Consider the following 50603-nt stretch of genomic DNA (forward strand, 5'->3'; position numbering starts at 1 on the left):
CATTTGGCAAGCGAGGCCATTTCTTCAAGGAGTGGACGGAAGGCGGCGGGACTTGGGAGCGTATTCAGATAACGGCCCTTGACTGCCCCAGGATAAGCCCGGTGTTTCTGGAGGAAGAGAGGCAGGCCCTTGGGGATTGGTGGTTTAGGCAGGAATACCTTTGCAAATTTGTGGAGACAGAAGACCAGCTATTTACTTACGACCAGGTAATGACGGCTATAACCGATGAAGTTAAGTCTTTGTTCGGAGGTGTTGGCAATGTATAACTTCTTCCTTGGCCTTGACTTGGGACAGGCCCAGGACTATACGGCCCTAGCGGTGCTGGAGCGAATTGAAAACGGGGAATACCACGTTAGGCACCTGGAACGGTTTAAACTTGGCACTCCCTACCCGGCGGTGGTCGAGAGGGTGCGAATGCTCATGCTTACCAGGCCATTGCTTAATAGGAGCGTCCTGGTGGTGGACAGAACTGGCGTAGGTGCCCCAGTAGTGGATATGTTCAGGCTAGAGAATCTGCGGCCCATAGCTATTACCATTACCGGCGGGAATTCGGTTAGCAGCGGCGAGGGAGGCTACCACGTCCCAAAGCGTGACTTAGTTTCCACCTTGCAGGTGCTATTCCAGACCGGGAGGCTTAAGGTGGCGGCGGGACTGCCGGAGGCCCGAACGTTGGTTGAGGAACTACTTAACTTCAAAGTGAAAATCAACGTCAAGACGGCCCATGATTCTTACGAGGCATGGCGGGAAGGAATACATGATGATTTGGTCCTTGCGGTGGCCCTGGCCTGCTGGTACGCGGAGAGACATAAAAAAAAGACCCCTGTACCTAAACCGGCAGGGTGGTAAATTGGGTTATATTTGGGTCATAAGGCATTAAAACCCCCTTAAATCAGGCCCTACGAGGAACCCATTAGATATACTATCAAGAGGCGGTTTAATTCGGACTCAGAAATGCGCCAGAAGTTGAATACTTTTACATACAAAGCTATACTAAACTATAGATAAATAGACCAAAGGAAACCAAAGGGAAGAAAAAGGGAGATGAAATAAATGCGTCAAAGTTTCCCCCTTCTAACTTCTCTAACAAAGGTGTTCTAAAATTACAAAGACAAAATCAACTTCATCAATTTCTTTTTCTGGCCAGCAATTATTTTGACGCATAAAGGAGGACCATAAATGGCCAAACGGCGTGGCAACGGGGAAGGGAGTATTTACAAGCGTTCTGACGGCTTATGGGTGGGTAAAATAAGCGTTGGCTATGACCCTGTTACCGGCAAGCTGAAGCGGAAGAGTTTTTACGGCAAGACCCGTAAAGAGGTTATGGACAAGATGGCCCAAATCCTCCAGGAAGTGAGGAACGGGACTTATGTTGAACCGGTACAGACCAGCTTTGGTGAGTGGTTGGACAAGTGGCTGACCGGCTATAAGAAAGGCCAGTTAAAACCCAGTACTTTTGAAAACTATGAAGTACTGATTAAAACCCATATCAAGCCAGCTTTAGGGAAAGTCCCATTGGCGAAGCTACAGGCCCATATGCTGCAAGCCTTCTATAACGAGAAACTGGAGAAAGGCAGGGTGGACGGTAAAGGCGGCCTGTCAACCCGGATGGTGCGCTATCTCCATGTAATTATCCGGCAAGCCCTGCAGCAGGCCGTAAAAGAGGGACTATTGCCCCGGAACGTGGCCGATGCTACCAGCCCCCCAACCGTGAAGAATAAGCAAATGCGGCCCTTGACCGAAGAGGAGCTATTGGTCTTCTTCAAGGCGGCCAAAGATGACCGGTTATTTGCGGCTTATGTATTGGCGGTTACTACTGGCCTTAGGCGCGGCGAATTGTTAGGCTTATGCTGGGATTGTGTGGACCTGGAGCAGGGTACGATTACCGTTAAGCGGCAGTTACTAAAATTGAAACAAGGTATTGTCCTGGAGGAAACTACAAAGAGCAAGAGCGGCAGGCGGAACATTATCCTGACCGATGACGCAATTAGAGAACTGAAAGAATATAGGAAGCGGCAATTACAGGAGAAATTGCTTTTAGGCGAAGCCTACCAGGATAACGGCCTGGTATTCTGCAAAGAGGACGGGACCCCGTTGCAACCAGAGGAATTTACAAAACGTTTCCAGCGGTGGCTGGAGAAAGCGGGACTGTCCAGGGTAAGACTGCATGACCTGCGGCATACCCATGCAACCCTACTTCTTAAAGCGGGAGTACCAGCCAAAATTGTCCAGGAACGGTTAGGACATTCTTCAATCACCATGACCCTTGACCTATACAGTCACGTTACCCCGGAAATGCAGAAGCTGGCGGCGGCAACCCTAAACGGCCTATTGAGCAAAGAAAAAGGCCTTGCCGGAATGTAAGGCCAAAGCGAATAAATTAATTACCACTAGCAGGGACCCGACCCCTGCTATTTTTTTTGCCTTAATATTGGTGAGGGATGTAGAATGCCTTAATACTACTGCAATTGCAGCTACTTAACGTTAAAATTATGCTTATTCTCCTCCACTTTGGCGGTTTTTCCCCATAACTGGAAATAAAAATTGGGTTAAAACTGGGACAGTAACACCTTTTTATAATAAATTCCAGGATTTCTCAAAACCCCGGAAGCCTTGATTTTCCTGGTGCAGAAGGGGGGAGTCGAACCCCCACGGGCGCAAAGCCCGCTTGACATTGAGTCTAAAAGACGTATCAAGGCCATTCTCATACGCGTTGGCTGTAACTTCAGGGATATTATTTGTGGTTGCTCTTATTGTACTTCTGATTACATTTCGAACGGTAAGCCCGCGATAAAAAAGCTATATCCGGATAAATAGACGATTTAGCTAGCTCAGTAAATCTTCGTATACCTTAAACGTTTTATCTGCCATTGATTTTATTGTAAACCTATGTTGCACTGCTAGTTGGCAATTCTTTGCTAGTTGACCTCTCAAATCCTCGTCGCCCAGCAACCTCTCAATCGATTCAGCAAGCGACTTATCATCTCCTGGCTCGGCTAATAAACCAGTTACACCATCCTCTATAATATCCAGGACACCGCCAGATCTAGTCGACACAACTGGAATTCCCATCGCCATTGCCTCGAGTAAGACGATCCCAAAGGGTTCGTTAATCGACGACAATACGAACACATCTAGAGCTGACATGTAGCGACCCGGCTCATCGACAAAGCCAAGAAACTTTATATATTGAGCGATGCCAAGTTCCTTAGCTTGCTCTTCTAACGTATCTCGAAGCGGACCGTCTCCTAAGATGATTAGATAAGCATTAGGATAGTTATCTATAATTCTGCGCAAGCTTTTAAGTAAGATATTAAATCCCTTAAACGGAACAAGTCGTCCGACAGCTCCAATTAGAACCGTGCTATCGGCTAACCCTAGCTCCTCCTTGACAAGATGCCTGTCGATGTGGCGGTAGAAGGCCCATTTAATAATGTCGATGCCATTAGGGATTACAGTGACCTTGCGTTCATCGACTCCGATATCTTTTTCAAGGCACCTTCTGATTTCAGATGATACGGCGATAATTCGCTTTGCGCTATTAAAAACTACTCTGTTTGCTTGTTTTACAATAGGGTACATCTTCGAGGTAGAATTTAAATTACTAGGGAAGTTATGTACTGTTATCACCGTGCGTTTCACTGGCCGTAGATGCGTTGCAAGCCAACCTATCATAGCGGCTTTGTTTCCATGGATATGCAGGAGGCTGGGTTTGATTTTTAGTAATTTTTTAGCAACAAACCTAGCGGTAATAAAGTCTGCTTTAGGGGAGAGCGAATCGGACATCTCGACTTCATGGTATTCGATGCCGATATCATCTAAAAAAGCAAAAAGTTTGGGTGCCCTTGGGGATATTACAACGGGCTCGTATCTGGAGCTGTCTAGTTCTGCAAGAAGACCGGTGATATGCGTTTGCATGCCACCGCTTGTTTTCCGAATAAGATACGCGATACGATTCATTTTATACCGCCTGGTTAAGTAGCCGATCCTACGCCTATTTACTGGGTGACTCTTGTAGTTCTTGAAGATCGAATACCGGCAAGACTATTGGAATAATTTCTTCTATACTATCAATTATATAGTCGGGGCTACTATCTGCAATTCTCGTACCATGAAAACCGTAAGTTACGCCTATGGTCAGGGTACCCGCGTTTTTGCCCGCCAACACATCGACATCGGTATCGCCGGTCATAACAGATTCATGCGGTTTGGCGTCTAAATAATGAAGGGCTTTAAGGACAGGCTCCGGATCAGGCTTTAAGTTTACCACATCTTCTAGGGCTACAAGGTAATCTATGTGCACGGATAAACCTGCAGCTTCTAGAGTCCCGACGACTGTCCGTCTGCTTCGTGTTGTTACCGCGGCTACTTTTATTCCCGCGCCTTTTAACTTTGCAAGTGTTTCGTTTGCGCCAGGATAGGGCTTTGCAAGGTGCAGGTGGCCGGCCTGAAACGCGCGATGAGTTGCCGCTAAAAGGTCGACATTAGCGCCTGGAGCCAGCATTTGATAGCAGAACTCCAGCGGCTGGCCGATTAGCCTTGCTATTTCTGCACGGCTTCTGGGTGGCAGAGCATACTTACCTAAAGTATGCTCGTAAGCCTGAAATATAAATTCGGATGTATCGAGGATTGTTCCATCGACATCAAATAAGGCGGCTTTAAATACTTGCATGACAATTATTATACCACGTATACAACGAAAAAGGCGTTTTGACGCCAAGCTAGTTTGCCTACCCCTATTATAGCTTTACTTCATTATGGTTATTTTTATTTACTTTAGGATTGGGAATATAGTAGGCAGATAAATCATAAGGAGGCTAGCGCCAGTGGACAAAAAAATAAAGGTTCTTGGATTTGCCGGAAGCCTTAGGCTGCGGTCGTACAATAAAGCCTTGCTTCGCGCAGCCCAGGGTTTAGTGCCGGACAACGTGGAGCTAGAGATAATTGAGATAGGTAATATACCGCTTTTTAATGAAGATGTAGAAGCACAAGGTTATCCAGAGCCGGTTCGTGAACTCCACAGTAAAATTGATCAGTCAGACGCAATACTGATAGCGACGCCTGAGTATAACTATTCTATCCCGGGGGTTTTAAAGAATACGATTGACTGGGCATCGCGGCCAGAGATGACGTGTTCTATAATGGGCAAGCCAGTTGCTATTATGGGTGCATCAACCGGCAGGTTTGGCACACTCAGGTCCCAGATGCATTTAAGACAGGTCTTTGTTGCACTGAACATGCCTGCCGTGCAAAAACCCGAAGTGTACGTAACCAAAGCTGCCGAAAAGTTTGACGATAAGGGCAACCTCATAGACGATAGGACCAAGTCGCAGGTTAAGAAACTTCTTCAGGCTCTTGCAGACCTAACAATTAAACAATTAAGAAATAATTAAGAAGCAACTAAGGTGATTTCATAGAGGTAGACTCATAGGGTTCGATCAATATTTAGCTCTTTAGCGCTGCGTAGCACCGCGGCGGGGAGCAGCAGCGGCAAGCAATCTTAAAACTTGCTAATCTTGCGCCGGATACCCAAGTTCAGCAAGTTTAGCTTTTATATCCTCTATGCTGACCTTATCAGAGTCATAATTAACCGTTACTTCTTTTGTTTCAGGGTTAGCATCAACGCTATATACACCCGGCATAGAGACTATACCGTTTTTCACTGTCATGACACAGTGCATACACGAAATATCTGGTGAGATAAGGTTTGCCGTTGTGGCTGGCATACAATTCATCCTTTCAAGAACGGGTGACAGGCACCGTTTGATTTTCTGATCTGCATGTTTGCAGGTATATTATATCAAAAGTGTGCAGTTGTGAAAAACCACGATTTCCCCAGCGGGAGCCCCATACCCATTCGCGTAATCGGGTATATTCATAACGCACGAATGCATATGCGCAAATCTAACTAAACATAGCAAAAGGAAAACCATGAAGCTCATATACTCATACGATGAAGTAAAGCCAGATCAGATATTGTTGGTGGGCGGCAAAGCCCGAAATGTTGCCTTAGTACACCAGGCAAATTTTAATGTGCCGCGCGGGTTGATTCTCTCTACAGAGGCGTTTCGCAAAACTATATCTCAACTTGACATCGGCCACGACCTAGCAGCATTTTTTACGCCTGGCACTCCCTTCCCAGCGCTTGAAGAAATAAGCAAGTCCTTAAGAGGGAAAATAGCGACAGCAGCGGTCGATGAGGATACTCAGGACGCCATTCAGCAAATTTACGATAGTCTGATTGGCTCTGCGCCTGCCGGTCTTATAGTTAGAAGCTCAGCAACTGTCGAAGACACACCGAAGGCCAGTTTTGCAGGGCGTCTATCGTCTTATCCCGATATCAGAGATTTCGAAGACCTTGTCGAGGCGGTACGTAGATGCTGGGCGTCGGTATTCACGCCTGAGACCCATATTTACCTGGAAGAACAAGGTCTTCTAGCAAGCGACATAGCGGTTGCAGTGCTCATACAGGTAATGGTCCCGGCAGAGCGGTCAGGCATTGTGTTCTCGATGGATCCGGTTACCGCAGACAAGGATAAGGTTGTTGTTGAGGCAATTTTTGGCTTCGGTGAGGAAATAGTATCGGGTGAGGTGACTCCAGAGCGTGATATCTACTCCCGAAAGCGCAGGATGATTGTAAGTCGCAGGCTGGGCAGGCAGGCAGAATTTATTACCCCGACTGGTGAGAGAAAACCGGTCTTTGAAGAGCTGAGAATGGTACCAAAATTAAGTGAGCGCGAGGTGAGCGAACTTGCTGGCATTGGGATCAAGCTAGAAGAGCTGTTTGGGATGCCTCAGGACATCGAGTGGGTGTTTAGTGATGGCGCATTTTATATCTTACAGTCAAGACCAATTGTTATCGGCGAACGGTATGAGAAGCTATTTCCTCAAATAGGTGAACAAACCGTGTTGTTGCACGGTACTGGCGTTAGTCCGGCTGTTGGTTCGGGGCGGGTTAAGGTCATTGGATTGGATGGCATACCCGAGGTTGACCCAAATACAGTAGTTGTGGCGCAGCGGATAACTAATGAACTCGCCGTTTATTTAAGGCGGGCTGCGGCTGTTGTGACAGATGAGGGTGGTGCGACAAGCCACGGGGCAAATATCCTCCGTGAGTTTGGGGTCCCATGCGTTCTTGGTACCGGCAATGCAACAGAAAGGCTAAAGGAAGACCAGCTTGTAACTGTAGATGGGCTAAGAGGTGTCGTTTATGAGGGAGATATTGCAATAAGGGTCAGTCAGATATCTCATGTTCCTAAGACCAATATGGAGGTGTTTGTCTCCGTACTTATTCCAGAGAAAGCAAGAGGGGTAGCTCCATTTGCCGATGGCGTATCATCGCTTAGGGATGACTATTTCATGTTCGAGTCGGGTGTCCATCCGATGAAAATGATTAGCGAAGGGATGGGTCTTTACCTAGAAGATAATATAACTAGTGGCATAATACAGACAATTGAGTATTTTGGCAATAAACCGGTTTGGTATAAAACCATGGATGCGCCGACGGATGAATTCAGAAGGCTTAGAGGCTCTGAAGATCCGGAAGAGCGAAATCCCCTTTTTGGATGGAGGGGCATCGGGCGTGAGCTTGAAGAGCGTGATATGTTTGAGCTTGAGCTGAGGGCAATAAAGAGAGCGCTTAAGAAGACCGGTGGAAATATCGGAATCAAACTGCCTTTTATAAGGTTTGTTAGTGAGCTACAAGATGCCAAGAATATAATGCGGGAGATGGGTTTGCGGCCGCATGACGATGTTAAAGTCGGCATTTCTGTTGAGAATCCGGCGGTTGTTTTTACTCTAAGCGATTTTATAAAAGAAGGAATCGACTTTATAAGCGTAGGCTTAAGCGATCTCGTTATGTGCGTGCTTGCATTAGACCGTGAGAGCCAGAAAGTTGCCAGATTTTTTAAACCCAACCATCGGGCAGTCCTGCAACTCTTAGACGAGGTAGCCAGAGTTTCCAAAAAGTATGGCGTTTATACCTGTATCACCGGCGAGAGTGCCAGAGACCCCGCAGTACTTCCACATATCGTCTCGATGGGGTTTAATGCAATTGGTGTGACTTTATCTTTCTTTGCCGAGATTAAGCAAAAGATAGCTCAGATTGAAGACGAGATTGCTCACGGGTGGCGTGTAGCAGGGTTCTAAACAGATTAAATAAAGTAACTCTGTTACAACTCGGGAAATCAGGGAATGAGATAATCAAGTCGGTAATTTGATCGAGCAGGTATTTTGTATACTTGGTATCGCAAAACAGCCGGCTGATGAATGAAGCTAGTGGAGGTGAGATTGATGGCAACGGCAAGACCGTCAAGGCTTAGCTGGTTCGATTGGACTGCACTGGTTATAACGGTTATCGGTGCACTTAACTGGGGTTTGGTAGGCTTCTTCAACTTTGACCTTATCCGTGCGATTTTCGGAACCGGTGCAGCCGGAACTGACCCGATCAGCACTGTGTCTCGTGTTATTTTTGCAATCGTTGGTTTAGCTGGTCTTTACTCGATCTACTCACTCTACAAGGTTGGCCAGATACAGGCCAGGATTCCGATGGAAGAGCGCGAACGTATGAGAAGGGCAGCTTAAGGACACTCATTTCATAACGGCTTAAGTAAAAGGACATGACGGGCGGTCCAGAGCCGCCCGTCTTTTACGTGCTTTTATAGCTATTTGTCGGATTAATATTTTCTTCTTGTCGGGATGGTGATTTCGACCACAGGAGAAAACCAATAAGAATGGATAAAAAACGGTAAAAACAAGAACTTGCCAGTCAGCCTTAAAAGTTAGATACTTAAGTAAATAGTTAGTTAAGGGAGAAAATATGTCTGGAAAATGCCCGGGCTCTGATATGAGAAACATCACGGCAGGAGTGTACGCCTGTCCTGAATGCGGTTATGCCGTTGAGATTTTCTCAGATGAGATGCGCAGAAGGTGTCCGAAATGCAAAGCATGGGTTGAGAAAAAAGAAACGCCATCTTGCGTGCAGTGGTGCAGTGCAGCCAAGTCGTGCCTTGGTGAGGAGCGCTGGAAGGCCGTGATGGAAGCTCTAGGTAAAGAATCCGAAGAGTAACCCACGCAGTTATAAGGCAGACCTTTTACTTTACCGAAAATTTTTTCCACAGATCTAACGAATTGCAATTACGGAAGATTAAAATTGTTCCCGCTTTATTAATTATCAATAGATGAATTTATCTATTAAGCCAAAACATGCTTGTCCGGGGCAGGTGTAAATTGAAACTAGCTGGAAGTAAATACCTGCAGCCCTGCAATTATACTTTCATCAATTGAGCAAATCATAAGACGATACTGTAGGATAGCTTTCCTAGTGCCGATAAAACCACTGAAGGCAACCCACATTTATCCAGGAGGACGGTATGGCAACGGAAGATAAATTTGAATTGACGGATGCGGATTTAGCTGAGGCGAAGCGTTACGTCGGATCATCCGGGAATTGCTCGATTACAAGGTCATACTTTAAAGAAACGCACTCATCAGTAGAGAACGCGGAGATGGACAGCGGGGGTCTCTACTGTCTCGAGAAGCTGGTTCGCCTAGCCTTCATCCAGGAGATGAAGAATGACCCGCAATTGGGTGCACAAACAGGTTTTATGCAATACTTAAATGGACTGATCAACGATTTTGAGTCGACCATAATAAGTGATTGGCGACCGGAGAGGTCTGCTAAAAGGATATGTGATTTCATGGTTGGCTTCTATAACCTTTATAATTATCAGTGGAAGAGGCGTGGTCGCTCAGACACCGAATTATGCGAGCAGTTTGTAACTATTATGCAGAAATGCCTCGATTTTGCTTATATGGAGTTAAGCAAGCGTTTTGATTCTCTTCCAAAAGAGATCGAAGATGTCATCAACGAGGCGTTTTTTTATGCTAATAGTAGGATAGAAGAGTGGCATGAGGAAATATCAATGGAGATTCCGGCAGCATAGCTTTATCTGTCGTGTCTGTTTTGCTCGATATGAGAAGTGGGCATATCAAATTAAGAAGAAAAATGACTAGCTATTTGGAGACGGCAGTTGAGCTGGCGGTTAAAGCCGGCAAACAAATAAAAAAGGTATCAAGGCAAACCCATACGATCACCTATAAGGGTGTGGTCGATCTGGTGACCGAGGCTGATTTACAATCAGAGACCCTGATAACTAAAGGCATTAAGGAGCGCTACCCCGATCATGGTATCCTGGCCGAAGAAGAAGGTATCTCAAAAGCAGAATCTGATTACCTCTGGATAATTGATCCTTTAGATGGAACGACTAATTATGCGCATAACTTTCCTATCTACGCTGTTTCAATCGCCCTTGAATACAGGGGCGAAGTAATAGTCGGTGTTATCTACGACCCTAATCTGGATGAGCTTTTTACCGCAGAGAAGGGAAAGGGAGCGTATTTAAACGGCAGCCCTATTGAAGTATCTAAGACAAAAGAGCTGGACAAGTCGCTTCTTGCAACCGGCTTCCCATATTATTTCAGAAATAACCCCAATCAGATACTGGATCTTTTTACTGCTTTTTCGCTTAAAGCACAGGGAATACGGAGAGCAGGTGCGGCAACCATCGACTATGCTGCTCTTGCCTGCGGCCGTTTTGACGGCTATTGGGAGGTTGGGCTCAAGCCTTGGGATATGGCAGCTGGCAGTCTGATAGCAATTGAAGCCGGAGCTAGGATAACCAGGTTTGACGGCTCGGCATTTGACATCCGCATTCCCGAAATGGTCGCAAGCAACGGTTTGATACACGATGAGATGCTGGAGATGATAAGTAAGCAGTTAAAATAGGTTTTCCTTCGTTGCTACCCTTCATTCATTTTCTTCAAAATACGGATAAGCTCAACTTGTTCTTTCCTGGTTAGGCGTTCAACATACGGGGCCATTATCATGCGGTGTGCTTCTCTTGACCTATCGACAATGTCGCGGCCTTTATCTGTTAGATGAAGGCGGGTAACCCTGCGGTCGGCGGTGCATGGCGTACGCGTTACATAGCCGGCTTCTACTAAGCGGTCGATCGTGACAGTTGCTGTAGGCTGACTTACCCCAACAGCGGCGGCAAAGGTGGAAATATCGCAGCCTTCGTTGACTGAAAGTATTCGTAAAGCGTGGTGCTCGGCCCTGCTTATCCCCAGTACACGGGCTACATGCTGAGGTCGGGATTTCCTTAGCACGCTTAGCAGACCGTCTAATATCTCATCAACATGCCGGTCAAGAAACTGCATCTTGCATTTCTCCTAAAACTTAGATAAACTAAGTATAACATGCTTTTGGAAAATGTCTATAGCTTTAAATTACTATCCTGACGTGCTAATATTGGTATCGGTGATGTAATTACAAGGCTTAAAGCATAGATTAGAGGTTCAATAATATAGAAATACTAAGCTTCGGTTCTTTTGGCCATCTGAAAGGAGCTGACAAATGGCATTTAATGATCGATTTTTAAGGGCGTGCAGGCGCGAGCCGGTTGATATGACTCCGGTGTGGCTTATGCGCCAAGCAGGACGGTACATGCAGGAGTACCGCGATATCCGGGCAAAGCATGATTTCTTAACCATGTGCAAGAGACCGGATGTCGCAGCTGAGGTCACGCTTCAGCCGGTTGATAAACTTGGCGTTGATGCTGCAATTCTCTTTGCGGATATTTTGCTACCCCTTGAGGGCATGGGTATAGACCTTGAGTTTGCAAAAGGCGAGGGACCGGTCATCCATAATCCTGTTCGCTCTAAAGCAGATGTTGCCAAGGTACGCGTTGCGGAGGCTGAAGAGGCGACTCCCTATGTCGCCGAGACGATAAAGATACTGCGGCGCGAGCTGGAGGGTCGGGTCCCGCTAATTGGCTTCTCAGGCGCTCCATTTACTCTTGCAAGCTATATAGTTGAAGGCTCCGGTTCTCGCGATTACCGTTACACAAAAGCAATGATGTATGAGGCCCCTGATGCCTGGCATGGTTTGATGGAAAAACTTGCCGAGATTGTAACCCGTTATTTGCGTATGCAGATTAGAGCTGGCGCACAAGCGGTCCAGATGTTTGATTCCTGGGTTGGCGCACTGGGGCCGGTTGACTATGAAAAGTATGTGATGCCATATAGTAAGATGGTCATGGATAACCTCAAGGACGAGGGGGTTCCAAGGATACACTTTGCAAACAACGCTTCGACTTTGCTGGAGCTGGTCTCGGCGGCGGGCGGCGATGTAATCGGTGTCGATTGGAGGATAAACCTTGATGTCGCATGGGAGAGGATTGGATATGACAAGGCGATCCAGGGAAATTTGGATCCGATTACTTTGTTTGGTCCGGTTAAGACAATCGAGGAGCGCGTAAAAGATATTCTCAATAGAGCTGGCGGACGTCCGGGGCATGTTTTTAACCTTGGCCACGGCATCCACAAAGATACTCCGGTAGAACATGCGCAGGCACTTGTTGAGTCCGTTCATAAGTTAAGCCAGCGCATATTGGTTAACTAATCAGTGAGAGATAGGTTAAGAAGGTACTCACGCACCAGAATCAAGTAAGGTAAAGTTGCTTGAGTTGCCAGTTAGTAGTGCTGCGGTTAATATGTTAGATATAAGGAGAGCTTAATTTGACTCCTGACAAAGATAACAGCACAACGATAGGTGTTATGTTGCTCGCTTTTGGTGGGCCGGATTCTCTCGACTCGGTTGAGCCATTTATGGAGAGACTCATGAAGGGTAGAAAACCGACCCCTGAGATAATCGCGAGAGCAAAAGATAAATATAAATTGATCGGTGGCAAATCACCTCTCAACGAGATCACCCAGAGACAAGCAGATGCACTCCAGCTAAAGTTGAACGAAATATGCAATAAATCGCTTAAATTCAAGACCTATGTCGGCATGCGCTATTGGCACCCCTTTATCGAAGAGACCATCGAGCAGATGATTTCAGATGGAATTAAAAGGGCTTTTGCTATAAGTATGTCTCCGCACAGTTCTCAGGTGAGCACAGGCGCCTATACGGACGAAATAAACCGTGTGGTTTCCGAGAAAAACCTCGATATACAGATAGAAATGATTAAGGGCATGCACAAAAACCCGATTTTTATCGATGCAGTGGTTGAGCGGATCAACGACGCAATTGCCAGGTTTCCCAAAGAAAAAAGGGATGACATCCAGGTTATATTTAGCTCGCACAGTCTTCCGGTAGCTTATATTGAGGCCGGTGACACTTATGTTGACGAATTAAGAGTGACAATAGAAGAAGTCTTGAAGAAAACAGGTTCCTTGTCTTGGCATCTTGCATACCAGAGCAAGGGCAGCATACCAGGAGATTGGCTTGGCCCAATGGTTGAAGATGTTCTGCAAGATATTGCAGAGGCGGGATACAAAGAAGTGCTTCTAGTGCCGATCGGATTTGCATCTGACCACATGGAAACGCTTTGGGATCTGGACATATTGCATAAAAAGCAAGCTGAGTCCCTAGGGCTCAAATGCGAGCGTTCAGACGCGTTGAACGACTCGCCAAAATTCATTGAGGCCTTGGCATCAATGGTATGCAAGCAGTTATAAGTAACCAGCATTCAGTAATTGGCTGATAATTAGCAGAAAAGATAAAAGATTTATCAATTAAATACTGTTGGTAGCTAATTGCTGATAGCTGGCGGCTAATAAAGAAGGGACGGCATGAAAAGGATAGCGATTATCGGTGGTGGCATAACAGGTCTTTCAGCAGCCTATACTATTAAAAGGGCAAATGATGATGGGAATAAGATTGACTATGTGCTTCTGGAGCGGGATTCACGCTTGGGTGGCAAAATCTGTACCGAGCGGACTAAAGACGGGTTTGTAATCGAAGGCGGTCCGGATTCATTTCTCTCAACAAAGCCCTGGCTATTTGAGCTTGCGCGAAAGCTAAATTGCGAGGACATGATTATCCCAAGCAACGATGAGCTGAAGAAAACCTACATCCTCGTAAAGAACAAGCTGCGCACGTTACCTGACGGCGTTATGATGGTCGTGCCTACCAAAATTATGCCTTTTGTAACCACCGATCTTTTCTCCTGGTTGGGCAAGATTCGTATGGCAATGGACTACTTCATTCCCAAGAAAAAAGAGCCTGGGGACGAAACGTTATCAAGCTTTATAACAAGGCGGTTAGGTAAAGAGTGCTTGGACAGGCTCGCAGACCCACTGGTGGCAGGTGTGTATTCAAGCGACCCCGATTTGATGAGCCTGCAGGCAACTTTTCCGGTTCTTCTGGATATGGAGCAAAAGTATGGGAGTCTGATAAAAGGCACCATTGCTTCGATGAAAGCCAGGCAAAAGGTGGTCGCACAGGATGTAGGTCGTGGGGAGCCGCCAGCCGGGGGAAAACCGGGTGCTCCTGGTGTGCTGAAAAGAACGCTTCATATGTCTTTTAAGGGCGGGATGCAGGATATTGTCGACCGGCTCTATGCGGCGATAGACAAAGACAAAGTTTTTATTGGCTCTAATGTGCTTAAAGTCGATGAAGTTAAAGATGAGCGGGGTGCAACTATCTATAAACTCCAGATGGCTGATGGAAAAACTATCGAGGCCGATGCCCTGATTCTTGCGTCTCCCGCAAATGATACGGCAGGTTTGGTAAGCGACATTGATAAAGAGCTTGCGAGCGTCTTGCGTGAAATACCGTATGTGTCGTCTGCAACAGTGTCTTTAGCTTACCGCAGAAAAGATGTAAAGCATGATTTTAAGGGTTTTGGTTTTCTTGTACCACTGGGGGAGGGCCGTAAAATCAAAGCCTGTACATGGAGTTCAAGTAAATGGAGCGGGAGAGTCCCCAGCGATGATTTTGCTATTGTTCGCGTGTTTCTCGGTGGTGCAAGGACTCAGGAACTTGCGTTACTACCGGATAATAAGATGCTTGCGGTTGCCAAATCTGAGGTAAAGAATATTATGGGCATAGAAGCGGAGCCCATCAATAATTGGGTATTTCGCTGGCCAAATGCTATGCCGCAGTATACTATCGGACACCTTGACCGCATAAAAAAGATCGAGGAGCGGGCCTCGAATCATCCCGGCTTGTTCCTGGCTGGTGGATCTTACCGTGGTGTTGGCATACCTGACTGCATCAATTCGGGAACAAAGGCCGCAGAAGAAGCGATAACCTATCTGGCGGAGTCTTTAGAGCCGGCAAAGGTTTAGAAAACAACGATCTATATACTATCCTTTACATCCGGAGTAACCTACATTTTAACTGCCTATTGTGTTTTGACATGAAAGTCCGAATAATAGAAGTTACCTTGGGCTTATCGGATTAATTTGAAATCATGGATGATTCTGTAGGCAGGCAAAGCCGCTTCCAAAATAATTTTATATCCGCTCTGGGCGGCGTAATCGTTCTGGCGGGACTATATGCCTCCAGTCTTTACAGTTACAATCTTTTCCATAGTATTGCCGAACTATTTAGCGTTATCGTTGCCGTGGGAATTTTTATGGTCGCCTGGAACTCACGGGGCTTCCTTGGCAATAACAATTACCTGCTATTTCTTGGTATCGCTTACCTTTTTGTCGCGGGTGTCGATTTAGTTCATACACTGGCTTATAAGGGTATGGGTGTATTTGTTGGGTATGGAGCCAATCTACCGACCCAGCTCTGGCTTGTCGCCCGATATTTAGAGAGTACTGCGCTTCTTATTGCCCCTTTCTTTGTTGCTAGAAAATTAAACGGCAAGCTGGCATTTGCTGTTTATGCTGTTATTACAGCCGTTTTATTAGGGACTATTTTTTACTGGGATATTTTCCCGACGGCTTTTGTCGAAGGCGTTGGATTAACCCCGTTTAAAGTAGTAAGTGAGTACGCTATTTCGGCAGTTCTTTTGCTGGCGATAATTCCACTGATTCAAAGGCGCAAGTCTTTTGAGTCGGACGTGTTAAGCTTAATCATCGCATCTATCCTTGTTACCGTTGCCGAGGAAATGTCATTTACCTTGTACACAGATCCGTATGGTTTTACCAACCTTCTAGGCCATTTTCTCAAGATCATATCTTTCTATCTAATCTATAAGGCGATTATTGAAACCGGCTTAGTGCGGCCTTACGGTCTTTTGTTTAGAGAATTAAAGCAAACAGAAGAAGCTGTTCGCGAAAGCGAAGAGAAGTACAGGCGGCTGTTTAACAATTCGAATGAAGGCATAGTAGTCTGTGACCTTGTCTATGATGATTTAGGTAGGCCGATTGATTACGTTATCAAGGACGTAAACCCAGGTTTTGAGAGGATTGTTGGGGCAACGAGAGAGCAGGTAATAGATCGGATGGCGTCATCACTTTACGAAACAGGGGGAGCCCACCACTTAGATACCTTTGCAAGAGTGGCGCAAACAGGTATTCCGGAGAGTTTTGAGGCGTATCTGCCTCAAATAAAGAAATATTTTAGCATTTCCGCGTTCTCTGCCGATGTGGATCGGTTTGCGATTGTATTTATTGATATTACTGAGAGAAAGATTGCTGAACAAGAGCTGAGAAGCTCAAAAGAATTAAGCGATGCACTAAACAGCATTGATGCACTTTTAAGCTCGACTCTTGATGTAGGCGAGGTTATGCAACAGGTCTTGTTAGAGTCGGCTAAGGCGGTTGGTGCTGAGACAGCTGCAATAGCTCTGCATGAGGACGGGCAATGGATAGTTAGGTATACCTATGGATTCCCAAACGATTTAACTGGGATGGGATTTGCCGACGAAGATATGCCGCATGCCATGATGGCTGCAAGAGCCAGAAAGGCGGTTGTTATAAACGATGTTGAACACGAGGAGATGGCGGGTCTTAAAAGTGTAAAAGAATTTGGCATTCGGTCGGTCATGGTTGTGCCTTTAATAATTAAGGAAGAGATTCTGGGGGCGATTTTTTTCAACCATAACTCGCAAACCACTATCTTTACCCGTGTGCAGGTTGATTTTGTAAATAAGCTTTCGCTGGCTATCTCGCTTGCCCTGGAGAACACACGCCTTTACAAAGCCGAACGGAATATCGCTGATACGCTTCAAGCTGCAATTCTGAAAGTGCCGAATAAAATACCGGGTATAGACTTCAGCTATCTTTATCGCTCGGCAACAGTGGTCGCAAAAATCGGCGGCGACTTCTACGACTTCTTTGAGCTTGATAGCGGCAAAGTAGGTTTCATGATAGGGGATGTATCGGGAAAGGGAATTGAAGCGGCTGCGGTAACTTCTGTGGTAAAAAGTACGGCGAGGGCTTTTGCCTATCGGAACAATAACCCATCCTATGTACTTAGTGAAACAAATAATGCTATCTCAAAGCAGGTAGAGGCTGGCCTATTTATTACAATGTTATACGGCACTATTGATATATCTAGCGGCCGGTTGACCATGTCAAGTGCAGGGCATCCTGACCCATTTATCTGTAGGCCCACCGGCTGCACCTTGGAAGTTGCACGGCGTAATCCTCCGCTTGGCATATTCCCGGATACCGGCTTTGAATCTTTTGAAACCAAACTTAGCCCTGGTGACTCTGTGGTTCTTTACACTGATGGTTTGGTTGAGGCAAGGAGAGATAGTGAATTGTTAGGAGATGAACGGGTACGCCAAACTTTAGACGGTCTTAATGCTGCCTCTCCAGATGAAATCGTTAGCAGCCTTCTTTCGTTGGCGATAGAGTTTTCTAGTGACCAGCTATCGGACGACATGGCACTCGTTGCTTTCAGGTACGAAGGCAATTTGGTTGATGCCCAATCAAAGCGCGATGTTACGTCTCGCTCATTGTGAGTATATATAAGATATGAGTGACATTAAGATTTGCCCCTTTGTAAAAGCAAAAGAGCATATGAGCGACGATGAATATTTCAAGGCTCTAGTTGCAGAGGTATTTCAGGTGGTAATCGGAATAGAACCGGTCATTGCCCGCTGGCGATATATCGAGCGCGCATTTGATGGTTTCTCAGTTGATAAGGTTGCAAAGTTCAATAACGCCGACATAGAAAGATTAATGCTAGATGCCAGGATTATTAGAAATCGCAAAAAAATAAGGGCGGTTATTCAGAATGCTAGGGAGTTTTTAAAGATAAAGAGTGAGTATGGCTCGTTTGAGTCATATATTAAGAGTTTTGAGGGCGATACAAAGCGGCTGGTTGCTGACCTGGATAGTCGGCTCCACTATGTTGGAGCACCGTCTATACGCAGGTTTTTATCCTGCGTAACTCAGAAAGCGGCTTAAAGTAGTAGTTTTAGGCGGCGAATTCTCCCCGTGGTATTTCAAGCAGATCCTCGACGTCAAGCTGCATCTCAACTATATCAAGCATTAGCCCAGGGGTCATTTTTGCAAATAGCCGAATCATGCCTTCGATTTCTTCAAAGCTCTCCCTGCGCACACCTGCAGACTCCATCGCATCTCTGCTTAGCTTAACCGGATAGGCCAGCAGATTAACTGCATGCGCCGCAAAATCGGCAAGAGAATTTACCCCTTGATCGTAAGCCGGATTGCTCATGAATATAACAAGGTTATCCCAGGCAAGTTTTAAAAACCCGGGCCAGTTGGCCATGGTTTTAAAGATGGTATCCACTACCGGTGTATTAAGGGTTGATTTGATATCCTCGTAAATTGATGTGATTTCTTCCGAGGCTTCGTTTTCTTCCACCGGATTTATCTCTATTTTTCTAATAAACTGATTTCCAAAGTGGTTATGAGATAGTGCAAGGTCACCGTTTCCGCCGATTGTAATCCCGCCAAGTGAGCTGGACAGAGCATGGGATATAAGCAGTAATTTCGGGATTCCGTAATTGAAAGCTTCAAGCTTAGTCCGAATTTCCAATAAATCATTAATGGATAGGTTATTTCGCAGGGCATCCTCATGTTTATAGCTTGTTATATGCATCTCAGACACGAATGTTTCGGCAAACCCGCGAGCACGGTCGGAATCAGCGTGGAACTGCTCGGTTAAAGTGGATGGTTTTAATTGTGTCCATGCGAACTCTAGAAATTCAGGATACGCAGCGAAGATTTGAAACATTACTGGAGTCCATGGGATTTCAAGCGATTGTTTTATGTCTTCATATATCTGTCTTACATTATCGGGCGCGTTGCTTTCTCTAACTAGGTTGATATCTAGCACGCCGATCACCCCTATATCTTTTTTCTAATTTTTCATCCTATGCGTCTTCATCCGGTGCCTCGTATGCTTTTAGGTATACCAAAAAGAAAGTGTATCTAAAAGTAATGTACCTAAGATGGTAATTCAAAATAATTAACTGGTGTGCTCAACTCTAGTTTTGTCTTTTGTTTTTTAGATCGGTAGTCGGGAATTGTATTGTCGGCCGGCAGCTGTTGGAAATTTTTAATCAATAGTCTTAGGCTCTTATGAAGGCTGGAAGCATATGCGTATAAGATAAAAATGGATACGTTAGGGGGTAGCAAACCGATGCAAACATTGAAAATCGTTGCCGACACCAATCTTTGGATCGCGGCCAGGTTTAACCTGAGAAGTTTTTCGGCCGAAATCCTAAATTTGGCAGGGGAGGGTAGGGTGAAGCTGCTTTGGAGTGCAGATACCAGAGCGGAGCTCGAGAGGGTCCTCTCAAACGTGAAAGCAACGCCTGAATTTAAGGCGGGGGTTGAAAGGTTGCTTTCAAAATCAATCGATGTTGGCCCGACCGAGAAGCTACAAGTAGTTGAAGCTGACCCCGATGACGATAAAATTCTGGCCTGCGCACAAGCCGGCCAGGCCGACTATATCGTAACAAGCGACGAGCACCTTCTCTCTCTGGGAAGATTTGGTCGCACCGAGATAGTAACACCAAAAGCTTTTCTGCAACACCTAGGTCGGAGACGAACCTTTTAGGTCACTAGGTCACGCCCCGGTTGGTTTTACAAAACCCAAGGCAAAAAGAACTCCATTGAAAGATATGGGGACCATAAGCAACCTTGCCCGAAAAGATGAACCGTCCTTTCTAATGCCAGTAATTGGCAATTCAGCAGGTGCCCGCTCGGCAATGATTTTTTCATAATAGGTTGCCATGATGTCGTCTCTACTTTCTTTGGAGAATAAATGCGAAAATGGGGAGAATTCTTCCCATTGTAGGGGCGTATACCCAAACATATCAGCCAGTAGTTCATTGCATGCTTTATGGTCGTCATCTAGATATACAAAAACTCCCTCTGTTGAGTTTTCGAATACAGGTATTAGTTGTTTCACAAGCTCCCCTATGGCCTTTCTATGGTGCAGGCGTTCGCTTTCTTCTTCAAGCATGATATCCACCGCCTTTTTGCTAATACTTTGCTTATAAAGAATTTCCCTATTTATTGGGGCTAAAAACTAACTGCTGTGAATTGCACTGCCTTACTACACACAACCTTGTCGTGTAATGAGCTTTTCTAACTTCAAATCTAATGGTAATATGGTTATAATTGGTAGTAATTACCTATTGCAGGTAATGGACTTAAGCTTCCGACTGAAGACCTGACGGGGATTAACCTATTTTTAACATTGTTAAAGAGGATTTAACCCAGGCGGCGTGGAATTATAGACTTGGATTTCCTTCTTTGTCTATATTTTGTGTACAGGGAGAGTTTTTACCCAAGAAAATAGTTGCGGAAAAAGAGGATAACATGCCTGCCATTAAAGTATTGATCGTCGACCACTACACATTACTAAGAGAAGCTATAAAGGCAATACTCAGTCAAGAGGAAGACATAAACGTTATTGCGGAAACTTTCTTAGCTGACGAAGCGGTAGATTTAGTATCAGAGCATAAGCCCGATATAGTCATAATTAGTCTTTTAAAACCCAATGTATCGAATTCTAATCTTGTTAACCGGATCAGAAAGGTCAATCCAGATACCAAATTTATCGCATTTATTGATGTAAAATCAAAAGAGGTCGAAAAAGCGCTTTTCGATTTCAAGGTTTCCGGTCTGCTTCGGATCGATATCGAGCCCGATGAGGTAAAAACCGCCCTGAGGAGGGTATTCAAAAACGATAGCTATATCGATTCTCGTATAGTTGATAACCTATTTACCAAGAATGGAAAGAATGGAGAATTTAAGCTATCCGTTAGGCAGCTGCAAATACTAGAGATGATAGCGGATGGGTTTACTAATAAACGCATATCTGCTGAACTGGGAATAAGTCACGATACGGTTAAGACTCATGTAAGAGTTATCCTTCGGAAATTAAATGCTGCCGATAGGGCGCAAGCTGTATCAAAGGCATATGAGTTAGGCGTTTTACGCCACCCCGATAGCTTGAACCCTGATTTAATCGGGTGGTACTAACCTAATTCTTTCAAATTCCGCAAACTTCCTTGCCCATTACGAATTGCTACATACCATTCACGTACCGGTCAATAGAATGTTGACAATATACCCCATGGGGTATAGAATGGAAGCAAGCCTATGTTCATCGCGTTAATGATATAGCGAATAATGTAGCGTTGTTTTAGAGGTTTGAATCTTAGCTAGAGGCTGGAGGCGGTATGTTGAAGGATAGCTTTAAGGCGATGGCAAATCCCGCACGGCTCAATATACTTGCCCTTCTCAGTAAAGCTGAGAAAAACAGTAACCGAGAGCCGCTCGCTAAGCAGGGAGAATTAAGCGTGCACAGAATATTGGATGGCGTTTCCCTATCTCCTTCTACGATATCGCACCATCTGAATGTTCTAAAAAAGGCTGGGCTTGTAAAGGCCCGGAAAGATAAACAATGGGTATACTATTCGCTCAATAGAGGGACCATTGATGAGATGAAAGATTATCTGGCCAGATTATAAAGCATTTCCCCTATCCTATTACCTGATTAGATCACCTTATAATTTGGTATAAGAGGCTTGTCTTAAGATGCACTCTTAGTCAAGCCAAATAAATGCAATGTTAATCAGGTACGCATTATGAGGGGTGAGATTATGGCAGAGCAGAGAAAAACGCGGGTTTTAGTTGTGTTTTACAGCATGTATGGCAATACGGCTACTCTAGCCCGGGCGGTGGCGGAGGGAGCTCAAGAATCCGGGGCAGAAGTTAGGATTCGCCAGGTTGAAGAACTTGTGCCAAAGGATGTAATCGAGAGAAACCCTAGGCTCAGGGAGGTCAAAGAAAAGCTAGCCGAAATTCCTGTGGCTACAAATGATGATCTTACATGGGCGGACGGGATTGCTTTTGGTACACCGACAAGATACGGCAATATGACGGCGCAGATGAAAGAGTTTATTGATAAAACAGGGGAACTTTGGGCGGCAGGCGTATTAACTGATAAAGTAGCGGGTTTCTTCACGACCACATCAACGCTTCACGGAGGCCAGGAAAGTACTATCTTAAGTATGATGATTCCAATGTTTCATTTTGGCATTATACCGGTCGGTGTTCCCTATAGTGAAGAGCAGTGTTTATTTGAAATGGCTGTAGGTGGGGGGAGCCCGTACGGAGCATCTGCGGTTGTCGGGCCAAATAGCGATAGGCCACCAACAGAGAACGATCTTACAATAGCAAGAACCCTGGGCTCTCGAATTGCAAAGGTTGCATCCAGGATGGCTGGTACAGCAATTGAGCGCAAAGCAGCTTAACAGGGGAATTCTTAGGAGGTTTTAGGATGAAAAAAATTGCGGTATCAACAGCTGATGGTGTTTCTATTTGTGGTCACCTGGGCAGGGTGAGTAAGTTTTTCATTTATGAAGTTAAGGATGGTGCGATTGTATCGAAAAACTTGCGGGAGGTAACTCCTGTGCACGGTTCTCATGAGCGCCATAACCACGACCACAATCACAATCACCATCACCATGCCGGGCATGGAACACTTATAGATTCCCTTTCGGATTGTTCGGCTGTTATAACTAATGGTATGGGTGGAGGAATGGTCGCTGCACTTACCAGTGCTGGTATGGACCCTGTTATAACCGCGGAATCTGATCCGGATACGGCTGTTTTGGCCTATTTGAACGGGGCTCTTGAAGCAAGTGAGGGTTGCAGTCACTGCAGTCATTAAATAGTAAATAGGTGCGCATTGAAGTTCGTCATTTGCAGTTCGATATTTCTACAGCCACCCCATTGGATTAACCGGATTTCCATTCGACCTTACTTCAAAATGTACGTGTGGGCCGGTAGAGATGCCGGTTGATCCGGCGTAGGCAATAACCTGGCCTTGACTAACACTTTGCCCGACGCGCACCGCCAGAGATGAGTTGTGACCGTAGAGCGTAGTGATACCTCCGCCGTGGTCTATTACTACAGCATATCCGTATCCTCCCATCCATCCGGCTATAACGACGTTGCCGGATGCTGCAGCATGGACCGGAGTACCGGTGGGTACCGCAATATCTATTCCGGTGTGCATTCTTGAGTAACCCAGCACCGGATGGTATCTCCAGCCAAATGGGGAAGTGATTGGTCCAGATACCGGATAAATGAATCTACCAGGTCTTCCCCCGCTTCTTGAAACCTGCCTTCCCCCGCCTGTTAGTTGTCTGATCTGGTTGGCTATCATATTTGAGGTTGATTCAAGCATGTCCTCGGCTGCCTCAAGTTGAGCCTTGTTGTTCCTAATTTGCGCTAGCAGAGATTTCTGGGCTTCTAACTCAGCTTGGAGGGCGTTTTGGCGGGCCTGGATGCTGTTTTTGACAGCTACAATACGGTTTTCTTCGTTAATGAGGGCGAGTCTTTTTTCGGCAAGAGCTTTTTTCTCGGCATCTATTTGGTTGACTTTCTCTTGGATCAGTTGAGTCAGGTGCTTTATCTCGACAAAGAGTTTGCCGTCATTTTCTGCAACCATCCTGATAAACGAAATGCGCTCAATAAGATCACCCAAGTCTTTTGAATTAAGCAGTATTTCAAGAGCATTGTTCTTGCCGTTTCGGTAGATACCGTTTAATCTCTTATTGTATACTGTTCGCCTTTGCTCGAGCTTTGCCCGGCTAACAGCTAACTCAGCTTGAGCAGCATCCAGCCTTTTTTGCGTTTCGTTTAGATCAACCTCGATGGCCTGCCTTTTGGCAATAGTTTGATCGAGCTCTCTTTGTTGGGCAAAGATTTCGGTTTGAAGCTGGCTAATTTTTTCGTCGTTTTGCTTGATCTGGGCAAGTACGCTGGCTTCACGTTTTTTGGCATCGTCGATTTGGCGCCTGGTTGATTCAATTTTGGCTTTAACATCGTTTAGTTGCCGGCGTTTGTCATCAAGCTGTGATGCGAAAGCCGTTGAAGTAAGTAGAGTAAGCGCTAATGTGACTATTATTAGGATTCTTGTACGGTAAAGTCTACGAAAGTGTACCATGCAGTTTCAAAATTTAAACACTGGAAGGAGAAGTAGTCAACAAATTAAGCAAGTGGTTTTTGATATATTAGCCTATGACCAGGTTGTTTAGGAAAAAATTTTTTTCTAAATTTTACAGCTAACTATCGCTTGATTCTATTGTCCAAACGGTAATTAGCCAAGCAAAATATGCCATAAATGGCAACTAAAATTTTAGTTGCCATTTTCAAAAATCATTTGAAAATTAGCCAGTCTTTTCCCTCGCCGCGCGTTGTTCTGACTAAGTGAAACTCACCCGAGAGGCGCTTTCCATGCAGGACAAACTTAAGACTTTTCGGTTTTTTTTGCAATATCTCAAAAGTTCCTTTATCCCAAATAGTAACCTTGCCTGCTCCGTATTCTCCTTCAGGAATAGTTCCCTCGAAATCTATGTAGCCTACGGGATGGTCTTCGACCTCAACAGCCAGTCTTTTAATTCCCTTTTCATCTGACACCCCTTTAGGCACCGCCCAACTTTTAAGTACTATTTCTCCAGTTGGCTCATCAGATTCAAAGAAGTCAGCAGGTAGCTCAAGCCGGAAGTCGAAGTGGTGGTGACGGGAAAAATGCTCTTGCACTACAAAACGTTTTTGCCAGGCGCTTTGCGCCTCGCCTGTTGGCTCGGGTGTTTTATCGAATTTTCGCTTTGCACGGTATTCTTCTAAGGGCATGTCTGTATTATATAAGGAGTCGGAAGTTGAAAACCAGGAGTCGGAATAAATTAATTGCAAACTGAAATGCTGCGCACTGGAAGGGCGGTTATGTTTTGCAGATTACGAACTACGGCAAGAACTTTGTTTCTTGTTCTTTGTTCTAGGCAACATAATTTAATAAGCGAGAAACAAGCGAGAAGCAAGTGAGAAACATATTACAGGGGGTTTATAAAATGCAAGTTTTGGTGACCGGGGACGTGCTTGTCGATAAAGTGGTGCGCGAGTTCGAAGAACACGATATAGCTGTTATAAAGAAGCCTGCTACTCTTAACGAAAACGAGCTAATAGAGGCCGTAAAGAACGTTGACGGATATATTCTTGGAGGGAACGAAAAAGTAACGGGAAGAGTCGTTGATGCCGCCAATAAGTTGAGAATAATAGTTTTCTGGGGTGCCCAGCCGAGCACTTTTTTTACTTCTGATGCCATGGATAAGATGAAGAAGCGCGGTATCGCCCTTGAGACGACTGGCTCGTCTGTAAATGCCGTTGCCGAGATGACTGTATTTTTGATTGGGGCTGCGATACGAAATATTCCCTATCTTGTTGGGGAAGTTTACAAGGGTAATTGGAGTGAGATGAAAGGAAGTGAAGTTAAAGGCAAGACTGTTGGGATTGTAGGGCTGGGTAAGATAGGGCAAACCGTTGCAAAGAAGCTCTTAGGACTTGAGTTAAAAGAGATCTTGTATTATGATGTGCGCCGTAACGAGGATGCTGAGAAAGAACTCGGTGTAAGATTTAGCGATTTGCAAGAGCTCCTGCAAAAAAGCGACATTGTAAGCCTGCATTTGCCTTTACTTCCGCAAACACAGGGCATGATAGGAAAGGAGCAGCTTAGCCTAATGAAACCGACGGCAGTATTGGTCAACACCGCAAGACCTCAGCTTGTAGATGGAGAGGCCCTTTACGAGGCGTTAAACAAGGGTATTATTGCTAAAGCTATCTTCGATGGTTACTATGTTGAAGGTGCCGATTATTCACTCGGTGCAGCTGGAAAACTCGTTACGCTTCCTATCACTAAGTTCTGGTTTACACCGCATGTCGCATTTAATACGCACGAAAATGATATCGAACAGAGCGAAACCGCTTTTAATTTGATGATCCAAGTTTTAAGTGAGCAGTCTTCTGTTGCATAAATGGAGTGATGGCCTGATGGTGCAGCTAAAAGAAAAGATAAGAATAGATGCAATTATTCCCTTTTTCGATCTCCCCTCAAACAAGGGGAAAAATATAAGGCCTTGGGATTACAAGCAGCGCAAACACCTTGTAGTCTATTTTTTTGGAGGAGCTGATTGCGTTGAGTGCAGGAATACCTTAAGGCAGTTTGCCGAGCATTATACCAACTATCGGCAGCTAAATGCCGAGGTGCTTGCTATAGGAAGGGATAATCTGGACAATCTATCCAGGCTTGCAGACAGCCTTAGCTTGCCGTTCCCGGTTCTTTCTGATAAAAACGGTGAGGTAACCAATGCATATACCTATATCAATCCAAAAACAAGTATGCCTTACCCATCCATTTTTGTGGCGGATAAATTTGGCTCTCTTGAAGAGGAGTGGATTGTAGAATCGGAGTATGAGCTTCCCACGCAAGACGAAATACTGTCAGTTTTGCAACTATTTGAGCTCAGATGTCCTGAGTGAGGAGTCTAGACGGGCAGTTTGCTCGTTTATTACAGAATAGTAAGTTAAAGAAGCTCTGGCATGGCAGACCATACAAGGGCGCCCCGCTATCTTGTTTTGTCTCTTACGGATGGCTGGACAAAAGCGCACGAGGTAGAAGCTAGAGAAAAAACCCAATGGGCTTTAATTAGCTTATTATATTTAGCAGTTATATAATAGTTAATTAACACCTTCCCATTGCCGTTAGGCTATCCTTGGCAAGGGTAGAAATTCAAAAGCGATTTGTACTGGGCTTAGCGCTAGAAGGGAGATTGGCAATGTCTAATTCGATTGAGGTTCTTGCAGACTTGGTGAATGCAGCCGGTCCTTCCGGCTTCGAAGGAGAAGTTAGAGAAGTTATAAGGCGCCACCTTGGTCCTATTACGAACATTGAGATTGATAATTTAGGAAGTATTATTGCGCAAAAGGAAGGCTCTGATGAGAAGCCCCGGGTAATGCTTGCCGGCCACATGGATGAGGTCGGCTTGATGGTTTCTTTTATCACCAAAGACGGATTTATTAAGTTTCAGCCGCTAGGCGGTTGGTGGGATCAGGTTATGCTTTCCCAAAGGGTTATGATAAGGGGTAGCAAGGGGGATGTTCCGGGGGTAATTGGATCCAAGCCACCCCATCTTCTTTCACCTGAGGAGCGGAAAAAAGTTGTAGAGATGAAGGAGATGTTTATAGATATTGGTGCTTCGAGCGATGAGGATGTAAAAGATATGGGCATAAAGCCGGGCGATCCCGTTATAGTTGTAAGCCCATTTACCCAGATGAAAAGGGAAAACATGCTGATGGGTAAAGCAATGGATGACAGGGTTGGCTGCGCCGTATTTGTTGAAGTTATCAAGAGACTCAAAGACATCGGGCATCCCAACACGGTTTATGGAGTTGGAACCGTGCAGGAGGAAGTAGGCTTAAGAGGAGCAAAAACCAGCTCCGATTTTGTAAATCCCGATGTTGCTTTTGTTGCCGAGGTTTCAATAGCTGGCGATACACCTGGCGTTGCGGAGAACGAGGCCCAAGCAAAACTTGGCAAGGGTCCATCAATAGTTGTCCTTGATGGCAGCATGATCCCAAATACCAGGCTTCGAGATTTAGTTGTCGAGACGGCAGAGGAAAATAATATTCCTTACCAGTTTCAGGCGGGCATCCGGGGAGGAACCGATGGTGGCAGAATACATCTGCATGGTATCGGTGTGCCGAGCCTTGTTATTGGGGTGCCTGCACGTTACATCCACAGCCATGTCGGGATTATCGACCATAACGATTTTGAAAATACCGTCAAGTTACTCGTTGAAGTCGTAAAAAAACTTGACGTGGCTACCGTAAATAGCCTGAAACCATAAAAAGCTGCCATATCACCATAAAAATCTGGTGTAAACTTTAGGTTATAAGAATGTATTGCCTAAAGATTCAATTTATCCCTAAGCTTGATAATCTCTTCAACTTCATCGTTGGTTTTAAGCTTCAACAGGTGCCGCAAGACAGGCGTATTGGAGCCACCCAGCACTTTATCTACAACGCTATCTATAATTAGTTTAGCTACCTTATCTCTACCTAAGGCTGGGCTGTAGATATAAGCTTTATCGTTTCTATTCTGCTTCAATAAACCTTTCTGTGCGAGGTTGTTCATAGCCGCCATAACGGTCGTATAAGGGATGTAGCCTCTCTTTAGACGCTCTTCATGAACTTCCCGCACTGTTACCTTCTTTTTTTGCCAAATTACCTGCATGATATCTGCTTCTAGAGTACTGAGGCCACTGATATCGATTTTACGTTTGCGATATTTCTTCTCCATAAAACCTCCCCTAAAGACATAATTTCTTAAATCGCATAGTCTGATAAGGATGCTAGGTTATTCTCGTCGGTGCTATGCAAACTTTCATTCTGTAGGATACGAAGCGATTAATATTAAATAAACTAAACAACAATATTATAGCAATATAAAATTCTAGCGCAAGGTGCGTAAGCTAAAAAGAAGTAATTTATAGTTTAGCCTCTATGGCAGGATTCTATTGATTGTAGTTTTAGGCGCAGGCTTTTTTGGCTAAATCATTTTTTATGTAATCAAGATAGGCGAGTATAACTTCCCGCGCCCTGCCGCATACTGGCTTGTTAATGTCACTATTTACCGAAAGAGCTGAGTACGCACAGCCGCCGCCGCAAAGCAGAGCTATATTACACTGCCTGCACTTTTTCATTGTAAGTACGCTTCGCCTGCTCCACATATCAATTGCTTTGTCGTATACCTTAAGGGTCGGTCGAAATTTACCAATTGCAAATTTTCTACCACTTCCCATGACTTCTGTGCATGCATAGATATAGCCATCAGGCCCAAAGACGATATTCTCAAGGTTATCTGCTTCACAGTAATGGAATAATGGCTGTATTGGTTTTCCGCTAGAAAGTACCGATCTGATATGAGCAATAGTTCTGAACATGTTCAGGTGAAAAACCTTCTCAAAACCTGGATTCTTTTTAAACAGGTCAAATATCTTGCTTACCAGTTCGTCCTCAGGCAGGAGATAGCCATATTTATTTTCCTGCGCATGGTCCTGGATGGGGGAAAGATTACATGTAATGTTGGGCTTTGCTAGCCAGCCGTTAATTTGCATATGCGTAAATAGCTGTGGAATTGTATTTATGTTTTGAAGGTCAACGTTAATTCTTATTGTTGTCTCTATGCCCATATCAAGGAGGTCACTTATTGACCGATTAACAGCTTCAAAAGTCCCCCTGCCACTTGCCGACTTCCGGCGCTTATCATGTACTTCCTGGGGCCCATCTAGCGTAACCTGTATCGAATGGATTATATCTTTATTTGCGCTTAAGATATCGGTGAACTTATCTAAGTGGACCCCATTTGTAACGATGCTTAACAATAGCGATCTTTCTCTGGTTTTCTCAAAAACTTTTTTAACGAGCGGTTTTGTTTTTGGCAGCAGCGGTTCTCCTCCAAAGAGCTCAACTGTGCATTTGCGCTTTGGGTATGCACTCATAAACCTATCGATAGCAGAGAATGTATGATCGATATCCTCGATTCTCATGAAGGCGCTGTGGTCACGGGTAAGTTCGCCCTCAAAACAGTAAGTACACCTTAAGTTACAGCTGTACGTGGGGCAGATAACAAAGAGAAACTGCCTCTTTGAATCGGCAAATTTGCTAACTATATACTGCAAGCGTGCCTCTTCTGCGGCATCGCTTTCAACAAGGTAGCCCCTCTTTTCAAGCCGATCGATTGTTGAGTTATCTATTCTAACATGAATCGGTTCATGCGCTTGTAGAAAGCGGTAGACCCGTGGGTCCACGATGTCTACCGCCCCAGTTAGTGCGTTGATCAGCAGAACCGATTCTTCAGATATTTGGTATGACAAAACATATTTACTAGTCTTCACTTTATCTCACTCTTTTTACCATTCCCAGCATGCCAACCAGAAGCAGCACGAGGCGTTATCTGCCAGGTCTTCTTTTTGGTCGACTACATCCCAGAGCATGTTATCTTCGATAAGAGATTTCACGCGCCATCACCTCCTAAAACTCAGTACAATGGCAGAATGAAATGATTAATGAAGGATTATGATAAGGTTGCCCTTGAAGACGAACCCTAAAACCGGGTGGATAAAGAGAATTGCTATAGCGGCGAATGCTATTAAAAAGCCCTTTAATAAGCGAAGTGGCAAAAACGAGCATCTATCTGCCTTTTGCTCGGTAATTGAATCTACCCTTCGCTTAAGTACAGAATGGCGATATAGAAATCCTTTTGCAAGGGCGGGATAAAGTACTTTTTGCGTTGATTCGATGTTTCTGCGGAAAATCGCTACATCCAATAGTGCGCCAGCAATTTTTACGGCAGGTAAGCCAGTCTTCTCAAGCGCTACTCTGTCACAAGCCATCTCTTTTTCTTCCTCGATCATGTGGTATATCGGATAGACTATCGGATTGAAAAATAAAAGGTCTCTAAGTATGAGGGATATCCAGCCCGTTAGGTTATCGTAGCGCTTTATGTGTGCTAGCTCATGTGCTAGCATTATTTCAAGCTGCTCCTCCGAAAAACTGTCGATTAAAGCCTGCGATATTACAATTATCGGCATTTTATGGCCAATACTAAAGGGGACAAAGTGGTATTTTGTAGTAACTACTAATTCAGGCTGCTTGACCTTGAGCTTATCGGCCAACCTGTTAAGTATTGCGTAAATTTGAGGATAATCGTCCCTGCTAAGGCGCGTTTCTTTCTTAAACGAGCTTAGGAAACAGAATAGCTGTACCCACCGCGCTACCATGATAAGGACAACTGAGACCGTAGCTAGCAATAACCCTATTTTAATAACCGAATACTCGACCGTAAAAGATTGGGGAGGGTCAAAGTATTTTAAGGTGTTATCTCGTAGATTAATCAGCCCCAATGGGTCATCAAATCTGAGTGAGAGTATAAATCGTTTAAAAGTTATGCTCGGATGCCAGGATCCGCCTTCCGTAAAAGCAATCTGCGCTTTTATTAACGGCAAGAAAAGGAAAACAAATCTTATGGCATGATCTTTTATCCTAAAAAGCTTTAGGATTGTAAGCACTAACAAAAGCGTTACCGCCGCCTCGATAATCGACGGTACAACCTTATCAAGTAAAATTGATTGCGGTAGGGGCACAGAAAAACCCTTTGCCTGTTATTTACCTATTATCGTTTAGCTTTTTTTTCATTTCCAACAGCTTTTCCACATCTTCTTCTTTCTTTAACTTAAGGAGATGGGAAACAAGCGGTGTTGCGACGCCGCCAAGGATCTTGTTTACAACAGAATCCACAATACTCTTTGCCATTGCATCTCTGCTAACAGCCGCTGAATAAATATAGGCTTTGCCATCTCTATTTTGCTTAAGGAGACCTTTTTGGGCCATGTTGTTCATAGCCGCCATGACGGTTGTGTAAGGAATATATCCCTCCTCAAGCATAGTTTCATGAACCTCACGGACTGTTATTTTCTTGTGCTGCCACACGATGTTCATAATGTCGGCCTCAAGCGTACTTAGGCCATTGATTCCAAGTTTCTTGGATCTCTTTCTTGTTAAAGGTTGTCTTTCCACTTTTGACTCCTCTCACCTAATACTTTACTTGTAAAAGTTTATATATTAAATACTTAATAGTCAACAGTTTAGAGATACTAAAAGCCATTGTTTGATGGCTTTGTGGGCGTTTTTATGTTTAAGAAAAGTGCGGTGGCTTATTCCAATATAAATCGCCTTTAAAATGCCTCCTATTCTATATAAGCTCAACTCAAATCTGAATCATTTACTTTTAAACCTCATATATTGGCACCTAATACAGTTATATAATATCACTTGCCGTCTGTATTGTTAAGCGGTTAAACAACGGCAAAATTAACGATATTTTAGATCAATGGCGGTATTTTTTGTTATTGCTATCTGGCAATGTACTATGCGGATGGGTACAATGTGGATTACGGTCATTAAGAAAACCATTCTCAAAGGAGGGTGCTTTGGCTTTAGACTTAAAGAAACTCATTGAAAATGCAATTAAAGAAGAGCAGGAAGCTCAAAAGAATTACCAGAAGGCTGCAGATGAAGCTTTGGATCTGGAGACGAAGACTTTTTTTGAGCAGTTAGTGAGAGAAGAAATGGCTCACGAGAAGCGTCTTAAAGATAGGTTGATAGCGATTAAGCTAATCCAGGGTGATTAGGTATGGGTTTTTAAGGTTACCGTTACCATAAGCAAAATGGCGACGACGGTACTAAGTCCAGATAAGAGAAGGCCCACGCTTGCCTTCTCTTTTCGCATTAGTTTTGCTGCATAATGCGTAAAAATTACGACTGAGGCCGCAAAGAAAACATCGATTCCAAGGCGCGCCGGTATTGGTATATGTTCAAAGACCTCCTTAGTGGCAAGGAGCTCCCATGCTTCAAGTGTGTAGAACCAGACAACAAAGAGTTCAATAAATCCAGCTGCTGTTTGAACCGATACACCCTCTTTCTGCAGTAGTACGCTTTCTCGGCTTCGCTCAAGGTCAATTCGGGTCCTTACCACATCAATTGCCGCCCGCGTGTCGTCTAGGGAGCGGTGAAGCAGTTTGGCGTCAAGATTCAGGCTCTGCAGCATGTCCTTATGCTTGCCCAGGAGGGAATCATTTAAATAGCCAAGCCCGACTCCAGTCTCGTTATTTTTGAATAGATGCTCCAGCTTGTCTATATCCCTTGCCACGGTGTTTTGTGAGTTTTTTATGAGCTTCTGACACCCCATTAACTCGCTATACATGTTAGAGAGGTTCTCGATATCTTTCTCTAGTAGTTCGATTCTGTTCTCGGGTGAGGATACTGTGTTTGACCATTTGTTAAGGATATCGCTTAACCTCCGATCAAATTCTTCTTTTTTTGCGTTAACGAAGCTACGCTGATCTTTAAAATAGGTCTCCTGCCTTTGAAGTTTAAACAGTAGTGCTTCGATGGAAGGAAGTTTTTTTGTCAATAGGCTGGCTGCAAGGATGCCGCTTTTTGGAAATGCAGTATAATATCGATGCCAGATATTATCTGAGTGGATATTGCTAAATAGCACCCCTTTGATTTCGTATTCGCCGAGTTTTGTGCCAGTAAACGGCCCACTCATGCTGCCTGGGAGTATATCATGGCCATCGGGATTGCCGATGATACTAACAGTGGTTTCTCCTATTATATAGTCTGCCTTGTTTTGCAGGTTCTGTTTGGCATCAGCCAGCTCCCTAATTATCTCGGCCGTTGGTTTTAGGTCTGTAAGGTAAAGGATCTCAAGGGCCGTTATACTTCTCAAGACTAAAAGACCGATAGCCACCTGCGAATTTTTAAGAAGGAAAGGTGCGCTATGGGTGAGTTTCTTATCTAAGGGTTGATCCAGAATAGGGTTTGTATCTTTAAGGCCGTATTTATGAACAAGTCTACTCCATATGCTTTTAATTACATCGTAATCCTCGCTCGGAACATATATATAGTGAGCCAGTTTTATGTTGTAGATCTCATGCTCCATTGTTTTAAGCCAGCCTTTTTGGAAACTACGCCTCTGGTTTTTGTCTCTTACCCTTGATGTTTACCTGTCTTGTACTTAGTAGTTCTCACAAAATAGTTCATAATAAGCCTGCGGATGGTCGCATGCCGGACAGGTAAGAGGAGCCTCCATACCCTCGTAGATATAGCCGCAATTGCGGCATTTCCACCTTACTTTGCTCGTCTTCTTGAAGACAGTGCCGCTTTCAAGGTTGTTTAGAAGTGCTTTGTAGCGTTTCTCGTGTTCTGCCTCAACTTTTGCAACTTCTTTAAAGAAGTCGGCAATCTCAAGATAGCCTTCTTCCCGCGCCACTTTTTCAAATTCTGGATACATGCTGGTGTGTTCGTAGTTCTCGCCTTCGATTGCTGTCTTTAAATTTGCCCGGGTGTCTCCAAGAGCTTTTAGAAACTTAAAAGCTCTTTTGGCATGCTCCTTTTCATTTTCGGCAGTCTCTTCAAAAACTGCAGCTATTTGCTCGTATCCCTCTTTTTTTGCTACTTTGGCAAAGTAATTGTACTTGTTTCGGGCCTGGGATTCGCCAGCAAATGCTTTCCAGAGATTTTCCTCAGTTCTATCCATTGTCTCCTCCTTTGAGCTTATTCGTAAAGTAAATAAGCAATCAAAACTAAAAATATAGGCTGTAAAAGTAATGCAGGGTTTAAGCCCATAGCGCGTAATGCGGGGCTTTAGCTTTGCATAGTAGCCCTAAAGGGCTGTACTAAGGTTTCCAATTTAGTATTTTCAATTTTAATCAGCGCTTACGGTTGTTGAGACAGTCAGCGCATATCCCGATAAGGTTTAGCCGATGCCCCGCGACTTTGCCTCTTACATACTTGCTTAGCTTTTGCTCAATACCTTCGATTACAGGGGCATTGATGTCCATTACCGTATTGCAAGAGCTGCATATGAAGTGATAATGGTTGGTTGGGTTACCATCAAACCTTGAATAGCCCTGACCAGCATCAATCTCAAGCAGCATGCCCTGTTCTTTAAGAAAGTTCAGCGTTCTATACACCGTAGCAAAGCTTATCTGTGGAAGCTTGCCTTTTACAGCCTTGTAAACCGTGGCTGCAGCAGGGTGGCTGTCCGTGCTTTTCAGATAATCCAATATGACTCTGCGTTGATTGGTCATTCTAAAATAAGTTGCCATATGAGCATTAGATAATTATTACCATTTAGTAACCATTATCAATAATAATGCTTGTTTTGTCAAGCAATAAAGCTACCAGATACAGGTTTTATGCCAGCGGCTTTATTGCTCAATTTTATATTGCTTAAATATTAACCAATTGGGAGGTTTACTGGTGTGAGGCTTGCAGTTTTATACTGCTTTTTTACCAGCGATATCCCGGTAAGAGAGGATTTTGTTCCCACCTGATCGCTTAGCTGCATACATGGCTTCATCAGCTTGTTTAAGGAAAACTTCAAGCTCTTGCGTTTTATAGGTGCAACTAGATAACCCCATGCTCACTTTTATGCCATGTTCATTGAGATTCTTGATTAGGCGGTTTCCTATTTCAAGGGCCTGGGTTTCACTGGCTTCAGGGATGATTATCGTAAACTCGTCCCCACCATAGCGGTAAGCTGAATCTACCCCAGTTCTTATAGATTCCTTTGTTACGTTACCCACAGTAATGAGTATCTTGTCTCCCGCGACATGACCGTAGTCATCGTTGTACTTTTTGAATTTGTCGATGTCAAAAATAATTATGAACAAGTCATGCCCCTGTCTTAATGCCCTAGCAACTTCTTTCTCCAGCTCCTTGTAGAAGTTTCTTTGGTTGTAGAGCCCGGTTAGGCTATCGGTGATAGATAATCGCTCAAGTTCGCACGTTCTTTTCCAGACCTCTTGTTCAAGGTGTTCATTTAGGCGTTGCAATTCAATCCTGGAGACCAGCAAGGTATCGGTCATTATATTAAAGGCATTTGCCAGTTCGCCCAGCTCGTCATTAGAACTAAAATTAGCTTTTTCTTCCAGCTTACCTGCTGCAACAGACTTGGTGACTGCGATGAGCTGCTTAATTCTTTTGGTTATACTGCGGATAGTAACAAAGCTAATGCTGAGAGCCAGAAGGATTATCAGGATACTTACGAGGGTGATGGCGATTCTGTATTCATCTTGTATTCTTTTTATATCGGATGAGGCATTTGCCGCTATATTTTTTGATAACTTGGATACCAATGCGAGATTATCTGTAAGGCTGGTTATTGTTTTATCCAGATCTTTTATGTAAATGGTTGACTCAGGATTTGTGGTTGGGTTTTCGAGCGAAAATATTTGCTGCGCTTTAGTGTCGATATTTTTTATATCTTTTGGTGTGCTTGCCAGCAGTTTGTGGCAGCTAGTGCAATCGCCGACACCTGGATTTGCTGCACATACCTCTATGGATGAATTTAATCTTTTGAAGGCATCGAGGTACTTTTGCTTTGCCTCCGGATTTCCGCTTCTTACATAATCATGTACCGGCGTGCTTAATGCTTCCGCATTTAACCTTATTTCTTTGATTCTGCTATCCAGGGTAAGCGATTTTGTTAAGGCGTCTACTTGCTGGTCAACCTTAGTCATATAGATGATACCGATGATACTGCTTACAACCATCAGCGTCAGTATACTGATTATTAGGGCATAAAGTTTCCGGCTTATTGACATAAAGTGTCCTTTAGCAGTAATGCCTTAGGCGGCAAGAGTTTCTGCTGGCTTACTAGATTAAATCGGCATTTTTAACGGAAACTTTATAACCATGCCATAATATGGTAATTATCCTGCGTTTGACCAGGCCAAGGAGCGGAGGCCCCAAATATCCCTAAAATTCGCCATTTCTTTATTTTTTCTTTACAAGCTATTCATAACTTGAAGGTAAATTAATAAATGCAGAGCTATGTTTGGTCGAAGGGAGGTGCAAATATGAGGAAAAGAAGAAAGTTTTTAACCGGTTTAGTTTTGGTTGCTCTGGCTTTCAGTGCATTTGCTGGTATCGCCTACGCGGCTGATAGTACCGGTACGGCAAATTCTGCGACTAACTTTGTTAATGGCTGTAGAGGTTTCTTTGGCGGTGTGGCCGCTGAGCTATCTAAACTTTTGGGCTTAAGTCCCGAGCAGATTGCCGAAAAGCGCCAAGCAGGAGAGAGTTTAGCGGATATAGCTAAAGACCGGGGAGTATCTGAAGATCAGGTTATCGATACCATGATCAACGCTAGGAAAAAGATCCTGGACGAGCGTGTAAAGGCAGGTATCATTACGCAAGAGCAAGAAAATGCGATCCTTGATAGGATGAGGACCAACATGAGTGCTCGTATTAAAGATCCTGCTATCGGTCCAGGAGCTGGAGGATGCGGCGGCTGCATCGGAGGTGGACCTGGCGCAGGTTTCGGTTGCGGTCTCGGTGCTCGGGGTGGAGCATGGGGTGGTCAAAGAACCAACCCACCTACTAACCAGAGCACAGCAACAGGCAGTATTTAAGAGGGTTAAATTATTGGGGTCTAAGCTGTATCGGGCAGTAAACTCTTTACCTTAGACCCCGACTTGAATACCAGGTTAATATGGTTTGGATTAATATGGTTTGCGATTAAGACCGATACTAGACAAAATCCTAAGGATTTTGTCTAGTATAATCTAGAAGACTATTTCTAGATTCTGGTCGGCTTAACAGCCGCTCGGTTTCTAGTTTCTAGAGGATTGATGAAAAATTGGGTAAAAAGACAATACTCGTCGTAGATGACGAAGAACAGATTGTAGAATTGCTCTCTGCTTATCTTGAGCGCGAGGGCTACAGCGTAATTGCCGCCTATGACGGGCGCACGGCGCTTGACATCGCGCTTCGTGAAAAACCTGACCTTATCCTGCTTGATTTGATGCTTCCAGAGATCAACGGTTTTGAAATTTGCCGCCTAGTGCGTAGCGAATCCCCCATCCCTATTATTATGTTAACAGCAAGAGATGACGAAATGGATAAAGTCCTCTGTCTTGAGGTTGGCGCTGACGATTATATTACAAAACCCTTTAGTCCGCGCGAAGTTTTGGCAAGAGTAAGGGCAGTCATGAGGCGGGTATCAAGTGAGCCTGTAGAAAAAGAGCGTATAAAAATAGGAAAGCTTGAGATCGACACTGTAAAGCATGAGGTTACAAAATCGGGAACTCCCATTCAGCTAACACCAACCGAGTTTAAAATACTGGAGGCTATGGCTAAAAGTCCTGGTAGGGTTTTCACTAGGCTTCAGCTTATAGATTACGTTCAGGGATACTCATTCGAAGGATATGAGCGTACAATTGATGCCCATATTAAAAACCTGCGGCAAAAGGTAGAGGATAATCCCAAAAATCCAAGCTACATAGTTACCGTCTTTGGAGTTGGCTATCGTATGGAGGATGGCGAAAGTGCGTAGCTTGGTAGTAAAGCTTGCGCTGACTTTTACTATAGTTGCACTTCTTTCGATAACTGTGGTTTCAATAATAATTAACTGGGCTATTGGCAGGCAGTTTAATAATTATCTAGAGCGCGGGCCGTTTGGAGTTCCTGGAGGACCTCCGTGGTACAGGGGTATGGGACCTGGGGAAATGTTCTACCACCATGTGATAGGGCCACTTGAGCAGAGTTTTTTGCAATCTGTGAATAAGTGGATATGGGTTGCCGGCCTTTTAGCAGCAGCTATAGCTGCCCTGGCAGGATTTATAATCGCCAAGAGAATGACTGCCCCATTAAAGGACCTTGCGGTTGCAGCAAAGGAGATCTCGCGCGGCGACCTGGCGCATAGAGTTGAAATCCAGTCCGATGACGAGATCGGGCAGGTTGCCAGATCGTTCAATGCTATGGCAAGAAGCATTGAGAAGAGCAACGAACTTAGGCGACGATTGCTAGGCGATATTGTCCACGAGATAAAGACCCCGCTTACTGTTGTGCGTGGCAATATCGAGGCGATGCTTGACGGCGTTATTGAGCCAACACCAAAGAAGCTGGCCGCGATACATACCGAAACACTTCTTCTTGCCAGGCTTCTAAATGATTTAAGAGATTTATCTCTTGCTGAGGGTAAACAGCTTAAACTTGAAACCCAGGTAGAGGATATCGGCTCTATAATACGCCAGGTTGTTGAGATGTTTAAACCGCGTGCCACTGAGGAAGCCAAACAGCTCAGCATCGAACTTAATAACGATATCCCACCAGCGCTTGTTGACCGGGACCGTATCAGCCAGGTGCTTTACAATCTCATTGCCAACGCTTTTCAATATACGTCAAAAGGTGATTATATAAAGATAAGCGCGCGTGTCGATACAGCGGTTGGAGGAGGTATCGACAATCCGGTTGTACTAGTCTCGGTGGCCGATAGCGGCGAAGGGATATCGGAAAAAGACCTCCCCTATGTTTTCGATCATTTCTACCGGGTTGATGAATCACGTGCCCGCTCCAGCGGTGGTTCTGGTATTGGGCTTGCCATAGTAAAGCACCTTATCGAGGCACACGGCGGTCACGTATGGGTAAAAAGCAAGCCTGGTGAGGGCAGTACCTTCTTCTTTACTCTCCCTATCGCTCAGGAAATTGAGCTTAGCGATGTTAAAGAAGAAGGGAACGTTAGCCTGGGTTAAATCGAAGAATAGTCCTGGCAAAGATTGGAGTCAAAATGGCTGAACACCCAAAAAGTACGTCAAAACGTCGCGGCTTGAGAGCCGTATCCGGATTTTTATTTACCGCTTTCCTGATAACATCGCTTTTCTCCTACCATATTTACAGGCTGACCAGTTTTGAGATGGTTGAGAAAATCGGAACCACTACGATAAGCAGTATGAACGAAGTGCAGTCTCTCTTTAAACTTTATTATTCTGAGCTAGTTGAGCTGGCTGAGCAAAGCCCTGAGGCTGACCTTGTCCTACCCGGCTTCGATATCCAGCTTGGTGTTAAGCTAAAGGATATAAAAGGTATCTCTGAGGATGAGTTCGGCAACTTCATAGTTCGATCTCTTCTTAAGCGCATTTATTACGAAGGTTTCTCAAATGTCATCAAACCATCCGACCTTGCAGGGGTCGACAAGGAAAATCTACGTGGTTTAAATGATGTAGCCGATGGATTTGTTAACAAGAAATTCAATGACTTCATTTTCCTTGTCTTTATTGTTTCGACCGTGTTGGCGGCGCTTTTTGCGCTACCGTTTTTCATATTCAGTTCGGGCTGGAATAGACCAGCTGGATTTGGCACGGGATTTGTTGTGGCGGGCATACCCGCTCTGCTTCTTTTATACACACGTTCTAAAATTGAGGGATTGGTATCTTCTGACGATGTTGCTGCCGGGATGTTGCGGGGGGCGATCTTGCCCTTTGTCGATAATGCAGCATCCAATTACTTTATTGTTTTGCTGCTTGGCGTAGGCTTGCTTTTAGTTAGCGCCTCAGGTATTTTCATAACCAAGAGGAGAAAAAGCAAAGCACTTTAAATCACGGTAGATTTATGGCTTTTTTGCACTAGATAAGCGCCAACAGGTGAAGCATGGGCAACCTTACCAATAAGGTCAAGAAAAAAAAGGCGAGACAGAAGAAGGCCAAATTTGTCTCACTATTTGTTATTTCAGCTGCAATTGCCTTTTTTCATGCCACCTCTACCATTTACTTAAGGCAGTTATTTAATGTAAAGACCCTATTGCCAGCCGGGGATATTCCTAAAACCGATACCATATTCAATGTTGGTGATTTGATGGTTCTTAAGTACGAAATGGGTCTTAAGATATTAAACGATAAAAGCTTTCTACTGGCTGAGCAAATTCGCCCCGGTGCAATTTTACTGCTGCTTCTTGTTGTAATCTATATGGTAGGAAAGGAAAAACTGGATAGGTTAGGGTTGTTTCTGTACATAAGCGGTCTTTTCAGCGTGGCGTATTACGCTATCTTGTACGGCTTTTTAGGTTGGCCCGATTCGCTACTGGCTAAAGATGTAGTATCGTTTTTGCCTGTCCCGATTATCGTCCCGGTTTACATGCCTGTTTTACTTAGCTTACTTGTCTTTATGGTTGGATTCTTTTTGGTATTCAAAAAGAAATAGTTCGCTGCTTACCTCAAACCCCAACAGGGAATTATCTGCCTATGTGAGTATTAGATGTGGACAATGGTGTTTTTATTCAATGGGGGGTAGTTTAGATGAAGAGATTTACGGCGTTACTGGTGGCAGCGGTTCTAATAACCGCAATATTTGCGGTGCCAGTTTGCGGGGCCGTGAAGGCGGACATAACACAGTTTGGTTCAGACGTAACTGTACCCGCAGGCCAGGTGGAGGAAGGTAGCGTTACAGTTTTTGGAGGAAATGCAATCATTGACGGTGAGGTTAAAAGGGATGTAACGGTGTTTGGTGGGAACCTTACCATTAACGGCAGGGTGGGCAGAAACGCAACTGATTTTGGTGGCAACGTTACTCTTGGCGGCAATTCGGTCATAAATGGCGATCTAACTTACTTTGGAGGTCGCTTAGATAGAGATCCGAGGGCGCAGGTTAAAGGAAACATATCTGCCGGCGTACCGAGATTCAATCCCTTTACAAGTTTTATTTTCGGTTTATTAAGTCTCATCGGCATGTTAGCAATAGCTGCTCTAATCGTGGCCCTATGGCCAAATGCAACATCGGTGCTGGCCGATACAATCGAGAGAGAACCGCTACAATCACTCGGTGTTGGTTTTTTAACTGTGGTCTTGATACCATTTGCAATAGGGGCGCTGGCGGTTACCATAGTCGGTATCCCACTGATATTCTTACTGCTGTTTGCAATACCGTTTGTGTTCCTTTACGGTTATACAGGCTCAGCTAGATGGTTAGGAAGAAGGATCGGCCAGAATAATCCGTCAATAGTCAATGCGCCGGTTTTGCAAGTTGTAATCGGCACACTTATTATCGGGGTTATAGGGTTTATTCCGGTGCTTGGCTGGCTTGTATCGGTTGTTGCAGTGCTTTTTGGCTTGGGGGCGGTAATTCTATCCAAATTCGGCACGGGTCGGCCCTGGTTCGGAAGAAGAGCAGCCCCGCCACCAACGGAAGAGGCTGCTAAGGGGGCAGCATAGCTAACAAACGCTATGCAAGCATTTAAGGCTTAGTTATATAATGATTCAAAATTAGATAAAAGCTTTTTAGCTTTCAGCACTTAAGCATTCAGCTTTTACTTCTTTGTCTTTGGGTAGATAGCTGAAAACTTAAAGGCTAGCAGTTATTAGTCGTTTTAGGCTAGAATTTTAACTGCTTATTTGGAGGCATGGGTGAGCGAACCGGTTGCATTTCTGTATAACGAGCGATTTCAGGAGTATGAGCTCTCTCCTTCCCACCCTTTAAAACCGATAAGGCTTAAGCTGACCTATGAGCTATTAAAGGATTATGGGGCTTTCGATAAGTCGCAGTTGGCTGTTTTTCCCGGTCGGCTGGCAACCGATGAGGAGCTTATGCTGGTGCATTCAGCTGCATATATCGACGTTGTAAAAAGGGTTGGCGGTACCGGCAGTGCAGATACGCTTGCCTATTCGCATGGGATTGGCCCCGGTGATAATCCACCGTTCAAGGGAATGCATGAGGCATCAAGCCTTATAGCAGGCTGTTCGATTGCCGCAACCGAGCAGGTCATGGATGGAAAGACCAAGCATTCTATTAACATATCTGGCGGTCTCCACCATGCGCTGAAGGATAGGGCTTCCGGTTTTTGCATCTACAACGACGCAGCAGTTGCTATAGCACATGCTATCAAGGCGTATGGCATAAAGGTAGCCTATATAGATATCGATGCGCACCACGGCGACGGTGTGCAGTGGGCGTTTTACGACCGAGACGATGTCCTCACCATCTCGCTGCACGAGAGTGGGCAATATCTCTTTCCCGGTACAGGGTTTATCGACGAGGTTGGGATAGGGAAAGGTGAAGGCTACTCGGTAAACGTGCCTCTTGATCCGGGCACATTTGATGATCTCTATTTATTAGCTTTCGATGCGATCGTGCCGCCACTTATAAAGGTATTCAAGCCCGACTTAATCGTCTCACAAAATGGCTGCGACACGCATTATACCGATCCCCTTGCTGAGCTAAGTCTTACGACAAATGCTTACGAGCAGCTCTATTCCAGAATTCACGAGCTGGCACATGAAGTCTGTGAGGGAAGACTTGTTGCGCTTGGCGGCGGCGGATACCAGGCATATCAGGTTGTCCCGAGGGCGTGGGCACTTCTTTCGGCTGAGCTTGCCGATTTTACTCTGGATGATGCCGTGCCGCAGCAGTGGCAGGAATTTTGCTCAGCGAAAGCCCACAGCCGGTGCCCAGATAAACTCCGGGATAAAGCGGCCGCTCCATCGGTCTTTACTGACTCTATTGAGCAGAGAACCAAAGATACTATAGCTAATGTAAAGAAAAGAGTTTTTCCGTACTTCGGGTTGTAATCGATTACAACCGTGCCGCCATTATCCATGCTATAGTTAGTATTCCTTTCGGCAGCGCTGCAGCACTTACAAACTGCAGCGGCGCAGCGCGATTACTTAACATCGGCACCTTGGTATACCAAGGCTTTGGCATATTAATCTGCACTTCAGTTGACAAATTTTGCTGCCCGCAATACTCTTTTTACATGGGAAAGTACTCCATCCATGTAGAAAAGGATTATCTTAAATTTAGTGCTGCGCACTTTCTTATCTTTGGTGAGAAATGCGAAAGGCTACATGGGCATAATTATGCCGTATCCGTTGATCTGGAGGGTGAGCTTGACGAAATAGGCTATATATTTGATTTTATAGCTCTTAAAGAGTTTGCCGAGCATCATTGCAATACACTTGATCACAAGACGCTCATCCCGGCGAAAAATGAGCATTTAACAATAAAAGAAGGCAATGGCATTGTAGAGGTGTCGTTTAGGGATAAACAATTTATGTTCCCGGAATCAGATGTTTTGATTCTTCCCATAAAGAACTGTACGGCTGAGCTCCTTGCTTACTATCTTTGCCAAAAGATAAAGGACGACCTTGAGGATATGGGTATGGGCAATATCACCAGGATAAAAGTAGGAGTTGAGGAGTCTCCTGGACAGGCCGCTTATTATGTCGAAGAAATCCGCTAATTAAAGAATCTTTCTTTCTATTTTTGTTGATGAATAAATACCAACGTTTGTATAATGAAAGGTTTTAATGGTCGCTGGGCAAGCATATGCTTGCCCAGCGAATGCAATTGCGCTAAAACCATGGGCTGATATAGTAAAGATAGCTTTTAGCAATTGATCGTGTGTGGACTAGTTATAAACCCGTAATCGAGGGTAGAAAAAAGTAGTTAAGAGGTGTACCTGTATGTGCAGGCTTTTCGGTTTAATTGCGGATACTCCTGTTAGTATCGAAAATCCTATATTGGAAGGTATAAAGCCTTTCGTAGAGTTGTCATATAAGCATCATGACGGTTGGGGAATTGGCTATGTAGATGGCTGCCCGCCGGGCGAGAAAAGCATTCGCGTTGTTAAATCTGACTACCCTGCTTGGAAGGATGAGCATTTCTCCAGACTTATCAAGCATCTTGTTTCCTGCCTTGCGATTGTACACTTAAGAGATGCTAAGTATGGACCAGTTGCTCTTAGAAATACCCATCCGTTTTTTGCTGAGGGATGGATATTTGCCCATAACGGCTCGTTAAGAAACTTTAGAAAAATCGAACGTGAGCTTAGAGGTAAAAGATTTAGCGGAGAAACTGATAGTGAGAGATATTTCTACCTCCTGCTTAAACACATTAAACAAAAAGAAGACGTGCCCAGAGGTGTACGTTCAGCCATCGAGTGGCTCCACAAGAACTACATCGAGGGTGCTAAGAACTTTCTTATGTCTGATGGCAACCATATTTACGCATACCGCGAGGGAAGAGAACTGTATTATGTAGAGCGAGAAGTACCTATCTCGCCAATCGAACCTTTAAGGCGGATTTTAGGCGGAAGCTTAGGGAACGGCTCAGGAGAGGCTTTGGCAGAGGGAGAGGTTAATAAAACGGCGAGAATGGTTGTTATTGCCTCGGAGATATTGACTGATGAGAGCTGGCATGAGGTGCCCGAATCCCATCTCTTGATTGTTAACGATAAGCTGCAGGTAGTGATCGAGCCTATTTTAGAGAAAGCAGGAGTCCCAATTGCCTAGATCATCCTCGAGTCGACTTTGGGCCGAACATTTTCTTGCCAATGTAGCGGCCTGCCTTAAGCAACCCACGCCCTGTTTTCTTTACCAATGTTACCGAGATATCTTTTAGGACGCGCTTGATGGTTACAATATCCTTATCTACTATAGCGTAGGTTAGACCTGCTTCTGCAAGGTGCGGTTCAATAATTTCTTTGGGGGAGGATGACAGCACGTTATTTACGGCTATTAGAACAGCTAGAATATCATCCAGTTGGCCCAAGATAGGTATTATGCCAGGGATAAGGTCTATTGGAGAAGCAAGATAGCCAAGTCCGGCTGCCAGCTTCGCCTTATCAGACTTTGCTATACGTGGGTCTTTTGCAAGCCCTGCAGTCAGCTTGGCATATGCTGGCATTCGCTTTAATATCGGCATGAGGTCATGCTTTAAATCTTCCAGGCGATACTCTTCCATTTTACCAGCTCCAGCGGAATTCTGCTGTAATTGTGACGAGGTGATTATCTATTTTACTCAAGCCTTTGTCAACTGAGTGTCAATTAAGTATCAACTGAGTGTCAACTGAGGCCGCTCCTTTCGATTTGCTCTTTTTGTGGTTCCCGTCTATCCTATTGCTTATAGTACAGACAATCTATCGGAGTAGTTATGGATGCAGTTGTCATAGCATTGGTAGCATCGGTCATCATTTTAGTCATTGCCGTTATTTATCTCTCTTCAAGAAAACCCACGGGAGATATATCATCGCTTCGAGATACCTTAGAACGCCAAAATATGCTAATGCAGGAGATGAAAACCTATGCGGAGTTTGGTGGTCGGGGGCAGGATATCCTGCGTGAAGAGCTTTTAAAGGCTCAGCGTACAATCGACTCTTTGAAGACCGATTATGAGGCTCGAAAACAACTTGAGGAGGAGAGCAGGCAAGTCATAAAGAGGCTTGAGAGCATGATTGTCGGCAGCTATTCTAAAGGACAAGCTGGCGAGAACATCCTTCATGAGATATTTAAGCTTTTTCCCCGGGAGATGATCGCCTACAACTTTAGCGTCGGCGGCAAAGTCGTCGAGTTCGGGCTTGTCCTATCCGATAAAAAGGTCCTTCCTATCGATTCTAAGTGGCCGGCAACCAGCCTCCTCATCGCGCTTGAAGAGGAAAAAGACGAGAAAGTAAGGCTTGGAATTGTTGAACAAATCGAGAGAGAAGTTGCAAAGCGTATCCGTGAAGTCTGCCAGTATATCGACCCGGATGTTACTGCACCCTGGGCTATCGCAGCTGTTCCTGATGCCGTGTTTTCAGCTTGCAAGCGAGCGTATCTTGATGCTTACAAGAGGCATGTTATTCTAATGTCCTACAGCATGACCATTCCTTATATCCTTACCGTCTATAGCCTTCACCTGCAATATTCGCGCTCAGTTGATATAGATAATTTGCAAGGCCACCTCATTAACATCGGACGCCAGCTTGATGAAATGGAGCAAATCCTGGAAAACAAGGTTGCGCGAGGGAGCACTATGATAAATAACGCCTACGGCGAGTACAAGCAGCTAATTTCGCGCATAAGAGCCTCGGTAACCTACCTACAAGAGACCAAATCGATGGATGATTTGGACCAAAAAGCACTGGTTAAAGGTACCGAATACCACATTAAGCCAGATTCTTAATTTGCCGATTTAATATATGGCCACTTTATGTCCCTCTTTATTTTTGATTGGGGTGCTGATGGGAAGGCGTCGTGGTAACGGAAATAGAGATGGTTCTTACTGGGGGCAATCGAGCCCTGAGCTTTTTGCTGAGGAGTGGCTCGACAATGCAGAACAGGACTTAAATGTTGCAGAAGACCTTTTTGCTGCCGGTCACTATGGTTGGGCTGCGTTTGCCTGCCAGCAGGCCTTAGAGAAACTTCTTAAAGCAGCCTATGTGCGTTCCAGACATAAAATACCGCCCCATGTACATAAGCTTGAGCGTCTCTTTGCGATAATGAAACTTAACCCGCCCGAGGAGCATATAAATAATGTGCTTGAGATTGATCAGTGCTACACTTCAACAAGATATCCAGGATACAAAAACGATCTTTACTGCCGCGATAGAGAAGGCGCACGGGCGATACTTGATAAGGCCCGGGAGACTTACGGATGGATAAAGCAAGAGCTTCAACTAGACAAGCTATAGACCGCTTTATAAGGGTAGCCGAGAAAAAAATTAATATAGAAAAGGTAATTCTTTTCGGCTCGTATGCGACCGGTGAGGTGCACGAGTGGAGCGATATTGATATTGCCGTCATATCCAGCGACTTTAAGGATATGGATAATAGGGAAAGGCTTCTGCTTTTAAACAGGATAGCCTGGGACGCCGGCGTGACCGAGATCGATGCCCTTGGTTATACCCGGCAAGAATTTGACTCCGACGATCCTCTTGATCTTGTAACCGAGATCAAAGAACACTGTATCGTGGTTTATGAAAAGCCCTAGCTTTTCATTTAAACATGTTTAAGAAAATTGCTACGGGGTATTTTTCGAATTATGAACCCATAGCCATGTAGCTGTGTAAGCAGGAGGCTGTTTTTCATGGTATCAGTAGCAAAAGTGTCACAGTTTCTAGAAGGAATAGAATTTCCAGCTAATAAGCAGCAGATAATAGACCATGCAAGGAATAAAAATGCACCTAGAGATGTGCTTGATGTTCTAAATCAGATACCAGAAGATACATATTTCAGCATGGCTAAAATATGGGAAGCCATGGGAAGAGCTGCTTAAGGATACATTAATTGACCCTGCGGGTTTTCTGTAAATGGATCCACATCATGATGCAATCTCGCCGGACTATTTCTATTTATAGCAGCCAATCTCTTTAGCCTTCTGCAATGTTTTTTATGTTAAGGTTTCATTATATCTCCGGTAGGAGCTTTGTTCTTCAGCGTATGACCGCCTGCTTATTTTACAGCGTGAATGGGAATATATTGATAGCAATGCACTACATGGCATAATAGATATGTGAACTTGTTGTGGTGTGAACTTGTTGTGGGCCGGTAAGTTTTTGCCGATATTATTCTTGGTAAGAAAGACTTACCAATAAGGTGATGTTTTTAGGGGTTTTAGGGTTGAGTGAAAGGTATAAGTGGCGCCACAGCGGGTTGGATTAACTGTGGATCTGCAGTGATTAAGAGAGGGGAGGATAAATTGGAGGTGCAGATGCTACCCGGCCGCATTCCCATTTTTGACGTCAATGGCGAGATCGACCATTATGTAGTTCCAGAGCTCGAAAGCAAGATAATGGCGGTTATGGACGAGGGCCACGCATCCATTATCCTTGATTTTACCGATGTCAACTACATCGATAGCGCAGGTATTGCTCTTATTATCTTAGCCATTCAGAAGAGTGCTCCGCTAGGCGGCAAGATTGGACTTGTTGTAACGAACGAGAATGTCTTGAAGATACTTGAGATAGTTGGCATTACTAAGCTGGCTGAGGCATTTTCGCTTTATCGTTCAGTGGATGAGGCGCTGGCAGACATGATGAAAGAAAGCCGTTCTGGAGATTGATTAGCAGATGGTACGGAAGATTGAGTTCGAAATCCAAAGTGAAATGAAGAATCTTGCTGTCGTTAGGCAGAGGGTTGAGGAAATGGCTGCCGATTGTGGTTTCACGGATACCGACATTTATCAGATGAAAGTTGCTGTGAGTGAGGCGGTAGCAAATGCTATAGAACACGGTTCGCCTAATGGGCCGAGAAATCGCGTTCAGGTACTTATCGAATGCGACGGGGATAAGATAGTTATTGAAGTACTTGATCAGGGTATATTCAAAGCCAGGCTTCCCGTAACAGATGGCAGACCAAGCCATCGAGGCAGAGGGATATTTCTCATGACCGCATTGATGGACGAGGTTAATATAACTGAGCGGCAGGATGGAACACTTGTGCGTCTTGTCAAACTTAAAGAACCAGCTATGGAGAAAAAACAGCATGTCCTGTCCTAAATTTCTCCCCTTTCGCTAGGTTAAGTAATGTCTTTTATCCTAAAGCAAGCAGGCTTTACACACTTGATTTTCCACGTAAGTATTGCTAAAGTTTATATGCCGACCCGGATGGAGACGATTCTCGCAAAGTTTGCGCGACTGGGGTTTTGCTTTGAAAAACTAGAATAAAACCGGGCCCTTAGCTCAGCCGGTCAGAGCAGTGGACTCATAATCCATTGGTCGTAGGTTCGAATCCTACAGGGCCCACAAGCAAAACCACAGATAGAGGGCTTATGGCCCTCTACTTTTTATTTTTAATTTCTTCTCGTGGTAGCTGTATGGTAGCAAAAATCTGGTCTAGCTTCTCGGCGGCATCTTTTTCGGCATCGGGCAATAGGTGCCCGTAAATATCAAGTGTTTGTCTGATGTCTGAGTGTCCGAGCTGTCTTTGAACATATTTTATGTTTTGCCCTGCTGAGATCATGGCCGCTACGGTGTGCCTATTGAAGACCTCGAAGAAATTATCAAGACAGCTTGGCGAAAATGCCAAGAAGACAATTATTTTGGCGAGTTAGATGACCGTTATCTCACCAGCCTGACCGCTGACGAGGTCTATAGAGCACTTAACCCCTCTCGGATCGTCGAGAGCGCTGACGGCTGGGATTCTGAATTGATGATATGGTTTTGGCAGTTTGTTGCTGAACCAAACGGGATTAGGGCGGTGATAACTAATGACGGCGCAATCGTTTGGGATGAAGAGTTAATTGTCAAGGATGCCAATACTGGCAAGGCTACCACCGTTGAAAGTGGCGACAAAGACACAGTAACGGCAGCGATTGAAGAAAGCCAAAAGCATGTGGTTGAAAAGCCTGAAACTATGGTAGAATCTATACAAGAGACAAAGGAGGGTATAGATGAAGGAACCTCTAAGCCTGGGAGTACAGAGGTACATGGAACTGGCGAGAGCCCATTGGAAGGAGCATCGCCCGAAGATGTATCGGGAACTCAAAGCCAAAGGCCAGCTAGAACAGGCACTTCAGCGAGCAGCGGAGAACACGCTGGAAGCGAAATATCAAATAATAGATCATCTGAGGGAAGTGAATACACCGCCGCAGGACTTCGAGGAGAGAGTGAAGTTCGAGAACATGATAGCGCACCAGGCGTGGGAGCTGGTGAGGGAGGAATGGATATTCCTTCCGAGCGAGGAGGACGTACCGAACCTCGGGCAAAATACATAACTCCAGCAGGAAACAACTACAAGATAACCGCCGATGACCGGCTAGGTGAAGGCTCTCAGAAGCAGAAATACAAAGACAATGTAGCTGCTATTCGTCTACTAAAACAGATCGAGGCCGAAGGACGCCTTGCTACTCCAGATGAGCAGAAAATCCTTGTAAAGTATGTTGGCTGGGGCGGCATGTCGGGTGTCTTCAACGCCTACACCAACCGAGAAGAATACAACGGGCTAAAAGAGCTTCTAACAGATAAAGAGTTTGAAGCAGCTCGCGAATCTACGCTTAATGCGCACTATACATCAGAGCCGGTAATCCGTGGCATGTACCGTGCGCTTGAGAGGTTTGGCTTTGATGGCGGACGCGTGCTTGAGCCCTCTATGGGCATCGGCAACTTCTTCGGGCTTATGCCGCATGACATTCAAGTAAAGTCTAAAATGACCGGCGTTGAACTAGACGATCTCACTGGAAGAATCGCCAAGCAGCTCTATCAAAACGCCGATATCCGGGTGCAAGGCTTCGAGACTACCAAGCTGCCGGATAACTTCTACGATGTGGCGATATCCAACGTGCCATTTGGTAACTATAAGCTACATGACCCTAAATACAACAAGTACAACCTGTCTATCCATGATTATTTCTCCTGACTTTATCAGTTGAATTTGCAAAACCCCAGGCAGCTGAAGTATAGATGATAAAAAAGCGTGCATTTTGCCACT

General features: G+C 44.8%; 57 protein-coding genes and 1 tRNA gene. 40 read left to right on the forward strand and 18 right to left on the reverse strand.

Translation table 11 applies throughout. The features are described 5' to 3' along the window. The 3 genes from K6T91_06950 to K6T91_06960 all read left to right on the forward strand — a co-directional run. Positions 1-266, forward strand: a 266-nt coding sequence (locus tag K6T91_06950; GenBank protein MCL6472538.1) for a hypothetical protein, incomplete at its 5' end; no start/stop codon positions are given. After that, the gene (locus K6T91_06955; GenBank protein MCL6472539.1) at positions 259-846 is read left to right on the forward strand and encodes a hypothetical protein; all 588 of its coding nucleotides are present in this window, start codon (positions 259-261) and stop codon (positions 844-846) included. The genes K6T91_06950 and K6T91_06955, both read left to right, overlap by 8 nt. Before the next feature lie 330 nt (positions 847-1176). Beyond that, positions 1177-2361 carry a site-specific integrase gene (locus K6T91_06960; GenBank protein ID MCL6472540.1) on the forward strand — a complete coding sequence of 395 codons (1185 nt, stop codon included), beginning with the start codon at positions 1177-1179 and terminating at the stop codon, positions 2359-2361. A 462-nt stretch (positions 2362-2823) separates the two neighbouring features. Here K6T91_06960 and K6T91_06965 read toward each other — a convergent pair whose 3' ends face one another. Together K6T91_06965 and K6T91_06970 are read right to left on the reverse strand one after the other, a co-directional pair. After that, positions 2824-3957, reverse strand: coding sequence for a glycosyltransferase family 4 protein (locus K6T91_06965; protein ID MCL6472541.1), 1134 nt, complete (start codon positions 3955-3957; stop codon positions 2824-2826). 34 nt (positions 3958-3991) lie between these two features. Then, positions 3992-4669, reverse strand: coding sequence for an HAD-IA family hydrolase (locus K6T91_06970; GenBank protein MCL6472542.1), 678 nt, complete (start codon positions 4667-4669; stop codon positions 3992-3994). 154 nt (positions 4670-4823) lie between these two features. On the opposite strand from K6T91_06970, the gene K6T91_06975 reads away from it, so the two are divergent. Further along, complete coding sequence (locus K6T91_06975) at positions 4824-5390, forward strand: NAD(P)H-dependent oxidoreductase (protein ID MCL6472543.1); 567 nt, start codon at positions 4824-4826, stop codon at positions 5388-5390. 117 nt (positions 5391-5507) lie between these two features. On the opposite strand, the gene K6T91_06980 is transcribed toward K6T91_06975, so the two are convergent. Further along, positions 5508-5723, reverse strand: a complete 216-nt coding sequence (locus tag K6T91_06980) for a heavy-metal-associated domain-containing protein (protein ID MCL6472544.1) — start codon at positions 5721-5723, stop codon at positions 5508-5510. 205 nt (positions 5724-5928) lie between these two features. On the opposite strand from K6T91_06980, the gene K6T91_06985 reads away from it, so the two are divergent. The 5 genes from K6T91_06985 to K6T91_07005 all read left to right on the forward strand — a co-directional run bounded on the left by K6T91_06985 (position 5929) and on the right by K6T91_07005 (position 10783). Further along, complete coding sequence (locus K6T91_06985; protein ID MCL6472545.1) at positions 5929-8145, forward strand: hypothetical protein; 2217 nt, start codon at positions 5929-5931, stop codon at positions 8143-8145. Between the two features lie 144 nt (positions 8146-8289). Continuing rightward, complete coding sequence (locus K6T91_06990) at positions 8290-8580, forward strand: DUF378 domain-containing protein (GenBank protein ID MCL6472546.1); 291 nt, start codon at positions 8290-8292, stop codon at positions 8578-8580. A gap of 235 nt (positions 8581-8815) precedes the next feature. Then, the gene (locus K6T91_06995; protein MCL6472547.1) at positions 8816-9064 is read left to right on the forward strand and encodes a phosphohydrolase; all 249 of its coding nucleotides are present in this window, start codon (positions 8816-8818) and stop codon (positions 9062-9064) included. Between the two features lie 304 nt (positions 9065-9368). Further along, positions 9369-9941: a hypothetical protein gene (locus K6T91_07000; GenBank protein MCL6472548.1), complete on the forward strand. Its 573-nt coding sequence runs from the start codon at positions 9369-9371 to the stop codon at positions 9939-9941. A gap of 62 nt (positions 9942-10003) precedes the next feature. After that, complete coding sequence (locus K6T91_07005) at positions 10004-10783, forward strand: inositol monophosphatase (protein MCL6472549.1); 780 nt, start codon at positions 10004-10006, stop codon at positions 10781-10783. 14 nt (positions 10784-10797) lie between these two features. Here the strand turns inward: K6T91_07005 and K6T91_07010 are convergent, their stop codons facing one another. Next, complete coding sequence (locus K6T91_07010; GenBank protein MCL6472550.1) at positions 10798-11217, reverse strand: MarR family transcriptional regulator; 420 nt, start codon at positions 11215-11217, stop codon at positions 10798-10800. Between the two features lie 196 nt (positions 11218-11413). On the opposite strand from K6T91_07010, the gene hemE reads away from it, so the two are divergent. The 5 genes from hemE to K6T91_07035 all read left to right on the forward strand — a co-directional run bounded on the left by hemE (position 11414) and on the right by K6T91_07035 (position 18159). Continuing rightward, positions 11414-12460 carry a uroporphyrinogen decarboxylase gene (gene hemE / locus K6T91_07015; protein ID MCL6472551.1) on the forward strand — a complete coding sequence of 349 codons (1047 nt, stop codon included), beginning with the start codon at positions 11414-11416 and terminating at the stop codon, positions 12458-12460. Positions 12461-12576: 116 nt separating this feature from the next. Beyond that, complete coding sequence (gene hemH, locus K6T91_07020; protein ID MCL6472552.1) at positions 12577-13521, forward strand: ferrochelatase; 945 nt, start codon at positions 12577-12579, stop codon at positions 13519-13521. 114 nt (positions 13522-13635) lie between these two features. Further along, a complete protein-coding gene (gene hemG / locus K6T91_07025; GenBank protein MCL6472553.1) occupies positions 13636-15135 on the forward strand; it encodes a protoporphyrinogen oxidase in 1500 nt (499 codons plus the stop codon). Between the two features lie 125 nt (positions 15136-15260). After that, positions 15261-17711: a SpoIIE family protein phosphatase gene (locus tag K6T91_07030; GenBank protein ID MCL6472554.1), complete on the forward strand. Its 2451-nt coding sequence runs from the start codon at positions 15261-15263 to the stop codon at positions 17709-17711. Positions 17712-17724: 13 nt separating this feature from the next. Next, the gene (locus K6T91_07035; GenBank protein ID MCL6472555.1) at positions 17725-18159 is read left to right on the forward strand and encodes a DNA-3-methyladenine glycosylase I; all 435 of its coding nucleotides are present in this window, start codon (positions 17725-17727) and stop codon (positions 18157-18159) included. 10 nt (positions 18160-18169) lie between these two features. Here the strand turns inward: K6T91_07035 and K6T91_07040 are convergent, their stop codons facing one another. Next, entirely contained in the window at positions 18170-19054 is an 885-nt protein-coding gene (locus tag K6T91_07040; protein MCL6472556.1) for a halocarboxylic acid dehydrogenase DehI family protein, read from the reverse strand. A 306-nt stretch (positions 19055-19360) separates the two neighbouring features. Here K6T91_07040 and K6T91_07045 point away from each other — a divergent pair, with 306 nt between their 5' ends. Next, positions 19361-19780, forward strand: coding sequence for a putative toxin-antitoxin system toxin component, PIN family (locus K6T91_07045; protein MCL6472557.1), 420 nt, complete (start codon positions 19361-19363; stop codon positions 19778-19780). Between the two features lie 9 nt (positions 19781-19789). Here K6T91_07045 and K6T91_07050 read toward each other — a convergent pair whose 3' ends face one another. Beyond that, positions 19790-20188: a PAS domain-containing protein gene (locus tag K6T91_07050; GenBank protein MCL6472558.1), complete on the reverse strand. Its 399-nt coding sequence runs from the start codon at positions 20186-20188 to the stop codon at positions 19790-19792. A 293-nt stretch (positions 20189-20481) separates the two neighbouring features. Between K6T91_07050 and K6T91_07055 the strand changes: the two genes are divergently transcribed. The 4 genes from K6T91_07055 (at position 20482) to K6T91_07070 (ending at position 22909) form a co-directional block, all read left to right on the forward strand. Continuing rightward, complete coding sequence (locus K6T91_07055) at positions 20482-21213, forward strand: response regulator transcription factor (GenBank protein ID MCL6472559.1); 732 nt, start codon at positions 20482-20484, stop codon at positions 21211-21213. Between the two features lie 200 nt (positions 21214-21413). Beyond that, positions 21414-21704 carry a metalloregulator ArsR/SmtB family transcription factor gene (locus K6T91_07060; GenBank protein ID MCL6472560.1) on the forward strand — a complete coding sequence of 97 codons (291 nt, stop codon included), beginning with the start codon at positions 21414-21416 and terminating at the stop codon, positions 21702-21704. A 132-nt stretch (positions 21705-21836) separates the two neighbouring features. After that, the gene (gene wrbA, locus K6T91_07065; protein MCL6472561.1) at positions 21837-22490 is read left to right on the forward strand and encodes an NAD(P)H:quinone oxidoreductase; all 654 of its coding nucleotides are present in this window, start codon (positions 21837-21839) and stop codon (positions 22488-22490) included. A 26-nt stretch (positions 22491-22516) separates the two neighbouring features. Beyond that, positions 22517-22909 (forward strand): iron-molybdenum cofactor biosynthesis protein, encoded by a 393-nt coding sequence (locus K6T91_07070; protein ID MCL6472562.1) that lies wholly within the window; start codon positions 22517-22519, stop codon positions 22907-22909. Positions 22910-22957: 48 nt separating this feature from the next. Here the strand turns inward: K6T91_07070 and K6T91_07075 are convergent, their stop codons facing one another. Further along, a complete protein-coding gene (locus K6T91_07075) occupies positions 22958-24190 on the reverse strand; it encodes a peptidoglycan DD-metalloendopeptidase family protein (GenBank protein MCL6472563.1) in 1233 nt (410 codons plus the stop codon). A 212-nt stretch (positions 24191-24402) separates the two neighbouring features. Further along, entirely contained in the window at positions 24403-24879 is a 477-nt protein-coding gene (locus K6T91_07080) for a 3'-phosphoesterase (GenBank protein MCL6472564.1), read from the reverse strand. A 215-nt stretch (positions 24880-25094) separates the two neighbouring features. Here K6T91_07080 and K6T91_07085 point away from each other — a divergent pair, with 215 nt between their 5' ends. From K6T91_07085 to K6T91_07095, 3 genes are all read left to right on the forward strand, one after another. Further along, the gene (locus K6T91_07085; GenBank protein MCL6472565.1) at positions 25095-26054 is read left to right on the forward strand and encodes a hydroxyacid dehydrogenase; all 960 of its coding nucleotides are present in this window, start codon (positions 25095-25097) and stop codon (positions 26052-26054) included. A 16-nt stretch (positions 26055-26070) separates the two neighbouring features. After that, positions 26071-26559, forward strand: a complete 489-nt coding sequence (locus tag K6T91_07090) for a peroxiredoxin family protein (GenBank protein MCL6472566.1) — start codon at positions 26071-26073, stop codon at positions 26557-26559. A gap of 296 nt (positions 26560-26855) precedes the next feature. After that, the gene (locus K6T91_07095) at positions 26856-27926 is read left to right on the forward strand and encodes a M42 family metallopeptidase (protein MCL6472567.1); all 1071 of its coding nucleotides are present in this window, start codon (positions 26856-26858) and stop codon (positions 27924-27926) included. A gap of 59 nt (positions 27927-27985) precedes the next feature. Here K6T91_07095 and K6T91_07100 read toward each other — a convergent pair whose 3' ends face one another. The 4 genes from K6T91_07100 to K6T91_07115 form a co-directional block, all read right to left on the reverse strand. Beyond that, a complete protein-coding gene (locus K6T91_07100) occupies positions 27986-28378 on the reverse strand; it encodes a BlaI/MecI/CopY family transcriptional regulator (protein MCL6472568.1) in 393 nt (130 codons plus the stop codon). Positions 28379-28607: 229 nt separating this feature from the next. Then, positions 28608-29975, reverse strand: a complete 1368-nt coding sequence (locus tag K6T91_07105) for an SPASM domain-containing protein (protein MCL6472569.1) — start codon at positions 29973-29975, stop codon at positions 28608-28610. 168 nt (positions 29976-30143) lie between these two features. After that, positions 30144-31223, reverse strand: a complete 1080-nt coding sequence (locus K6T91_07110; GenBank protein MCL6472570.1) for a M56 family metallopeptidase — start codon at positions 31221-31223, stop codon at positions 30144-30146. A gap of 22 nt (positions 31224-31245) precedes the next feature. Next, entirely contained in the window at positions 31246-31656 is a 411-nt protein-coding gene (locus K6T91_07115; GenBank protein MCL6472571.1) for a BlaI/MecI/CopY family transcriptional regulator, read from the reverse strand. A 413-nt stretch (positions 31657-32069) separates the two neighbouring features. On the opposite strand from K6T91_07115, the gene K6T91_07120 reads away from it, so the two are divergent. Continuing rightward, positions 32070-32270, forward strand: coding sequence for a rubrerythrin (locus tag K6T91_07120; GenBank protein MCL6472572.1), 201 nt, complete (start codon positions 32070-32072; stop codon positions 32268-32270). On the opposite strand, the gene K6T91_07125 is transcribed toward K6T91_07120, so the two are convergent. From K6T91_07125 to K6T91_07140, 4 genes are all read right to left on the reverse strand, one after another. Further along, positions 32267-33583 (reverse strand): hypothetical protein, encoded by a 1317-nt coding sequence (locus K6T91_07125; GenBank protein ID MCL6472573.1) that lies wholly within the window; start codon positions 33581-33583, stop codon positions 32267-32269. The two genes, K6T91_07120 and K6T91_07125, sit on opposite strands and share 4 nt — an antisense overlap. 75 nt (positions 33584-33658) lie before the next feature. After that, positions 33659-34180, reverse strand: coding sequence for a rubrerythrin family protein (locus tag K6T91_07130; protein MCL6472574.1), 522 nt, complete (start codon positions 34178-34180; stop codon positions 33659-33661). Positions 34181-34352: 172 nt separating this feature from the next. Next, entirely contained in the window at positions 34353-34709 is a 357-nt protein-coding gene (locus tag K6T91_07135) for a transcriptional repressor (protein ID MCL6472575.1), read from the reverse strand. A gap of 213 nt (positions 34710-34922) precedes the next feature. Beyond that, on the reverse strand, positions 34923-36251 hold the full coding sequence (locus K6T91_07140; protein MCL6472576.1) for a diguanylate cyclase: 1329 nt from the start codon (positions 36249-36251) through the stop codon (positions 34923-34925). Positions 36252-36506: 255 nt separating this feature from the next. Here K6T91_07140 and K6T91_07145 point away from each other — a divergent pair, with 255 nt between their 5' ends. From K6T91_07145 to K6T91_07185, 9 genes are all read left to right on the forward strand, one after another. Further along, a complete protein-coding gene (locus K6T91_07145) occupies positions 36507-37061 on the forward strand; it encodes a YckD family protein (GenBank protein MCL6472577.1) in 555 nt (184 codons plus the stop codon). 227 nt (positions 37062-37288) lie between these two features. Next, positions 37289-37984 carry a response regulator transcription factor gene (locus K6T91_07150; GenBank protein MCL6472578.1) on the forward strand — a complete coding sequence of 232 codons (696 nt, stop codon included), beginning with the start codon at positions 37289-37291 and terminating at the stop codon, positions 37982-37984. Next, on the forward strand, positions 37977-39182 hold the full coding sequence (locus tag K6T91_07155; protein ID MCL6472579.1) for a HAMP domain-containing protein: 1206 nt from the start codon (positions 37977-37979) through the stop codon (positions 39180-39182). Before K6T91_07150 ends, K6T91_07155 begins: the two co-directional genes overlap by 8 nt. Before the next feature lie 35 nt (positions 39183-39217). After that, positions 39218-40024, forward strand: a complete 807-nt coding sequence (locus K6T91_07160; GenBank protein MCL6472580.1) for a hypothetical protein — start codon at positions 39218-39220, stop codon at positions 40022-40024. 53 nt (positions 40025-40077) lie between these two features. Then, positions 40078-40626 carry a hypothetical protein gene (locus tag K6T91_07165; protein MCL6472581.1) on the forward strand — a complete coding sequence of 183 codons (549 nt, stop codon included), beginning with the start codon at positions 40078-40080 and terminating at the stop codon, positions 40624-40626. Between the two features lie 95 nt (positions 40627-40721). Beyond that, positions 40722-41633, forward strand: a complete 912-nt coding sequence (locus K6T91_07170; GenBank protein MCL6472582.1) for a polymer-forming cytoskeletal protein — start codon at positions 40722-40724, stop codon at positions 41631-41633. Between the two features lie 192 nt (positions 41634-41825). Further along, on the forward strand, positions 41826-42986 hold the full coding sequence (locus K6T91_07175; protein MCL6472583.1) for an acetoin utilization protein AcuC: 1161 nt from the start codon (positions 41826-41828) through the stop codon (positions 42984-42986). 185 nt (positions 42987-43171) lie between these two features. Beyond that, positions 43172-43657 carry a 6-carboxytetrahydropterin synthase gene (locus K6T91_07180; protein ID MCL6472584.1) on the forward strand — a complete coding sequence of 162 codons (486 nt, stop codon included), beginning with the start codon at positions 43172-43174 and terminating at the stop codon, positions 43655-43657. A gap of 223 nt (positions 43658-43880) precedes the next feature. Beyond that, on the forward strand, positions 43881-44708 hold the full coding sequence (locus tag K6T91_07185; GenBank protein ID MCL6472585.1) for a class II glutamine amidotransferase: 828 nt from the start codon (positions 43881-43883) through the stop codon (positions 44706-44708). Position 44709: 1 nt separating this feature from the next. Here K6T91_07185 and K6T91_07190 read toward each other — a convergent pair whose 3' ends face one another. Then, a complete protein-coding gene (locus tag K6T91_07190) occupies positions 44710-45159 on the reverse strand; it encodes a DUF1232 domain-containing protein (GenBank protein MCL6472586.1) in 450 nt (149 codons plus the stop codon). 189 nt (positions 45160-45348) lie between these two features. On the opposite strand from K6T91_07190, the gene rmuC reads away from it, so the two are divergent. The 7 genes from rmuC (at position 45349) to K6T91_07225 (ending at position 48919) form a co-directional block, all read left to right on the forward strand. Further along, on the forward strand, positions 45349-46359 hold the full coding sequence (rmuC, locus tag K6T91_07195) for a DNA recombination protein RmuC (GenBank protein ID MCL6472587.1): 1011 nt from the start codon (positions 45349-45351) through the stop codon (positions 46357-46359). 58 nt (positions 46360-46417) lie between these two features. Continuing rightward, on the forward strand, positions 46418-46867 hold the full coding sequence (locus tag K6T91_07200) for a HEPN domain-containing protein (GenBank protein ID MCL6472588.1): 450 nt from the start codon (positions 46418-46420) through the stop codon (positions 46865-46867). Next, positions 46831-47166, forward strand: a complete 336-nt coding sequence (locus K6T91_07205; protein MCL6472589.1) for a nucleotidyltransferase domain-containing protein — start codon at positions 46831-46833, stop codon at positions 47164-47166. The genes K6T91_07200 and K6T91_07205 overlap by 37 nt, the downstream gene beginning before the upstream one ends. Positions 47167-47262: 96 nt before the next feature. Next, entirely contained in the window at positions 47263-47451 is a 189-nt protein-coding gene (locus K6T91_07210) for a DUF2795 domain-containing protein (GenBank protein ID MCL6472590.1), read from the forward strand. A gap of 423 nt (positions 47452-47874) precedes the next feature. After that, a complete protein-coding gene (locus K6T91_07215; protein MCL6472591.1) occupies positions 47875-48237 on the forward strand; it encodes an STAS domain-containing protein in 363 nt (120 codons plus the stop codon). 7 nt (positions 48238-48244) lie between these two features. After that, positions 48245-48673 carry an ATP-binding protein gene (locus K6T91_07220; GenBank protein ID MCL6472592.1) on the forward strand — a complete coding sequence of 143 codons (429 nt, stop codon included), beginning with the start codon at positions 48245-48247 and terminating at the stop codon, positions 48671-48673. A gap of 172 nt (positions 48674-48845) precedes the next feature. Beyond that, a tRNA-Ile gene (locus tag K6T91_07225) sits at positions 48846-48919 on the forward strand. Positions 48920-48953: 34 nt separating this feature from the next. Here the strand turns inward: K6T91_07225 and K6T91_07230 are convergent. Beyond that, positions 48954-49136 carry a hypothetical protein gene (locus K6T91_07230; protein ID MCL6472593.1) on the reverse strand — a complete coding sequence of 61 codons (183 nt, stop codon included), beginning with the start codon at positions 49134-49136 and terminating at the stop codon, positions 48954-48956. Between the two features lie 12 nt (positions 49137-49148). Here K6T91_07230 and K6T91_07235 point away from each other — a divergent pair, with 12 nt between their 5' ends. Continuing rightward, positions 49149-50531 carry a hypothetical protein gene (locus K6T91_07235; protein MCL6472594.1) on the forward strand — a complete coding sequence of 461 codons (1383 nt, stop codon included), beginning with the start codon at positions 49149-49151 and terminating at the stop codon, positions 50529-50531. Positions 50532-50603 lie beyond the last annotated feature (72 nt).

Source organism: Bacillota bacterium (genome assembly GCA_023511485.1).
Lineage (GTDB): Bacteria > Actinomycetota > Aquicultoria > Aquicultorales > Aquicultoraceae > CADDYS01.

What these genes read in the sequence shown, in the direction of transcription:
- K6T91_06955 (MCL6472539.1), top strand. Translation starts at nt 259, where the DNA reads ATGTATAACTTCTTCCTTGGCCTTGACTTGGGACAGGCCCAGGACTAT.
- K6T91_06960 (MCL6472540.1), top strand. Translation starts at nt 1,177, where the DNA reads ATGGCCAAACGGCGTGGCAACGGGGAAGGGAGTATTTACAAGCGTTCT.
- K6T91_06965 (MCL6472541.1), bottom strand. Translation starts at nt 3,957, where the DNA reads ATGAATCGTATCGCGTATCTTATTCGGAAAACAAGCGGTGGCATGCAA.
- K6T91_06970 (MCL6472542.1), bottom strand. Translation starts at nt 4,669, where the DNA reads ATGCAAGTATTTAAAGCCGCCTTATTTGATGTCGATGGAACAATCCTC.
- K6T91_06980 (MCL6472544.1), bottom strand. Translation starts at nt 5,723, where the DNA reads ATGCCAGCCACAACGGCAAACCTTATCTCACCAGATATTTCGTGTATG.
- K6T91_06985 (MCL6472545.1), top strand. Translation starts at nt 5,929, where the DNA reads ATGAAGCTCATATACTCATACGATGAAGTAAAGCCAGATCAGATATTG.
- K6T91_06990 (MCL6472546.1), top strand. Translation starts at nt 8,290, where the DNA reads ATGGCAACGGCAAGACCGTCAAGGCTTAGCTGGTTCGATTGGACTGCA.
- K6T91_06995 (MCL6472547.1), top strand. Translation starts at nt 8,816, where the DNA reads ATGTCTGGAAAATGCCCGGGCTCTGATATGAGAAACATCACGGCAGGA.
- K6T91_07000 (MCL6472548.1), top strand. Translation starts at nt 9,369, where the DNA reads ATGGCAACGGAAGATAAATTTGAATTGACGGATGCGGATTTAGCTGAG.
- K6T91_07005 (MCL6472549.1), top strand. Translation starts at nt 10,004, where the DNA reads ATGACTAGCTATTTGGAGACGGCAGTTGAGCTGGCGGTTAAAGCCGGC.
- K6T91_07010 (MCL6472550.1), bottom strand. Translation starts at nt 11,217, where the DNA reads ATGCAGTTTCTTGACCGGCATGTTGATGAGATATTAGACGGTCTGCTA.
- hemE (MCL6472551.1), top strand. Translation starts at nt 11,414, where the DNA reads ATGGCATTTAATGATCGATTTTTAAGGGCGTGCAGGCGCGAGCCGGTT.
- hemG (MCL6472553.1), top strand. Translation starts at nt 13,636, where the DNA reads ATGAAAAGGATAGCGATTATCGGTGGTGGCATAACAGGTCTTTCAGCA.
- K6T91_07030 (MCL6472554.1), top strand. Translation starts at nt 15,261, where the DNA reads ATGGATGATTCTGTAGGCAGGCAAAGCCGCTTCCAAAATAATTTTATA.
- K6T91_07035 (MCL6472555.1), top strand. Translation starts at nt 17,725, where the DNA reads ATGAGTGACATTAAGATTTGCCCCTTTGTAAAAGCAAAAGAGCATATG.
- K6T91_07045 (MCL6472557.1), top strand. Translation starts at nt 19,361, where the DNA reads ATGCAAACATTGAAAATCGTTGCCGACACCAATCTTTGGATCGCGGCC.
- K6T91_07050 (MCL6472558.1), bottom strand. Translation starts at nt 20,188, where the DNA reads ATGCTTGAAGAAGAAAGCGAACGCCTGCACCATAGAAAGGCCATAGGG.
- K6T91_07060 (MCL6472560.1), top strand. Translation starts at nt 21,414, where the DNA reads ATGTTGAAGGATAGCTTTAAGGCGATGGCAAATCCCGCACGGCTCAAT.
- wrbA (MCL6472561.1), top strand. Translation starts at nt 21,837, where the DNA reads ATGGCAGAGCAGAGAAAAACGCGGGTTTTAGTTGTGTTTTACAGCATG.
- K6T91_07070 (MCL6472562.1), top strand. Translation starts at nt 22,517, where the DNA reads ATGAAAAAAATTGCGGTATCAACAGCTGATGGTGTTTCTATTTGTGGT.
- K6T91_07075 (MCL6472563.1), bottom strand. Translation starts at nt 24,190, where the DNA reads ATGGTACACTTTCGTAGACTTTACCGTACAAGAATCCTAATAATAGTC.
- K6T91_07080 (MCL6472564.1), bottom strand. Translation starts at nt 24,879, where the DNA reads ATGCCCTTAGAAGAATACCGTGCAAAGCGAAAATTCGATAAAACACCC.
- K6T91_07085 (MCL6472565.1), top strand. Translation starts at nt 25,095, where the DNA reads ATGCAAGTTTTGGTGACCGGGGACGTGCTTGTCGATAAAGTGGTGCGC.
- K6T91_07090 (MCL6472566.1), top strand. Translation starts at nt 26,071, where the DNA reads ATGGTGCAGCTAAAAGAAAAGATAAGAATAGATGCAATTATTCCCTTT.
- K6T91_07095 (MCL6472567.1), top strand. Translation starts at nt 26,856, where the DNA reads ATGTCTAATTCGATTGAGGTTCTTGCAGACTTGGTGAATGCAGCCGGT.
- K6T91_07100 (MCL6472568.1), bottom strand. Translation starts at nt 28,378, where the DNA reads ATGGAGAAGAAATATCGCAAACGTAAAATCGATATCAGTGGCCTCAGT.
- K6T91_07125 (MCL6472573.1), bottom strand. Translation starts at nt 33,583, where the DNA reads ATGGAGCATGAGATCTACAACATAAAACTGGCTCACTATATATATGTT.
- K6T91_07130 (MCL6472574.1), bottom strand. Translation starts at nt 34,180, where the DNA reads ATGGATAGAACTGAGGAAAATCTCTGGAAAGCATTTGCTGGCGAATCC.
- K6T91_07140 (MCL6472576.1), bottom strand. Translation starts at nt 36,251, where the DNA reads ATGTCAATAAGCCGGAAACTTTATGCCCTAATAATCAGTATACTGACG.
- K6T91_07145 (MCL6472577.1), top strand. Translation starts at nt 36,507, where the DNA reads ATGAGGAAAAGAAGAAAGTTTTTAACCGGTTTAGTTTTGGTTGCTCTG.
- K6T91_07160 (MCL6472580.1), top strand. Translation starts at nt 39,218, where the DNA reads ATGGCTGAACACCCAAAAAGTACGTCAAAACGTCGCGGCTTGAGAGCC.
- K6T91_07165 (MCL6472581.1), top strand. Translation starts at nt 40,078, where the DNA reads ATGGGCAACCTTACCAATAAGGTCAAGAAAAAAAAGGCGAGACAGAAG.
- K6T91_07170 (MCL6472582.1), top strand. Translation starts at nt 40,722, where the DNA reads ATGAAGAGATTTACGGCGTTACTGGTGGCAGCGGTTCTAATAACCGCA.
- K6T91_07180 (MCL6472584.1), top strand. Translation starts at nt 43,172, where the DNA reads ATGGGAAAGTACTCCATCCATGTAGAAAAGGATTATCTTAAATTTAGT.
- K6T91_07185 (MCL6472585.1), top strand. Translation starts at nt 43,881, where the DNA reads ATGTGCAGGCTTTTCGGTTTAATTGCGGATACTCCTGTTAGTATCGAA.
- K6T91_07190 (MCL6472586.1), bottom strand. Translation starts at nt 45,159, where the DNA reads ATGGAAGAGTATCGCCTGGAAGATTTAAAGCATGACCTCATGCCGATA.
- rmuC (MCL6472587.1), top strand. Translation starts at nt 45,349, where the DNA reads ATGGATGCAGTTGTCATAGCATTGGTAGCATCGGTCATCATTTTAGTC.
- K6T91_07200 (MCL6472588.1), top strand. Translation starts at nt 46,418, where the DNA reads ATGGGAAGGCGTCGTGGTAACGGAAATAGAGATGGTTCTTACTGGGGG.
- K6T91_07205 (MCL6472589.1), top strand. Translation starts at nt 46,831, where the DNA reads ATGGATAAAGCAAGAGCTTCAACTAGACAAGCTATAGACCGCTTTATA.
- K6T91_07210 (MCL6472590.1), top strand. Translation starts at nt 47,263, where the DNA reads ATGGTATCAGTAGCAAAAGTGTCACAGTTTCTAGAAGGAATAGAATTT.
- K6T91_07220 (MCL6472592.1), top strand. Translation starts at nt 48,245, where the DNA reads ATGGTACGGAAGATTGAGTTCGAAATCCAAAGTGAAATGAAGAATCTT.
- K6T91_07230 (MCL6472593.1), bottom strand. Translation starts at nt 49,136, where the DNA reads ATGATCTCAGCAGGGCAAAACATAAAATATGTTCAAAGACAGCTCGGA.